Below are 54144 nucleotides of genomic sequence, written 5' to 3'. Positions count from 1 at the left end.
CGGAAGCATTGTGAAAAAAACGCTCTCTGAGAGAGTTCATGAATGCCCATACTGTGGGTTTGTTGCGGATCGAGATCACAATGCTGCGGTGAATATTCACCGCGTGGGGATGGAACAGCCCTTCGAGCCTGTGGAGACGATACCGCTACATCACATTGCTGTGATGCAAGTGTTGGCCATGAAGCAGGAAGCCCCGCCCTTCAGGGCGGGGTAGTTCACTCGGCGGAACGCGGTGATGGGTTGCGGAGATCTGCCTCCCGGTGGAGAGCGATCCTTGAAGAAATGCGGTTCTGCACCTGTGGCGATCCGACCCGTCGCAACTCGAAAACGCTTCGCGTTTTCTTGAGCTCCTGCCGTTCCGGTAGTCACTTTTAGAGAGAAGAGGATACACGAAAAGACGACGTCAAGGGGGGAAGTGTCTTGTGTGGATCCAAATCTCTCTAAGTCTATCTAGTGCATTGTAATATTTAATAATTCCTGTTCGGGAAATGTAGAAAATAAAGGTTTTGGCCGGTTGCCCGGGAATTTAAGGGTTACCGTGCGGGAGCCGCCTCAACGCTCGCCCCTCGAGGCTTCGGCCCCTCTACGACCGGGTTATCCGGATAGGTGACCCACTCGGTGAACGATCCTTCGTAGATCCGGACGTTCGGGTAGAGGTAGAGCCATTTTAGGAGGACAAACTCGTTCGTGGCCTCCCGGCCGGTTCCGCACGAGCAGATGACTGTCTTGCTCCGGTCGACGCCGTGCTCTTCCAGGATCATGTCGAGCTCGTCGTTCGACTTGAGCCGTGCCGGGTTCGCCTCGTGCATCAGGCTCTTCCAGGGCAGGTTGACGGCACCGGGGATATGCCCGGCCTTCCGCCAGGGCCCCTTCCCTTCATAGACCTTTGCCGGGCGCGCATCGAGCACGACCACGTTGTCGTTGTCCTTAATCCGCACGAACTCTTCATACCCGATGGGGTAGTCGTCACGAACCTCGGCGATGAAGCTGGACGGCTCGACCGCGGGATAGTCCTGCGAGAGTTCCCGCCCCTCGCTCTTCCACGCGTCAATCCCGCCGTCGAGGATGTACACGGTGTTGTGACCGTATTTTGCCAGGCTATATGCCATCATCGTCTGCCCGAGCCCGTCGCCCGCGCCGGAGAACGCGCCTTTCCCGGTGTAGACGACGACCGGGGAGTCGGCTTCGATGCCCGCACGCCGGAACGACTCCTGGATACAGGCGTTCGGGCTGTACGACCCCGGGAAGCCGCGGTTGGATACCCGCAGGACGCCTTCGGTCAGGTAGACGGCGCCGGGGATGTGCTCCTGGATGTAGTCGTGTATGTGCGGCTGAACGTCGACGACCGTCAGATTGGCGTCGTTCAGGTGGCGGTCCAGCCACTCCGAGTTCACCAGTTTGACCTTCCCGTCGCCACGGGGATACGGGATATTCTCCCGGTCGCTCGTGGCCTGCAGGCGCTCCATCCCGCCGGGAGTAAACATCTTCTCTTCCATTTTCCCTCACCTCATGCTGGATACTCTCACCGGGGGCCGGTGAGCCCGCGTCACTCCAGGTTTGAGACCACATATATCTTTGTGCAGGATCGAGTGGGGGGCGGGGTCTGGTGAGTTGGAGTATTGCGTTCCGGTGAGCACGTTTGCTAAAGTGACGAGCCCTGAAGGCTGGCGCGCTGGTTCAATAGGTGCCGGTGTGGGGTTTGGGTGTGTGAAAGGTTGTTCGTGGGCTGCTCATGGGGAGATGACGTTGCACCTCTGGCAACCTCCGATCTGCTGTTGCTCGAAGTCCGATGGTGCTTACGGCCACTGCCATCGCGGCTCGAAGACCTTCGGTCTTCTCATATGCCACTTATGCTCGCATTTGGAAGCCTGATGTCTTCTTGAACTCTGTCGTACGGGTGATTCTTCTTCACTATGTCGTAAAGCCCGTGCACGGATTTCGAGGGAACTGTACACCTTCGCACCTCCGGTGCTCAAACTCCGTTCCCGAAACCCTTCTGGGTTTCTCCAGCTCCGATTCTGACGAACCGTCGTATCCTGAAGGAACCCCGCTCTTCGGTGTTCATGTTTTTGTCCTTTGGCCAATCGCCGGTCTAAGACCTTCGGTTTTTTCCTGCTCCTGCCCCCGCACCTAACGGTGCTCCAGCTCCGTTCCTCCGGAACGTCGCACCTTCGGCCGGTCGCCTATCGCCACGCACTGCCCGCCCCCTTGGGGGCGGGAGGAGCGCGAAGCGCGGGCGGTGGGGGTCACAGGTAGAGCCTTATGGGGTAGAGACAGGGGAGGGGGCGTGCCCCCCTTCCCACCTGACGGTGGTCGAGCTCCGGGCGTTCCGCCCATCGCACTCCCCGCGAGCCGCCTCCCCCAATGGCGATATCTAATGGAAATTCGTGCACGGGACTTAAGATGTCCCAAAATGGGGCCGGAGGGGCGCGAACTCCGAAAGTATGAGTTGCTCTCCCTCAATCCTCGGTCACACATGCCACTGAAGCAACATCACCCGGGCAGACGGGCATACGCTTCTGTAACCGCAAAACGGGGTGTGCGATCCCTCACTCCCCGGCCCCCTCCGGGCCGACCTCGATGCTCTCCCCCGGCGAGAGCAGCGCGACCCGGATCGACGTCGTCCGCTCGATGGCTCGCTTGAACTCCTCCAGGTTCTGCCGGATGGCAGGGAAAGTGTCGTAGTGCATCGGGATCACGAGCGGCGCGCCGATGTACCGCGCCGCGATCATCGCCTCTTCGGGCCCCATCGTGTAACACCCGCCTACGGGGAGGAGCGCCACATCCGGTCGGTAGAGGTCGCGGATGAGCTGCATATCGGAGAAGAGCGCCGTGTCGCCGGCGTGGTAGACGCTGACGCCGTCCATCGTGATGACGAATCCGGCGGCCACACCGCCGTAGAACCCCGCCCCCTCGTCTTCCAGCCACGAAGAATGGAGTGCGGGCGTCATCGTGAACCGGACGCCGTCGACGGTGATGGTGCCGCCGAGGTTCATCGGTTCGGCGGGAACGCCCTTTGCTTTCAGGTACTTCGCCACCTCATTGATGGCGACCGTCTTCTTCGAGAGTTCTACGGTGATACCCAGGTGGTCGGCGTGAGCGTGCGTCACGGCAACGATATCGGGCTCTGTGGCAAGGGATCCCTCCGGGATGAAGGGATCGATGAGGATCGTCCGCGATCCTGCAAGAGAGAAACACGCGTGGCCAAGCCAGGTCAACCTCATGGAGAAGAGATCGGCTCGGATGTTAAAAAAATGTTCAGTGGGTTATGAGGATACCGGGGTTCAGAACTCCCCCATGTCGATCGCTTCGGTGATGTCGATCGCTTCGCTAAGGCCGTCGTTGATGACACCGCGCGTCATCGTCTCGGAGAGATCGCGGTCTTCCATGACGTCCCTGATCCGTTCCAGAAACGGGTCGAGCGTGGTGTCTCTCTGCTGCTCGATCACGTGGCGGTACTCACGGAGTGTCGAGGGGCTTATATCGAGTTCCTCGCTGATCTCCTTCATGGTCTTTCCCGAATCAAGAAGTTCCGTCATCGCCGCCTGGTCGAACGGCATCTTGAAATCGAGCTCCCGGAAGAGTTTGAGGCGGACCCGGGCACGCGCCACGGTCTTGCTCAGCTTCTCATCGCCGAGCGCCCTCGCGATCTCGGTGTCGTTCTTACCGTCGTAGTACGCGACCACAAGTTTCGCGAGCTGCCGCGGGGCGAGTTTGGTCTTGAAATACCCCCGATCGAGGATCTCCCGCATGATCAGGGCAATCTCGCGCTCCACAGCGTCGCGATCCCGGAGCGTACCGTGAACCTTTCTCATCGGTTCGACGATCGTCTTCTTGTTCGTGATGGTCGTGAACAGCTCGAGGAGCTGCTGCTTGCGGGTATCTTCTGCCATGTCCGTCTCTCTCAGTTCTGTATTCCACCGTCTGGTTCTGAGGGTCACCCATGGCGACCCAGTATATATACATTTTCCCCGGACCGGGGCGTAACGTTCCCTACATTACAACCGCTAACATTTAAACTTTACCATATAAACTCTCAAAACAGAAGGATCGTTTCGGCAGATGTCACCATATCTTCCAGGATATTCCCTGCCGTGAAAAAAACCCTCTGCCGGATCATCCATTTCTCGAAGGATCGTGATCTCGCGCGAGGTAAGGACTATTCTTTATTAGCACCGCCGCTCAACTGTACTGCAAGACTATGGCCGAAACGAGCGATATTTACGAAAAAGTGATGGAAGTAGCCAGAAGACGGGGTTTTGTCTGGCCCTCATCCGAGATATACGGGTCGGTCGCCGGGTTCATCGATTACGGCCCGCTTGGAGCGATGCTGAAGCGAAACGTCGAGAATCTCTGGCGGTCGTTCTACGTCTTCCAGGAAGGCTACTACGAGATCGAATGCCCCACCGTCGGAAACGAAGCGATCTTCGTCGCATCCGGCCATGTGAAAGAGTTCGCCGACAAGATGGTGCAGTGCCCGCACTGCGGCGAGTACCTCCGCGCCGATCATATCGCGGAGGAGAACGGCGTCGCGAACGCGGGCACGCTCTCGGCGGAAGCGCTCCAGGCGGCACTCTATGAGCTTCCCTGCCCGTCATGCAAGGAACCCCTGGGCGAAGCGGGCGTCTTTGCGTTCAACCTGATGTTTGAGACGATCATTGGTCCCGGCTCGCAGCGGAAGGGCTACCTGCGCCCCGAGACCGCCCAGGGCATATTCACCGACTTCTCCCGGCTCCTGCGATTTTACCGGGACAAACTCCCCTTCGGCGCCGTTCAGATCGGGAAATCCTACAGAAACGAGATCTCCCCCCGCCAGGGCATGATCCGGCTGCGGGAGTTCTCTCAGGCGGAAGCCGAGATCTTCGTCCATCCGGGTGAGAAGGATCACCCTGCCTTCGATCGCTACGCGGACTACACGGCCCCGCTCCTCACCATCGCGCGGCAGCTCGACGGCCAGGAGCCGGCCGCAATGACGATGCGCGCCGCGGTGAGCGAAGGGGTGATTGCGAACGAGTATGTCGCCTACTACATCGCGCTCACGCACCGGATCCTGACCGCCATCGGTGTCGATCCGGCAAAACTCCGGTTCCGCCAGCACCTGACCGATGAGCGGGCGCACTACGCGGCCGACTGCTGGGACGCCGAGGTCTTCTCCGGCCGGTTCGGGTGGGTGGAGATCGTCGGCATCGCCGACCGCACCAACTACGACCTGCGCTCACATGCGGAGCACTCCGGCACCTCGATGACGGTCTTCGTGCCCTACGACGATCCGAAACGGGTCGTAAAACGGCGGATCGTGGCTGACATGGGGGTACTCGGACCGCGGTACCGCGGCAAGGCGAAGGCGATCGCGGATGCTCTCGCCGCATCCGAGCCGGGAGAGGACGGCGCGCGGGTCACCGTCGACGGCGAAGAGTTCTTCATCCCCGCCGACCTCTACCAGGTCCGCGAGGAGGAGGTCGAAGTCCGCGGCGAAGAGGTGATGCCCCACGTCATCGAGCCGTCCTACGGCATCGACCGGATGATCTACGTCGCCCTCGAGCACAGCTACGCCGAGGAAGAGGTCGACGGCGAGATCCGGAAAGTGCTCCGGCTCCCGCCGTCGGTCGCGCCGATCCAGGCCGCCGTCTTCCCGCTGATGAACCGCGACGGTCTCGACGATATCGCACAGACGATCACGGAGAGGCTCACGCAGTGCCGCATCCTCGCTCAGTACGACGACTCCGGCGCCATCGGCCGGCGTTACCGGAGACAGGACGAGGTCGGGACGCCCTTTGCCGTCACCGTCGACTACGATACGCTTGAGGACAACACCGTGACCGTGAGAGACCGCGACAGCATGGAGCAGGTCCGCATACCGATCGAGCGCCTGCCCGAGATCCTCTCCGCACTCATCTCCGGCACCACCGCGTTCCGTGACATCAGGGCATGAACTACGTCTCTCACCCGCTGATCCGGCCGGAGAGCATCGAGGAACGGCGGTATCAACTCTCTATCGCGCTCCGGGCGCTTGATGCAAACACGATGGTCGTTCTCCCGACGGGGCTCGGGAAGACGGCCGTCGCGCTCATCGTCGCGGCTTCCCGTCTCTATTCTCACCCCGGGAGAGTGCTCGTGCTTGCGCCCACGAAACCCCTGGTCGAGCAGCACCTCCGTTTCTTCAGACAGTTCCTGCTCATCCGGGACGGCTCCGAGCCGGATGAATCCGATTTTGTCATGTTCACCGGCGACACCTCCCCGGAGGAGCGGGCGCGGGCCTGGGAGGCGTGCCGGGTCTGTTTCGCCACCCCGCAGGTGATCAAGAACGACTGCCTTGCGGGGAGGTACAGTCTCGCCGCCGTCGTGCTGCTGGTCGTTGACGAGTGCCACCGGGCGGTGGGGAACTACGCCTACGTCTTCCTTGCCGGGCACTACTGCACTGCGGCGAACGACCCCCTGCTGCTCGCGATGACCGCCTCCCCCGGCGGGGACCCGGCGAAGGTGCAGGAGGTCTGCAACAACCTGCATATCGAGGCGGTCGAGACCCGGGTGGAGACCGACGAAGATGTCCGGCCCTACATCCACGAGCGCGAGATCCAGTACGTCGATGTCTACCTGCCCGAAGAACTGCAGGCGGCGATCGTCGTCCTCCGGGGGCTCGTGGAGTCGCGCCTTGCCCGGCTCGCGAAGCTCAACTTCCGCGTTCCGAAACCGGACAAACTCTCAATGAAGGCGTTGAACGCCTTGAACGCCCAGATCCAGCAGCGCATACGGACGCGCGATCCATCGGCGTTCATCGCGGCATCCCTGCATGCCGAGTGCATGAAACTCCGGCACGCCATATCGCTTGCCGAGACTCAAGGAAGCGAGGCGCTCAAACTCTACCTCGGCCGGCTCGGTGCGGAAGGGGCTTCGAGCTCGGGGAGCAAGGCGAGCAAGCGCCTCGTCGCCGATCCCGCTTACAGAAGCCTCGTCGAGGCCGCCGCCGGCTGGAAGGAGGAACTGCACCCCAAGGCTTCGATCGTCCGCGAACTGGTCCGGGCGCAGCTTGCGGCGCATCCCGAGAGCCGGATCATCGTCTTCGCCACCTACCGCGACACCGTCCAGACGCTCGTGGATACGCTCACCGTTGCCGGTATCGCCTGCGAGCGGTTCGTCGGCCAGGCGTCCCGGGACGCGGAGCGGGGGCTCTCGCAGAAGGAACAGATCGCGAGCCTCGCCCGGTTCCGGGAGGGCGAGTTCAAGTGCCTGATCGCGACCTCCGTGGGCGAGGAGGGGCTCGACGTCCCTTCGACGGATATGGTGATCTTTTACGAGGCCGTCCCCTCAGAGATCCGGAGCATCCAGCGAAAGGGTCGGACGGGAAGGAGCGGCAGCGGCACGATCGTCGTGCTGGTGACGAAGGGTACGTCCGACGAGACGTTCCGGTACGTGAGCCAGAGCCGGGAGCGGGCGATGGTGACAGGGATCAAGGAGATGAGCGCTGCGCCCCCGCTCGCTCCTGCCCCGGCCCCGACCCCGACCCCGACCCCGTCCGTCCCGGCCGCAACCAGACAGGCGGACATCCTTTCGTTTGCCCCGGCGGGGCCGGCGATCACCATCGACGACCGTGAGACGTCGTCGCGTGTCGTCGGGCGCCTGTACGAACTCGGGGCATCGATCGCCCTGGAGCGCCTCGAGGTCGGCGACTACGCTATCGGCGACCGTATCCTCGTGGAGAGGAAGACCGTGCAGGACTTCATGAACACCCTCGTCGAGCGCGATCTCTTCGGGCAGATCAAGGCGATGGCCGACGCGGTGCTGCGTCCCGTCCTGATCATCGAGGGAGAGGACGACCTCTATGCGGTGCGGAACATCCACCCGAACGCAATCAGGGGCACGCTTGCTGCCATCACGGTCGATATGGGCGTCGCGCTGATACGCACCAGGGATGCGGACGACACCGCCGAGACGCTCTATGTCCTTGCACAGCGGGAGGGGAGCGAGCGGGGAGAGCGGAAGATACACCCGAAGAAGTCGTACCGCTCGGTCCGCGAGGAGCAGGAGTACGCGCTCGCTGCGTTCCCGAACGTCGGTCTAAAAAGCGCACGTCTCCTCCTCGAACATTTCGGCTCTCTTAAAGCGATTGTCGATGCCGAACCGGAGGAACTCTCGTCGGTGTACGGGATCGGGGAGAAGACCGCCCGTGCGATATGGGATCTCGCCCGCAGACCTTACCGCTGACCCAGTCTCGCGAGGGCTCTGGCACCCCGCTCGACCGCCTTCATCAGGGTCAGGCACTCGTCGGGCCTCTGTTCCACTCTGATCCGTTCGCAGAGATGGACGATCGTCCGCTCGATCTCGGCGGTAGCCTCGCCCTGTATCTCCGGTGCGGCCGATGCCGGGGCCCGTCCGGGTTCCGGGGCCGGTGCAGGGGGCTCTGGTTCGGGAAGTGGTTCTTCTTGTGCAGCAAGCGGGCAGACGACGCACTGTGTCTCTCCCTTATACTCAAACAGGGGGTAGCCGCAGACCTTACAGGATTTAGCGAGCATCTTTCCTCCCTTGAGGAGATACTCGGCCATGACTTCGTCAGCCTGATCAGCCGTCATTTCGTTGAACTCCCTTAATGAACTTATATATGTCTGGATGCCATTAATAATAGAGGGGTAATTCTAATGGCAAGTCCAGACGAAACAATACGGATCTGCATTCAGATGCTGCAGAATATCAGCGAAGATTCCACCATTCCAAGAAATATCCGGCGCGTCGCAGACTCGACCAGATCGGTTCTCCAAGACGAATCGAGAAGCATCGGTCTTCGCGCCGCAACCGCAATCTCCATGATCGACGAGATCAGCAACGATCCGAACATGCCGGTTCATGCACGGACCCGCATCTGGGAACTGGTATCTCAACTCGAAACGGTACCTCTCGATTAAACCACTCATTCTCCCCGAGCGATCCGGCCCGGGCCGGGAGCAGGGCGATACTATCCGGGTCTCCGGCCCGAACACCGTACCCTTTTGTCCGCCGTGCGGCAATCCCGTCGCAATTTCAGCCCGTGACGGTGACGTAGACCGTCCGCTCGCGTCTCGACCGCACGTCGAGTTCCAGGAGGACGACCTGTTGCCAGGTGCCGCACGCGAGCGCACCGCCGATCACCGGGACGGAGAGCGACGGCCCGACGATCGCCGCCCTGACGTGCGAGCGGCCGTTGCCGTCGCCCCATGCCGCATCATGGGCGTAGGGGATATCGGCCGGGGCGATGACCGCGAGCGCCCGAGAGAGATCGGAGAGCACGCCGGGCTCGTACTCGATGGTGGTGACGGCGGCGGTCGAGCCCGCGACGAAGACGTTCGCGAGGCCTTCCCGAACACCGCTCTCGGCGACCGCCTGCGCTATCTGGGGCGTGAGGTCGACGATCTCCCCTTCCCCGTGTGTATCTACCCGGATTGTCGTACGAAACATCATGGACACCTCATCCGCACCTCCTGTTGTCCTGTGGGTCACTTAAACCTCGTGTTCCTGCGGAACCGGGACATCCCGGAGACGCTTTATGCGCGAGACAGGTATCTCCTCTCCGGAGATGGTGTCGGGTGCCCTATCGCTGGAACGATGGACAGGATGTAGACGAGGCAATCGTTGTCGTGATGAATGCGCTTGATGCGGGCGAGGATATCCCGGGGTGGCTGCTGCGCACCCTGCAGCAGGCGATCGGCGATCCCGATCCTCACCTTGCACATTACTTCTTTGTGGAACTCACGCAGCACCGGCCTGAAGCGCTCAGGTACTTCACGAAACCGGCGTTCTGACCACCATGAGAGCGTCCGGTGAACCTCTGCGGGACGTGAGCGTCAGCAGGCTTGTAGCTCCGGTTCGCAGTCGGATGACCATCTTCCCGGGTGGGGTTCAGGGGTTCGTTACCATATTCCGCTTCCAGAGATAATACGGCAGGAAGAACGGCCAGAAGATGACGACCCAGATCGCCCACGAGGCTGGCTTCCAGGTCTCGATATCGCGGAGCCGTTCGGTCTTTGCCCGGGTTCCGGCACCGATCGCCGTCGCATCGAAGTACACGACGACTCCGCTCGCGACCGCCAGGACTGCCATGAGGTAGACGGCGACCTCTCTCCCGCCGAGATTCGAGACCGTCGCCGCCGTCAGCCCGGCAAGGAGGATGATGAGCACCACGCCCGGCATCTCCAGCCATGCGGGGGTTTTGGTCATCGGATATCCTCCCGCATGAACCGGACCCATGCCAGCCCGAAGAAGGCCGCCGGCATCGCAAGCAGGGCGATGATGTTGCGGGCGAGGGCGCCGAGGAGGCTTCCGAGCCCCGGAGTGTTATCCCCTGCGGGCTGTGATGCGGCACCGAGAATCGTCTGGTAGTTGCCGGTCGGCGAGACGAGCGTGACGATATCGGTGATCGCCCGTTTCTGGTTCATGTACTCTCTCGATGCCCGCTCGTACTCCGCGAGGGCTTCCGGGTCTACTGCATCGTCGGATTTGTATGCAACCGCGACCGATGTCACCGTGTAGGCCGAAGAGCTCTGCTGATAGGAGTAGGTGGACATGCCCGGCGGGGTGGGGGCGTCGCCGAAGACGGCCGAGTATACCGGGGTGTACGCGAAGATCGGGACGAACGAAGAGAGGACGATCATCACGATCAGGGAGTACAGCAGGGCGCTCCCGCTGTCTTTCGAGACCGTTGACATCAGGAGGGCGAGGGCGAAGAACGTGAAGACGAGGAGAAACGACGCCACCCCGAAGACCAGGATGCGGACGAACTCGTCGACGCTCGGGACGATGCCGAACAGGGCCATGATTGCAACGGAGACGGCCAGGACGACCCCCATCGCGAGCGCGATTGCACCGACGCCTCCAAGGGCCTTTCCGTTGATCACCTCGTCGCGGAACACCGGGTAGGCGAGCAGGCTTTTGAGGGATTTACTCTCTTTCTCCCGGGTCACCAGGTCGAACCCCATCGCGATCCCGAGCACCACGCCGATACCGGCCATCAGCATTCCCATCTGGGAGTATGCCGAGAGGACGGAGGGTTTCAGCCCGGCAAGATTGCCGGCGAGCGTCGGGTCGTCTTCATTCTCCGCAATCATCTGGACCGCGTTGTAGTCGGAGAGGTCTTTCGAGTACTGGACCGCTCCGGTGATCATGCCGACGGCGGCGACGACGGCCAGGATCGCGAAGAGGAGGTGGAACCGCCTGCTCCGGAGATGGTCGGAGAACTCCTTGCCCGCGATGATACGAAGTCCGGTTGCGGTCATGCGGCCCCCTCCGTATAATACGAGAGCAGGATATCCTCCATGTCGGGTTTCTCGACCGCCAGCCGCCGGGGGAGGATACCTTCGGCATACAGGGCCTCTGCGATGAGGGTGCTGATATCGTGCTTCGCGACGATCCGGGCGGAACAGGTGTCCTGCGAATACTCCGCAGAGAGGATCTCCGGGTTCGTGAGCCGGGGCATCGGGGTCATGGTCTCGACGTCGATCGTCACCCGGTCCTGCATCGCGGCGCGCGAGAGCATCTCCCGGTCGCCGGACGCGATGAGCTTGCCGCGTGCCAGGATCCCGACGGAGGTGCAGACTTTGCTCACCTCTGAGAGGATGTGCGAGGAGACGAGCACGGTCGTTCCCTGCTCGGCGAGGCCTTTGACGATCCGGCGGTAGTCCAGCACCCCCCGGGGGTCGAGGTTTGCCGTCGGCTCGTCGAGGATGACGACGGCGGGATCATTGACGAGGGCCCGGGCGAGGCCGAGCCGCTGCCGCATCCCTTTCGAGTAGCCGCCGACCTTCGTCCCGACGCTGTCCAGCCCGACGAGGGTGAGGAGGTCGCCGACCCGTCGTTTCCGCTCGGCCTCGCTGAGCCCGTAGAACTTCGCCGCATAGTCGAGGTTCTCTTCTGCGGGGAGGTCGGGGTAGAACCCGACGTCTTCGGGCATGTAGCCGATCTTCTTCTTCACCTCGATCGGGTGGGCGGCGACCTCGATCCCGTCGATAGAGCACGCGCCCGAGGTCGGCTGGATGAGCCCGACGAGCATCAGGATGGTGGTGCTCTTGCCGGCACCGTTCGGGCCGAGCAGCCCGAAGACCTCGCCGGCGGGGATCTCGAGGCAGAGGTCGTCCACGGCCGGGACGCCGTTGTAGTCCTTGGTTAGATGGTCACAGAGAATCATTGGGTAAACCTCTTATCAGGCTTTCGTGCGTCCTTTCAGAGAGGGACGGGTTCGCAGAAATGCCCTCTTGCATCTCGATCCTTGATCCCCTGTCTTTGTCCATCACCAGCATCGTCTTGATGCGGTCCACCTTCTTCTCCATCTCCCCGACGTGTTCGACCATTGCCTGTATCCTCTGTGTTTCTCCCTCGTTTCCGAATGTTTGCTGTTCCAGAAGAGTATCGAGATACTTTTCGCTCCATCCCTTTACTCTTTTTACGAGATAGCAGGCGGTAAGGTAGCCGTACGCGAGGATGAAGACGGGGAATAATCCCGGCCAGATCCAACGTGCGACAACGGGGTTTGCCAGAGATACGAAGATGCTCATGACCAGCCACACCGTGATCGCGACTGCCGTCCAGGCGATCCAGTCTCTGTTCCGATTCGGTCCGAGCTCCATGGACGTTACTCCTGCTCGGAGATCTTTACCAGAACGCCCTCGATCCGGTCGATTTTATCTTTCATTCCTTCAATCTTCTCGTTCAATACGGCTAATTTTGCACCGGCATCCAGGTTTTTGCTCTTCTGCTCTACCAGGGCGTCGAGGTACCTCTCCAGCCAGGTCTCCAGCCAGGCCTTCAGGCGGCCTCCGATAATACAGGCCACGATCCCTATGAAAACGAGCAGGAAGACATACTGCAATATCCCTGCCATGAGCCCCACAACGATGCCTACATTCGACTGATAAACGATTGCTACCGCAAGACCGGCAAGCAGTAGTGCCGAGAGTCCGATCACAGTCCAGGTCAGCCAGTGAAATCCGCGCACTTTTGAATACTCCATACCTTTACTCCTCCATTTTTTTGATCGCATCCAGGCTTACAACCAGTTCGAAGGGTACGGCCCGGTAGTATCTCCTCATCAGAGGGGGGTCGTCCGTCACCCTGCTGGTTCCGGTGACGAGCCCCGCCCTCTCCAACTGCTTGAGGTAGATGTTGACGAGCGTCCGTGAGATTGAGATTTCTTCCGAGATCTCGCGCGCGTACTTCTCCTCCTCTGCGATCGACTTGAGAATCCTGAGCCTTTGTTCGTTCCCGAGGAATGCAAGCAGTTTCGAGAGCTCGGGGATGGTGCTGGTTGTAATCATTTTACAGGTGCAAATATGTTTTTGCATAGTATAAAGTTTTGGATGCGTTTCCGAAAGGACATAGAGGTCGTCCACGGCCGGGATGCCGTTGTAGATCCTGGTCAGGCGGTCGCAGCGGATCATCGCCCGGCCTCCGTATCCTCGTCGTCTTCGAAGCAGAAGACCTCCTCGATGGTGACGCCGAAGGTCTTCGCGATGTTGTAGGCGACCTCGATGGAGGGGTTGTACTTCCCCCGCTCGATGGAGTTGATCGTCCGCCGGGTGACCCGGATTGTATCGGCAAGCTCCTCCTGGGTCATGTCGTGCATCGCGCGAAAGACCTTGATCCTGTTCTTCATCGTCTCTATGCCCCGTATTTTCTGTTGTAGTGCCATAAGAACGCACCATACAACCCGGCCAGCAGCACCGTAATCGCCCCGAGCGCTGCGCCGAACGCGCGCGTGGTGTCCCGGATGCGGTGACCTTCGGCAAAGAGGTTGTCGAGGGCGCGGAGATCGTCGCCGGTCAGGTTCGCCGGGTCGGGGATGAGGTAGGAGCCGTCATGGATGAACTCCGGGTTAGGGGGGGCGGAGAGTATGCCGTAGAAGACCCGGATCGACCCGTTGTCGTAGGTATGCAGGCCCGATCCGGTCCCGCCGGTGAACGAGAAGATCATCAACACGGCAAACCCGATCGCGGCGACGACAATGGTCACCTCGAGTGCGCTGAGCGCCGCCTTTCCGTGCAGGATCGTGGAGAGTTCGTCTTCCGTGACCTCCGTCACCCCGCGGCGGCAGAGAGCCAGGATAGCGATGCCGGCGACGACGGCGACGACCGGGATGGCCATGTTTGCCAGTGCCAGTCCGATCAAGAGAGCAAAACTCAGGCCGATTGCCACCAGGACGATGCAGATGAGATAGGTTCTCTGTTCCATGGTTTCACTATATGATATGTGCTTCTCTTATAGTGTATATATCTTCCCATTTAGAGAAATTACCTTCTCATATAGTGGCGGTGCCCGTATTGTGACGAATCTGCGAGGTGGGGGCGATGCCGCGTATCCTTTGCAAACCTTTTCACGGTTTTTCCTGCAATACCCTCCGCCGTCTACAGGACATATACTATCTGCATAGTTAGCGGTCTTTTATCGGAAGCACGGCGAGATTTCGGATAAGATCCATGCACGGCTGCTCGCCGGGTATCGCCATACCTGCCTCGCCCCGCAGGAAAAGGGAGGAGCGCCGAAGGCCGGGCGTGGTGGGGGCTATAGATATACCGAATTGACGGTGACTGCAGGGAAGACCTTCTGCGATAGAGACAGGGAAGGGGGAACAAGTTCCCCCTCCCCGTCAGCCCCTCCCCCTATGGCGATATCTCCACGGTCCACTGCATGGGCGGATGCTGGATAAGAACCATGCACGGCTTTCCTCCGGCTATCGCCACGTACTGTTCTCGCCCTGGGGCGAGAGGAGGCCGAAGGCCGGGCGTGGTGGGGGCTATGGAGAGAGCCTTATACGATAGAGATGGGGGGCGGACCTCCACCGGCCCTTTCCCAAATGGCGATACCCGCCACGATCCGCTGCATGGAGATACGCCGGAGAAAAAAGGTCGCCCCTGGAACTGATCTGGTTCGGCACCAGCCTCATCAGGGCAAAGGGTGAAATTCGGACAGGGTTTCAATAGAGTGGTTTTATGGTGTTTTCATGCTGGAACCAGACGGGAAGGGAGAGGAATCACGCCTCTTCCCCGTCTTCGGAATCGAGAATCGTGAACCCGATAACCCGGTCGCCGTCGTCGAGCTTCATGACCCGAACACCGCGGGTGCCCCGCTTCTGGATCGAGATCTCGGATACCTTCGTCCGGATCACGATGCCGGACGCACTCATCACGATAATCTCGTCGTCGTCGGAGACCGCCATCGACCCGATGACGTTGCCTGCCCGGGCGTCGACGACGATATTTCGCACCCCGAGCGTGCCCCTGCCGTGGCCGCGGAACTCATCGAACTCCGTCCGCTTCCCATAGCCCTGCTCCGTGATGGTGAGGAGATGATCCTCCTCGACCACCGCCACCGCCTGCAGTGCATCGCCGTGGCGGAGCTTGATCCCCCGCACACCCATGGCGTTGCGGTGAACCGGGCGGACGGCCTCCTCGTGGAACCGGAGGCTCTGCCCGAACTGCGTCGTCAGGATCAGTTCCCGGTTCCCGTCGGTCGCCTTCACGTCCACCACCGCATCATCGCCGCGGAGGTTGATGGCGTTGATCCCGGTCTGCCGCGGCCGCGAGAACTCGTCGAGCGCCATCTTCGCGACCGTTCCGGCCCTCGTCGCGAAGAAGAGGTAGTGGTCGGGCCTGAACTCCCGCACAGGGATCACGGTCGTCACCCGCTCCTCGCCGTCGAGGTTCAGGAGGTTGACGAGGGCCTTGCCCTTGCCGGTCCGCTGCCCCTCGGGGAGGTCGTAGACCTTCAGCCAGTAGACCTTCCCCCTGTCGGTGAAACAGAGGAGGTTATCGAGCATGTTCGCGACGAAGACGTTCTCGACGCCGTCGTCGTCTTTCGTCGCCATGCCGATGACGCCGCGCCCTCCGCGCCGCTGGTTCCGGTAGGTGTCGAGGTCGATTCGCTTGATGTAGTTCGAGGAGGTGAGCGAGACCAGCATCGGCTTGTCCTCGATGAGGTCCTCCTTCTCCAGGATCTCGGTCGCGTGCCCGATCCGGGTCCGCCGTTCGTCACCGAAGCGGGCGCTGATATCGACGAGTTCCTTCCTGATCTCGGCGAGGATGCTCGCTTCGCTTGCGAGGATCGCGGTCAGCCGTTCGACCTCCTGTGCGAGGGCGTCGCGCTCGTCCTGGATCTTCCGGTGCTCGAGTGCCGCAAGCCGCCGGAGTTGCATCTTCAGGATGGCGTCCGCCTGCGCCTCGTCCAGAGCAAACTTTGCCACCAGGGCCGTCTGTGCCTCCTCGGTCGTCCCGGATGCCCGGATGGTTGCAATGACGGCGTCGATGTTGTCGAGCGCAACAAGGAGGCCGCTGAGGATGTGCCTGCGCTCCTCCGCCTTTGCGAGATCGAACTCAGTCCGCCGCCTGACCACGTCCACCCGGTGCTTGAGGAACTCCTGGACGAGTTCCTTCAGGTTCAAGACGCGGGGCTGGCGGTCGACGATGGCGAGGTTGATGATGCCGAAGGAGGACTCGAGCGCCGTGTGCTTGTAGAGGAAGTTCAGGACAACCTGGGGCGCGGTGCCTCTCTTTAAGTCGATGACGATCCGCATGCCGTCCCGGTCCGACTCGTCGCGGATGTCGGAGATGCCCTCGATCCTCTTATCGCGGACGAGGCCGGCGATATTCTCGATAAGACGCGCCTTGTTCACCTGGAACGGGATCTCGCTGACGATGATCTGCGGTGTCCGGCCCTCTTCCTCGATCTCCACGACTCCCCGGACGACGCACTTCCCGCGCCCGGTCAGGTAGGCATCGCGGACACCCTGGGTGCCCATCATGATCCCGCCGGTGGGGAAGTCCGGACCGGGCATAATCCGCATCAATTCCTCGGTGGATATGCCCGGCTCGTCGATGATGCGGCAGGTCGCCTCGCAGACCTCCCGGAGGTTGTGGGGCGGCATGTTCGTCGCCATCCCGACCGCAATCCCGCTCGACCCGTTGACGAGGAGGTTCGGGATCCGGGCGGGGAGGACGTCGGGCTCCTGGAGCGACTCGTCGAAGTTCGGGACGAAATCGACGGTCTCCTTCTCGATATCGGCCAGGAGTTCCTCTGAGAGTTTCGTGAGCCTGGCTTCCGTGTATCGCATGGCGGCAGCGGAGTCCCCGTCGATCGACCCGAAGTTTCCCTGGCCGTCCACGAGCGTATAGCGGTAGGAGAAGGGCTGCGCCATCTTCACCAGCGTGTCGTAGATGGCCGAATCGCCGTGAGGATGGTACTTACCCATCACGTCTCCGACGATACGGGCGCTCTTCTTATAGGGCTTGTCGCTCGTATTGCCGAGCTCCCGCATGGCATAGAGGGTGCGGCGGTGAACCGGCTTCAGGCCGTCTCTCGCGTCAGGGATGGCACGGCCGATGATCACGCTCATCGCGTAGTCGATGTAGCATGATTTCATCTCCTCTTCTATGTTGATCGGGATGACCCCTTCAGACGTCAAGGTTGTTCACCTCCTTTGCATGCCGGCGGATGAAGTCTCTCCGGGCATCCACATTCTCTCCCATAAGTTTCTCGAATATCTCGTTTGCGTAGACGGCATCCTCGATCTTCACCTGTTTGAGGATCCGGTTCGCCGGATCCATCGTGGTGCTCCAGAGCTGCCCGGCATTCATCTCACCGAGACCCTTGTAGCGCTGGATCGTGACGCCCTTCTCGCCGAATTCGGCGACGATCTCCCGCATCTCCTCCTCGCGGTAGGCGTACTTCTCCTGTTTTCCCCGAGCGATCCGGTAGAGCGGTGGTTGGGCGATGTATATGTAGCCGTTCTCGATGAGTTGCGTCATATACCGGTAGAAGAACGTGAGGAGGAGCGTCCGGATATGCGCACCGTCGACATCCGCATCGGTCATCAGGATGACGTGGTGGTACCGGGCCCTCTCAGCATCGAAACTGTCGCCGACCCCGGTGCCGATAGCGGATATCAGCGCCTGAATCTCGGCGTTCTTCAGGATCTTGTGCTCCGACGCCTTCTCGACGTTCAGGATCTTGCCACGCAGGGGGAGGATCGCCTGGAACTTCCGGTCCCGTCCCTGTTTCGCGGAACCGCCTGCAGAGTCTCCTTCCACGATGTAGAGTTCGCTCTTCACCGGGTCCCGCTCCTGGCAGTCGGCGAGTTTCCCCGGGAGGCCTGCGGATTCCAGTGTGCTCTTCCGCCGGGCGAGTTCGCGGGCGTTCTTCGCAGCTTCCCGGGCGCGGGCGGCCGTCATCGCCTTATCCACAACTATCTGAAGGGTTTTCGGGTGTTCCTCGAAGTACTCGGTGAGTGACGAGTAGACGAGCGAGTCCACGATGCCCCGGACGTTGCTGTTCCCGAGGCGCATCTTGGTCTGCCCCTCGAACTGCGGGTTCGCGACCCGGGTACTGATGACGGAAGCAAGTCCTTCCCGGACGTCTTCGCCCTTGACCTGAGCGTCGTTGTTCTTGAAGAGGTTGTTCCGGTGGGCTGCGTTGTTGATCGCCCGGGTGAGGGCGCTCCGGAAGCCTTCGAGGTGGGTCCCGCCCTCCCGGGTATTCACGCTGTTGACGTAGGTGTAGATCGTCTCCGCGTACGAGTTGTTGTACTGCAGGGCGACCTCGACCTCGACCATGCTCTCGGGGTCGCGCTTCTGGAAGTAGATGACATCGTCGTGGAGACGCTCTTTCCCCTCGCTGAGATGGGCGACGAACTGCCTGATGCCGTCCTCGAAGCAGTGGGTGACGGAGTCCCCGGTGCGTTCGTCCCGGAGGCTGATCGTAAGGCCGCTGTTTAAGTAGGCGAGCTCGCGGAGTCGGTGGTCCAGGACATCGTAATCGAACTCGACGGTCTCGAAGATCGACCGGTCGGGTTGGAACGTGATCCGGGTTCCCTGGAGCCGCTCGTAGTCGAGCCGCTGCCCGGGCTGGGTGCCGTAACGCTCCTCACTGCGCAGTTTCTGCTCATGCTCGGTCTCCGGGCGGCTCTCGAGCGGCTTTGCGACCAAGCCCTGCCGGAACTGCATCTTGTAGACCTTGCCGTCCCGGAAGACCGTCGCATCGAGCCAGCTTGCAAGGGCGTTGACGACCGAGACGCCGACCCCGTGCAGCCCGCCGGAGACCTGGTACGTATTTTTATCGAACTTTCCGCCGGCGTGGAGCACGGTGAGGACGATCTCGAGAGCGCTCTTGCCGTACTGGGGCATGATGTCGACCGGGATGCCGCGGCCGTTGTCATCCACCGTGATCGAGCCGTCCTTATTGATGCTCACCTGTATCAGGTCGCAGAACCCGGCAAGCGCCTCGTCTACGGCGTTGTCCACGACCTCGTAGACAAGGTGATGCAGCCCCCGGGGACCCGTGCTGCCAATGTACATGGCGGGACGTTCCCGCACGGGCCGAAGCCCTTCCAGTACCGTGATGTGTGAAGCATCGTAGGTATCAGTCATCTGTGACCTCCGCTGAACGAGCGGCGTCCTGAATCGCAGCAAAACTCACAGTATATATTGGTTTTATAACCACTTATATTGTATGGCTCCGGGAAATTCCCTGATTTGAGGTAATCCTGCTGCTTTATGATTCGATGGGGCTCCAGCGCAGGTGTGCCCGGGAAGCCCCGGCGTCCCGGCCGGTCCCAACTTCCGCGCGGTAAGCGCGCGCTCCCGTCAATCGTATTTTCCCGTATCCGGATCCGGTATGCCGAGTTCTTTATCGACCGCGACCGCGAGCCGGTTGAGGAGCCGTTTCACATCGGCCGCGTCCTCCTTGTCCAGGGTTCCCGGCTGGTGCCAGATCACCATCTTGCGGAGCCGCTCGACGAGTTCTTCGATCTCGGTCCCCCGGAACTGTTCCGGCACGGTGAAGTCGTTGAGGTGGTCCGCGGCGCCGAAGAATGCTCGCTCGGGGGGCAGGCCGAAGTGGCGTGAGAGCAGCATCAGGTTGACGACGAACCCTCTGCCGAATTCGCTCTTTGCAGGCATACTACCCTATGCACCGCCGGGGAATATGAACGATCTGGTTCTTTTGTATGCCGATGGTGTCCCGGGAAACGGTTCCGGGTCTATGGTTCTGGCTGGTCTGAACCCAATCGTTGGTTTGTATCGAGTTATGATGAGCTGATCAACCGAAGCGAGGGAAAATCCCGTATCAGTGGGTCGTGGGGGCTGCACATCTCGCACCTTGCGGTGCTCAAACTTTGTTCCTGAAAGAACATCGCCAGTCCAAGACCTTTGGTCTTCTCCAGCGATGTCCCATAGGGACATCGCCTATCGCCATGAACTGCCCCCACCCCTGGGGGTGGGGTGGGGGTTACAGGTATCCTATTATGTGACAGAGACAGGGGAGGGGGGCACACCCCCCTCCCCGTCAGCCCCACCCCCAGTCGCGATATTCGGTGGAAATCCGTGCACGGCTTCATGATGTGCCGGAGAATGACTGGCCAAAGATACACCGGATAGAACGTCCGGTGTATGAGAAACCCGTAGGCTTCCGACCCACCCAACCAGACCTACGGCTGCACGTAGATCAGAACCGCAGAGAGCACGATGAAGCCGAGCGTCGCGGCGAAGAAGACGATCTCTTGGGTGCGGAGAGGTTTTTTCCTGACATACAGGCCGGCGTTCGCCCCGTATCCCCGACAGAGCATGCTCGTGTAGGTGCGTTCGCCCTGCTCGTAGGAGCGGATGAAGATCGTCCCGACCGTGTAGCCGAGCTGGTTCAGCCGGTAGCGGTAGGAGAGGGTGCGGTCGAGGGGATCGAAGCACCGGGTCGCCATCGCGGTCCGTATCCTGGTGAACATCTCGGCAAAGACAAAGATGTAGCGGACCATCATCGCGAGCGTGAGGGTGAACTCCCGGGGCAGGCCGAGCCTCCCCGCCGCCTCGATCATATCCTGCATCTTCGTCGTCGACGAGAGCAGGATGATGAACGATACGCTGACGACGAACTTCACGAGGAGGATCGACGCGAACTCAACCGACTCCGCGTAGACCTCGATCCCGAACGGCAGGGCTGCAATCGTATGAAAGACGTCGTAGTAGGGGTTTTTCACGAATGCCTGGAACCCGATCAGGAAGATACCGAACGGCAGGATGAGCGCGAGCCTTTTGAGGTAGACCGTCGGCGGGAGACGCGATGCGGCCCAGAGTGCGGCGACAAGAGCGAAGAGGACGGCGCCGAGCTCGTAGACCCTCGTCGAGTACGGCACGGCCACGATCGTCACGATGGCAGCGAGGGCTATGAGGAGTTTAATCCTCGCATCCAGACGGTGGACGATGCTTGTCCGATAAGCATACTTCTCGATGAAGTAGAGGTCGTCGATCATCTTCGTCCCGCGTAGGCTTCAAGGAACGCCTTCTTCGCGTCTTCGTAGGTGTAGGCCATATCGATGGCGACGCCGTTCTCCTGGAGCGACCGGATCAGTTTCGGTATGGGCGGCACGTCGAGCCTTGTCCGGGCGAGCAGTTCCGGCCGGGCGAAGACCTCCTCGACCGTCCCGGAGCCCACGACCTTTCCCTTATCCATCACGTAGACATAGTCTGCCATCTCTGCCACGAGGTCGAGGTGGTGGGTCGAGAAGATCACTGTCATGCCGTACTCCTCGGGCAGCCGGTTGACGAACGCCACGAGGTCGGCGACGCCCTGGGGATCGAGCCCCGCGGTCGGCTCGTCGAGCACCAGCACCTGCGGCTCCATCGCGAGGATGCCGGCGATGGCGACCCGTTTCTTCTCGCCGCCCGAGAGGTGGTGCGGCACGCGCTCGCGCAGGTCCTCGATCCCGAGGAGGTGCAGGGCCTCCTCGACACGGTGGGCGACCGTCGTCTCGTCGAGGCCGAGGTTCGTCGGGCCGAACGCAACATCCTGCTCCACGGTGGGGGAGAAGATCTGGTCGTCGGGGTTCTGGAAGACGATCCCGACGAACTTACGCACCTCGCGGACGTTTGCGTTCGTGATCGGCTCGCCCCTGATCAGCACCTCGCCGGAGGTAGGTTTGAGGATGCCGTTGAAATGCTTGAAGAGGGTGCTTTTCCCGGCACCGTTCGGCCCGATGACGGCGATGCGGGACTTTCTTTCGGCAACGAAGTCCACGCTCTCGAGGGCGCGGACGTCGCCGCGGTAGATATGGGTGAGACCGCGGGTCTCGAGCAGGTGCATAATGGCAAAAAGTGAGAGTTTTTCAGGTATCTAGTTATCGGGCCGTGCGGAGACCCTCGCGACGGCGAAGACCAGTGCCAGCATGAGCAGCGTGCCGATAACGACCGCAAGAACCTCTCCGGCCTTATCCATGCCGGGGATGCTGTAGTCCGGCATGAGCGCCTCGTACGAGAAGTCGTTGCCGGTCGCGGCGACTGCCTGTTCCTCCGCAGCGCCGGCGGCGTCTTCGTCGAGCTCGCTCCCCATGAACGGCTTTGCTTCGTAGATGCTGAAGAAGGCGCTCTCAAGCCCGTCGGGGTTCCCGGATGCAAGGAAGGGCGCGGCAACGGCGATCGCGAGGGCGATCGCGATACCGATGACGACGAACTGTTTCGTCTCCATTACGCGCTCACCCCCGCTGGGTGTTCGAGGATATCCGGCCGTGCCGAGGCTATCAGGTAGAGGGCGACCGCGGTGATGCCCCCCTCGATGAGGCCGATGACGGCGTGGTACGTGCCCATCATGGTGAGGCCGAGAGCGAGCGGGAACGTGCCGGCGACGGCGAGTTCGACCGCACAGAGGATTGCGGAGATGAAGAGCGACGCCCACCCGGCGATGAATGCGGCTGCATACGCGTTTCCGATCACGCGTTTGATGGCGGTATAGCCGTAGTAGCCGATGAATCCCCCGACGACGCCCATGTTGACGATGTTTGCGCCCATGACGGTAATGCCGCCGTCGCCGAAGATGACGCCCTGCACGAGGAGCACCAGCGTCAGGACGAAGACCCCTGCATACGGCGATCCGAGGACGATCGCCGCGAGCGCCGCACCGACCATGTGGCCGCTCGTCCCCCAGGGGATGGGGATGTTCAACGCCTGGATGGCGAAGATGCCGGCGGCGAGGACGGCGACCAGGGGTATCTTCTCCTCTCCCATCGAACGCCGCGCCCACCGGAGGGCGAGAGCGATGAAGATGAGGGCGATGACCCAGTAGACCAGGGCCTGCCCCATCGGTATAAACGCGTCAGGTATATGCACAACAACACCTTGTGGTGTGATATTACATCTTGGTATAAATGTATTACTAAGCGCATCGAATATCTCAGCCAGTAAGAATCCGACGTACTCCCGATGCAAAAAGTATGCCCATCGCCCTTGCCAATGCAGGTTTCAGGGCAAGTTTGCGGAGCAGGGTGCCCGGCCGGTCCATGTCGCCGTGCTCCACGATCGTCGCGATGAGATCGGGATCGTCGAGGGCCCGGCAGAGGCGATCGATCTCCTCCGGCGTCATCTTCTGCCGCATCCGGAGCGCCTTCATCCCGATATCGAGTTCTTTTCCGAAATCCTCCTTCCAGCGCCGTTCATAATCCCGGAGGCTCTCGTCGTCGAACTCCCCGCGCACACAGCACGCCGCGGCGACGGCGGCCGCGTGCTTCGCCGACCGGACGCCGGTGTAGATCCCGCCGCCTGATGTCGGCTTCGCGAACCCCGCCGCGTCGCCGACGATGAGCGCCCGGCGGCCGTAGGTCTGCGGCATGACCCCGAGCGGGATGACCCCGGTCGCGAGGTGGAGCGAGTTTTGCCCGTAGCGGGCGATGAACCGGTCGAAGTGGTCTTTTGCGTGCTCCCGGGCGCAGAGGCCGACCCGGGCGCGGGTCCCCGAGACCGGGATCACCCACCCGAAGAAGTCGGGGGCGGCGTTGGGGTGGAGTTCCACGTAGCGCGGATTCATCTCGTACGGAACCTCCGCCTGCACCCCGGCGAGGTAGAGCGCAGGGCGCTGCAGGCCCAGCATGCGGGCGACGGTGCTCCGGGGCCCGTCGGCGGCGATCAGGAGGCGGAAGGGGATCTCTTCCCGCCCGCGGAGGCCCCGGGTCAGGAGTGAGGTGCCGCTGATGCCCGACGCACTGGTCTTCAGGCGGAACTCCGCCCCGGCGTTCGCCGCCTTTTCTGCCATCTCCCGGTCGAGGAGACACCGGTCGACGACATGGGCCTTCGTGACCCCCGCATCGAAGAGGAGTTCCCCCCCGAGACCCGAGACCATGCGAGCGCCGCTCACCTCGTTCAAGACCGAGCGGTTCGAGACGCCGCACTCGGCAAGAGCGGAGACCGAGAGCAGTCCCGCGCACTGCACCGGGTAGCCGATCGTCCCGTGCTCCTCGATACAGAGCGTCGAAAGCCCCTCCTCCGCACACGCCCGCGCCGCCGCACTCCCGGCAGGCCCTGCGCCCACAACGACTACATCCCAGACCAGAGTATCATGCCTCGCACGAGTTGGTTCCCGGCCGCCGGTGGCAGCCCGGTTCCTGAGTAGAGTGGACGTTCGGCGGTATAAAAGGGGCTGGATGATGGGGGGCGACGAGCCTTCGATGATGGGCCGGGGGGGTGGGAGTTTAGAGGACTGCCCCAACTCCTGCAGAGAGGGGGAGGAGGGCGGAGGGCGGACGAGGTGAGGATTACAGGCATAATCTTCTGAGGAGACAGGGGGGGGGACTGCGCCCCCTCCCCGTCAGCCCCTCCCCCAGTTGCGATATCCTCACGGTCCACTGCATGGAAAACTCGGGGAAGAACCCGGTCCCGGCGCGCTCCCGGGGCACGGCTTCCCACGGGCTATCGTCATGACTGCCCCCGCCCCTCGTGGGCGGGGGAGGAGCGCGAAGCGCGGGCGGGGTGGGGTGACAAGTGCGGAACTTTGAGGGTCGGAGACAGGGGAGGGGGGCTCGCCCCCTCCCCTGCAACCCCTCCCCCATTTGCGATATCCACCACGGTCCAGTTTACGGGTTTTTTCTATGTCCATCTTTCCAGTACCTGCCATCGAAAACGAACGTGATTTAGGTTTAAATCCTGGTTGACGCCCGGTTCTCCTGAAGTCCTCTCTCCAACCCCTACCACGTGCCCCTCCCCGTGTGCAGACAGGCGATACAGATATTAGTCCCGCCCCCCCGCCCCCACAGCTGCGTATTTGATGGATCATGCCCCAGGTAGTACGAAATGTCGGATATGCGGGAGTTTAAATGGAAACAGTGTCTGGTCGTGCGCGCCGACATCAAGATGAGTTGCGGCAAGAAGTGTGCGCAGATCGCCCATGCCGCCATCGGGGCCTACGAGAAGGCCGATAAGATGGCAAAGAAGGCCTGGCTCGACGAGGGGCAGAAGAAGGTGGTGCTGAAGGCGTCAAACGAACGGCAGCTCTTTGAACTCAAGACGATCGCGGAGCGGGCGGGCATCCCCGCGTCGATCATCCAGGACGCCGGGATGACCGAGATCCCGCCGGGAACCGTGACGGCGCTCGGCCTCGGCCCCGCCCGCTCCGAAGACCTCGACCGGATCACCGGAGACCTCTCCCTGCTATGATGCCCTCCCCCTATCCCCTGGAACAGGACCTCGGGATGCGCTACTACGCGTCCGATGCCCCCGGCATCGGCGGGCGGCTTCGTACAAGCCCCGCCGACTTCGTCGTCGATGAACTCCCGCTCCCGATCGCCGACCCGGACGGCCCCTACCTCATCTGCCGGCTCACCAAGACGAACTGGGAGCTCCAGCGGGCGGTCAAGGAGATCGCGAAGAGGCTCGGCATCAGCCACCGGCGGATCGCCTGGGCGGGGACGAAGGACAAGAACGCGGTGACCACCCAGTTTATATCGGTCTACGACGTCCCGCCCGAAGCGGTGGAGCAGGTGCATCTTGCGGACATCTCGCTTGAGGTCGTCGGGCGGTCGCAGCACGCGCTCGCCCTCGGCAGCCTCGCGGGCAACCGGTTCGATATCGTCATCCGCGACTGCATCGAAGAGGGCCTCGCGGAACGGGTGCAGGCGGCGACGGAGGTGGCGTCCGCCGGGATACCGAACTACTACGGGCTGCAGCGGTTCGGCGTCGTCCGGCCGGTCACGCACCTCGTCGGCGAGAGGATCCTCAAGGGCGACTACGAAGGCGCCGTGACCACCTACATCGGCCGGGCCTATCCCCGGGAGTCGGAGGAGGCACAGCGCGCCCGGACGCATTTCGCCGAGACCCGCGATGCGCGGGCGGCGCTCGCCGAGCTTCCCATACGGATGACCTACGAGCGGGCGATGGCGAACCACCTCGTCGCGAACCCCGGCGACTACGCCGGCGCGCTCCGGGCGCTCCCCCCGAAGCTCCTCTCGCTCCTCGTGAGCGCATACCAGTCCTACCTCTTTAACCGCGCGCTCTCCTCCCGGATCGACGCCGGCTTCTCGCTCACCGAGCCTGAAGTCGGCGACCGGCTCCTCTTTTCAGGCGGCCGCGAGGATATCGTCTCCGCGCGGAACCGGCAGGCGGCCCTGGTGCAGGCCCGCCGCGGCCGGTGCCGGATCGCCCTCTTCATCCCGGGAGCCGAACCGGTGGCGTCGCACGGGCCGATGGACGAGATCATGCAGGACCTGATGGCCGAGTCGGGCATCGATGCCGGGGACTTCGAGCGCGCCTCCCGGTTCGTGAAGACCGCGTTTTCCGGTACTCTGAGACCGATCGGCCTCTGCGCCGACGTGGAGGCTGACGTATCCTGTACGGACGTCCGGCTCAAATTCACGCTCCCTCCCGGCCACTACGCGACGACGGTCTGCCGGGAGTACATGAAGGCCGACCCGTACGTGATGATCTAGGCGTTCGGCGTCAAAAAAGGATTATTTGCGAGGGACGGGATGGTAGATCACGTCCCACTCGGTAACCAGGTTGCTCCCGCACATGAAGTGGCGTTTCAGGGAGAGCCGGAACATCTCGCCCTCGGTCTCGATATGCATGCCGCCGACGAGCGACGGGGTGTCTGCGCCGCCGACGATGAACGGCAGGTGGATCAGGCGTATCTCGTCGACGAGGCGGTGGTTCAGCATCGACCAGTTCAGCGTCGGGCCCCCCTCGATCATCATCCGGTCGACGCCGTAGTTATTCTTCAGGATAGTCATCAGTCCCGGCAGGTCGACCTCGTTCTCGCCCGCGACGACGACGTCGACGCCGCGTTCCCGGATCCGGGCGACATTCTCCGTCGGCGCGGCCTCGCTGACGGCGATGACGGTTCTCGCGTCGGATCCGAGGATGTTTGCGTCCGGCGGGATATCCGCCCGGCTGCTCGGAATGACACGGAGCGGGCTTTTCCCCTCGACCAGCCTGACCGTCAGGAAGGAGTTGTCGATCCTGATGGTGTTCGCCCCTACCATGATAGCGTCGCATTCCGCCCGGGTCCGGTGAAGGAGGAGTTCGGTTTCGGGGGCCATGTACTTCATGAGGATCTTGCTCGAAGCCCCGCGCTTCAGGGTAAGTTTCCCGTCGACGGTGATCTCCGACATCATGAGCACGTGCGGCCTGTCGTGTTCTGGCATTGGAATTCGTTCCCGGTGATCTATCTGGCGGGAGCGTTTATGAATCTGATGATTTTAGCCGGTAAACGGTATTCCGGGTGAAGCGTTGCGCCGCGACAGGAGAGAGCAAAGGTTAAACTCCATACGGGCTGATAAATTATGCGATGAATATAACCTCCCTGCGGCCGAAATTCATCAAATATACGGAGCCAATCGCGTCGTTTTTTATACGCCTGGGCGTTACGCCGAACCAGGTCTCGATGCTCTCCGTGCTCTTCGGCTTTTCGTGCGCCCTTGCCTTCGCCGGGCGCCACTTCCTCGCGGGCAGCCTGCTCCTGTTGATCTCGGCGATCCTCGACCTGGTGGACGGGAACGTCGCCCGGAAGAATCACACGGAGAGCCGGTTCGGGGCGGTCTTTGACTGGATCGCCGACAAATACGTCGACGCGGCGGTCATCCTCGGCATAGGGTTCTCCGGCATCCCCATCATCAGCCACCTCATCGAGGTTCCGCAGGTCGTCGACTTTGGTATTGTGGGGCTGGCACTTGCGGGATCGCTGCTGAACACCTTCATCAAGCCGGTCACCTACGCGGAGATCGGGTTCTCCGAGAGGGTCGCCGGGAAGATCGAGGATCCCCTCGAAGGGGTCGGTTTCTTCGGGCGGCCCGAGACGATCCTCGTGCTGGTGCTCGGCGGCGTGACCGGGCTCCTCTGGGTCTCGGTGCTCCTCATCGCGGTCTGCACGAACCTCTCCGCGGCCCAGCGGGTCTTCTACCTCTACCGGCGGTATTCCTGACCGGTTCGCACCTCTTTTTTGGGCCTTGAGGTGAAGCGTGGTGGGTGGGCGTTGCAGCCCGCATCTTGACGGTGCTCGAACTGTGCCCCTTCGTGATGTCGTCCTTCGAATCTATCAGGCTTCTCAAACTCCACCCCCTTCGGCCTTCGCGGCTTTCGCATGAGACTGTATCGCTGTCTGCACCTGTTAACTCACGCGAAGCCGCGAAGTGCGACCTCCCCCTCGGGGAGGGAGCTCGAGCACTGGTAGGTGCGAAGGACGCGAAGATCGGTTATCCGAGAGTAACTCCCCGTCTCGGCTTCGCGTGAGCCCCTGAACACACTCTGTACTGAAGACTCGCGCGAAGAACGGTACTCTGGAGTGCGACTGCCGGGCACTTCGCGCCCGGCATCAGCGTTCGGTCTTTCCGGCGTTCGGCCGGACAATCCGCTCCACTTCGCCGCGGTAGAGACGGTAGAGGCTGTCGGCGAGGATGCCGAGCTGGGGCACGTTCATGAAGAGAGCGTACGCGAGGATCACGAGAAAAATGAGCGCACCGAGTTCCGCCATGACGTTGTGCGCCCAGAAGAAACTCTCGTACCCGAATTCGCCGTTGCCGGCGATCTCGGGGAGGTAGGGGAACCACTGTTCGGTGTAGGCCGCGATCACGAAGACGTTCCGCACGATATTGAGGATGTAGATCGTTGGGAAGACGATGAAAAAGCCGGCGATCTTCTGCTTCAGCGTCGACTGCACGCCCCAGGCGACCCCGAGCATGATCGCGATGCTCTGGATGCCGGTGCAGGCAAGGATGATCTCGGTCTGGAGCCCGTTGCGCTCCATCAGGTTCCAGGTCTGGAGGGTTACGGGGTAGCCGACCGCCGCGAGCGCCGCCGAGGTCTGGTCGGTGACGACTGCAATCAGCCAGTTCCCGAGTGCGGGGATGTAGCCGAAGGGAGCGTAGATCAGGAATGCCACGGCGGCTATCATCGAGATCTGCATCACCCGGGGATCGTCGCGGAGCAGGTATTTTGCAGTGATGTAGAGGAAGGGTACCGAGAGGACGGCTATCGCCGGGTACATGAAGTTATTGAGGGAGAAGTAGTAGGGGAGCTCGAGGAAGAGATATCCGACGATGCTTGCCCACCCGCCGAGTGCGAAGTACTTCCGGAACCTGCCCGGGATAAGAAAGACGAGAAAGCAGATGCAGGAGATCAGCACCAGGTAATCCTTCATCCTTTACCCTTCGGCGTATCCGGCTATAATTATTTGTGCACCTGCTCTGCCCGGGTCGCCCGTCGTGCAGAACGATCATGCGGCATGACCAAGAATTAATTGCGATCACCGCCCCATTCATTATAATGATGTTCTGTCCGCAGTGCAAAGGTCTGATGATATCGTCCGGTGGTCAGCTGAAATGCAAAAAGTGTGGCTATATCCGTGATATCGATGAGTCCGACCGATTAAAGAAGACAGACAAACGCGTGGAGAAAGAGATCACCATCGTCGACGAGGAGGATAAGATAGCGACCCTCCCGACCGCGACCATCAAGTGCCCGGAGTGCGACTGCACGACGGCATTCTGGTGGCTGCGGCAGTTGCGTGCGGCGGATGAGAGCGAAGTCAGGTTCTTCCGGTGCACCGCCTGCGGCAAGACCTGGCGCGAGTACGATTGATTCAGCCGCTTTACTGTTCTGGCGCCCCTCCGGGGCGCATTTCTTTCTGTTGTTTTTTTGGCGGGTTCTTTTTCCGCTCCACGTGGTCCCATCCCCACCCTCTCGCATTCATGCCCGTATACCCCGTGCCTTTGCGATGCGGGGATCCCTAACCGCACGGCCGGAGACGGGCCGACGGATGGGGGCGAAGTCCCCTCTCCGCTACGCTATCGTATCCAGCGGCGGCCGCACGGGGTCGGCCGGAGAACTCTGCTGTATCAGTTCCTTTAACCGGTCAATCGACTCTTTGACCTCTTCTGCTGTGATATCCCCTGAGTGGCAGCACTTCTTCACGATCTCGGCAAGGTGTCGGGTGGTTCCAAGTTGCCCGGGATCGATACAGTCGTTTTCATGCAATCGTTGAGCCAGGAGTTCGACGACATCCCCCTTTTGGTATTCAAGGCCGTACCTGTCGCAGAGCATTTTCAGTTGCCGCTCAAGTGCAAGCCCTGCAAGAGCTCCCGCGGCACGATGGTGGCCCAGCGTGTAGAGATTCTCGGCTTCATCGATCTCCCGGTCGATGAATTCCGACGATATGAGTTCCCGAAAGTTTATTCGCTCTATCTCGGTCACGTCCGATACGGAGAGGAGGATGCTCCGTTGAATCTCGAAGACACGCCAGAAATCATCGATGATCCTGGACTTGTTGCGTGACCATTGCGGCCGTTCCAGCTGGATATAATCGATGACGCCATACTTGCCTTGCGTATCGCCGGAATAGCATTGATTGAACTCATCGATCCTTTCGGGGACATATTCCTGGACATATCGGTGGGCGGCCGTGTACCACCGTTGATACTTTCGTAACGCGTCCCGCTGCTTTTGCTGATCCTGACCGGACAGTCCGTCCCACTGGTTATTTGGAGCGAAGAATATTACTCCCATGGGATCCGGCCGTTGAATCAGTTCCACGGTTCGGAGCAGTCCGATTACAGTCTTTTCAATTTCAATTGCAGCGGTCTCAAGCTCGTTTATCGTTCGCCCGATCCCTTCCATGTCCTTCATTCCTTTGCCCCCGCGAGCCCGTAGATCTGCCTGTCGTTCTGCCGGTCGGCCGCATCGCTCATCCCGGCGAGCACCCCGCGCTCATGCGCGGTCTTCGCCGCCATGAGGCGCGTATTCCGGCCGGTCATCTGTTCCGCAAAGGTAACCATGTGGTCGTGGTGCCGGAAGGCGAGGATCGTTGAAATCACTCTGGTGGGCATGGCGATCAATGGAGTATGGAAAAGAGCCCGGCAAAAATGTTGGCATTTATCCTTTCGTATTGGAGGCCGCCTTTGACGATTTCATGATCTAGCGGGTGCCTCTCATAGTGCGGCGACCATGCGGGCACCCCTTCGTTGCGCGGTGCCTCCTCTCCGGTGAAGCCTCAATCCCGTCCCGGCGCCCGCCCGGCGGCCCGGCCTCCTCGGCTTTCGATTCCTCATAATATCGCGAGTAATGCATGATCCGGCGCAACCGCCGGTCATTTCAGCGGGGTTCCGGTAACTGTTTCCTGCCGTCTTCCCTCTGGTGCATTCCTCCCGTCAACCAGAATGTTGATATACAATATACATTATTAATAATGTATAATTGAGGTATATGGATGGCGGAGAACTTTGATGTCAAACTCGATGAGGCGAAGTACTATACCCCTGAAGCCCACTGCAGGGAACAGTCCTGGGTCGGGGATTACAACCGGGCCTACCAGGAGTTCCTTGCGGACCCCGACGGGTTCTGGGACAGCGTCGCCAGAGAACTCGAGTGGTTCCAGCCCTGGGACCGGGTGAAGGAGTGGAACTACCCCTACGCCCGGTGGTTCCTGAACGGCAAACTCAACATCACCCACAACTGCCTGGACCGCCATGTCCAGAACCAGCGGCGCAACAAGGTCGCGATCATGTGGCGGGGAGAGACCGAGGAGGAGGAGCGGATCCTCACCTACCGCCAGCTCTACCACGCGGTCTGCCGGTTCGCGAACGGCCTCTCGCGTCTCGGCGTCGGGAAGGGCGACCGGGTCTGCATCTACATGCCGCTCGTCCCCGAGCAGATCATCGCGATGCTCGCCTGTGCCCGCATCGGGGCGATCCACTCGGTCGTCTTCGGCGGGTTCGGCGTCAGGGCGCTCAACCAGCGGATCAACGGCATCGGCGCCAAGGTGATTGTCACCGCCGACTTCACCTACCGGCGCGGCAAGGCGATTCCGCTCAAGAATGTCGTCGAGGAGGCGGTCGTCAATTCGCCCTCCGTCGAGCGTATCGTCATTCTCCGACGGGATCTCGACAAGCCCGTCGAACTTCACCCCGAGATGGAGGTGGACTACTACGACCTGATGGAGGGTGTCGAGCGGGAGTGTCCCGCCGAACCGATGGATGCTGAGGATCCGCTCTTCGTTCTGTACACGAGCGGCACCACCGGGACACCGAAGGGCATCGTACACACCTGCGGGGGCTACATGGTCGGAACCTACTACACGACGAAGAACGTCTTCGATATCAAAGACAGCGACATCTTCTGGTGCACCGCCGACCCCGGCTGGATCACCGGTCATAGTTACTGCGTCTACGGCCCGCTCCTGAACGGTGCAACCTGTCTCATCACGGAGGCAACCCCCGATTACCCGGACCCGGGCACCTACTGGGACCTCATCGAGGAGTACGGCGTCACCATCTTCTACACCGCCCCGACCGCCATCCGGATGTTCATGCGGGTGGGTGAAGAGTGGCCGAACCGCTACAACCTCTCGTCGCTGCGCATCCTGGGGTCGGTCGGTGAACCGCTCAACCCCGAGGCGTTCGAGTGGTACTACCGCACCATCGGCAAAGACCGGTGCCCGATCATGGATACCTGGTGGCAGACCGAGACCGGGATGCACATGTTGACTACGATGATCGGCGAACCGATGCGCCCCGGATTCGTGGGGCGGCCGCTACCCGGTGTCGTCGCGGATGTCGTTGATACGGCGGGCAAACCGGTCCCGCCGGGTACGGGCGGCCTCCTGGTCATCAAAGAACCCTGGCCGTCGATGATGCGGACGATCTGGAACGACGATGAGCGGTACTGCAAGTACTGGAACACCGTCCCGGGCTGCTACACGGCCGCCGACCTTGCGGTGAAGGACAAGGACGGCTACATCATGGTCATCGGGCGGTCCGACGACCTGATCGTCGTCGCCGGGCACAACATCGGGACGGCCGAGGTCGAGAGCGCGCTCGTCTCCCACGAGGCGGTGGCGGAGGCCGCCGTCATCGGGAAACCCGATGCCCTGAAGGGGAACACCATCAAAGCCTTCGTCATCCTCAGGAACGGCCGCCGTCCCGGCGAGAAACTGAGGAACGATCTCGTCTACCATGTCAGGATGACGCTCGGTCCCATCGCCATACCGTCCGAGATCGAGTTCGTCGAGTCGCTCCCCAAGACCCGGAGCGGCAAGATCATGAGGCGGGTCCTGAAGGCGCAGGAGCTGGGTATGGACCCCGGCGATATCTCGACTCTGGAAGAGTAGAATACCAACTATTTATATACCATTTTTAAGCATGCTATATATATGAATGAGCACAGACCAGAGGAGTCCCTCAAGATAGAAAATATCGTCGCTTCCGCGAAAGTGACGGATTCTCTTGATCTGCCATCTCTTGCATCCCGGTTGAAGGACGCGGAATACAATAAGAAGCGGTTCCCCGGCGTCGTTCTCCGGATGCAGGATCCGAAGATCGCCGCGCTCGTATTCGGTTCCGGCAAGGTCGTCCTGACCGGTGCGAAGAGCATCGACAGCCTCTCGCGGGGCCTGGAGATCCTCGTCGAAAAGTTGCGGGGGCTCGGCATCGAGATCCCCGAGAACCCGACCTACAAGGTCCAGAACATCGTCACGTCAGCAGACCTTGGGACGCCGATCAACCTGAACAAGATTGCCGTGGGCTTCAACCTGGACAAGATCGAGTACGAGCCCGAACAGTTCCCCGGGCTCGTATACCGGCTCGACGACCCCAAGGTGGTCGTCCTCCTCTTCGGATCCGGCAAACTGATCATCACGGGCGGCAAGGTGCCCGAGGATGCCCAGCGTGCGGTACGGCGGATTCTCTCCGAACTCTCCAGTCTCGGTCTCATCTGAAGCCCGTTTGATAGTCCTTCTCTTTTTTTAAACTCCATAAGGGCCTTCAGGGCCGTTGGCACCTCGTGCGAGCCGTTTTGCATCTCCGGCGAACCGGGTACCCACAGTCTCCCCGGCTGATGGCGTAGCCGCCGACTTCCGCTCTCCCCGTCATCCCGCTCGTTCTCTCTCCCTCCGGAGAGCACCTTCTTACTGCCTGCGGAAGCGCGCTTCGGTGAAGAAAAGACTGTTCTCAGCGGTTTGATGGCTCATCCATTCACTTAAAACAAACACAATCGCCGGATCTCCCATTGAAATAATAATATTTTTATAGTCAGATTTAAAACAATAGATAACTATCTGATGGTGAATGGATGAGGTCCGATAAGGTACGGTATTTTACGCCACGCGACGAAGAACTCGCCGAGCTCTTGATAGGCATTGGAATCAAAAGAAATGTCTCCAAAGTGCTTGTATACCTGGCAAATACGGAGGAAGCGACATCCCGGGACATCGAGCGCGGCACCGATCTCCGCCAGCCCGAAGTCAGCATTGCCATGCGCTACCTCAAAGAGTGCGACTGGATCGATACCCGCGAGAGCAAGTCGGAGAGCAAGGGAAGGCCGGTGAAGATCTACACGCTCTCGCGCTCAATAACGGAGATCATGGACACGCTTGAGAAAGAAAAGAAGAAGGAAGCCCGGCATCAGTTAGACCTTATCCAGAAGATGCGGGAATGCATCTCAACGCAGTGATATGACGCTGCAACCCTTCTCCTCACCGACAATAACCGTTATCTTTTCCGTGTAGGCCGAGAACAGGCCGCACTCCAGTGCACCGGGGATCGCGGCGATCGCCGTCTCCAGGCGCCCGGGGTCTCTAATCGTCCCGAAACTGCAGTCGACGATGAAGTTGCCGTTGTCGGTGACGACCGGGCCGTCTTTCTTTACCCCTTCCCGGAGAACCGGATCGGCACCGAGCGCCGTAAGCCGGCGGGAGACCGTCTCCACGGCGAACGGGAGCACCTCGACCGGCACGGGCGCGTCCAGGGTCTCCACCATCTTTGTCCCGTCGACGACGATGACCGCCCTCCGCGCCGCGTCGCAGACGCACTTCTCCCGGAGGAGCGCGGCTCCGCGCCCCTTGATCAGGCGGAGAGCCGGATCGACCTGGTCGGCCCCGTCGATGGCGATATCGAGTTCGGGGTGCTCGTCGAGGCTCGCGAGGGGAATGCCGTACCGGCGTGCCCGGATTGCCGCCTGGTAGGAGGTCGGGACGCCGGCGATGGAGAGCCCGTCCTCTGCTATCCGCTCGCCCAGCCGCTCCATCGCGAAGAAAACGGTCGACCCGGTGCCGAGCCCGACGACCATCCCGTCAGCAACCTCCTCTGCCGCCCGGTGGCCTGCATTCCGCTTCGATACCGCCTGTTCTGCTGTACTCATGCTGTACCCTTCCCCTCCCGTTCAGATATGCATGCCGTCGAAGATGCCCCGGAGTTCGTCCGCGGCGGCATACGCCGTGCAGTCGAGCGTGATCGGCGTGATGGAGACGTTTCCCCTCTGCACCGCGTGCACGTCGGTGCCCTCCTCGGCGTCCTCGTAGAGCGGCCCGTCGATCCAGTAGTAGGGGCGGCCGCGCGGGTCGAGGCGCTCTTCCACGCCGGTATAGAAGAGTTTCTCGGCAAGACGGGTGATCTCGTATCCGCCGCGCACCTGCGCCGGGATATTCACGTTGACGACGTGGGCCTTTCCGGGGAACCCGTTTGCCAGCACCCTCTCGCAGATCTCACGAACCACCCGCTTCGTGTCGAAGTAGCGGTCGGTGATCCGCGAGGGGTCGTCGAACTTGTCGCCCTGGTCCTCCACCTGGAGCGAGAAGGCAAGGGACGGCACACCCTGGTTCGACGCCTCGAGCGCAGCCCCGACGGTTCCCGAGGTCATGATCGACTCAAACGAGAGGTTCTCGCCGATGTTGACCCCGCTGACCACGAGGTCGGGGTTCAGGCGCAGCGCGAAGAGCCCGATGATCACGGCATCGGTCGGTTTCCCGCCGACCGAGTAGGCGGTCACGCCGTTCATCGTCACCTTTGTCGCGCGTATCGGCTCGAAGATGGAGATAGACCTTCCTACGGCGCTCTGCTGAGTGGCGGGGGCGACCACGGTGACGTCGGCGATCGGCGCGAGCGCGTCGTATGCCGCCCAGAGTCCCGTAGAGGTTATTCCATCGTCGTTGGTGAGCAGAATCTTGGGCTTCATCCTTGTCTATAGGGATGGTTCCCGCGCATCAAAAACCTGCCCGATCGTCAGGGTCAAGTCCTCTGTAGCTAACCTCTACTGCAATGAAGGTCTTTCTCGCCGAATACTCCGTATGCAACGACCCCGAGCTTGCGCCCGAGGGCGCCGCCATGCTTGCCGCCATAAGCGGGAGTTTTGAGCGGTGCGGCTACGCTGTGGTGACGCCCGAGCGCCCCGACTTCGAGGGCGAGATCAAAAGACTCGCGCCGGAATGCGATGTGGGTCTGGTCATCGCGCCGGATCATCTCCTCTTCCGGTACACGCACCTCCTCGAAGGGCTGACCCATAACATCGGGTGCGGGAGCATGAACGCGGCAGTCTGCGCCAACAAACAGCGGACGGCGGATATCCTCTCCCGGAACGGAATAGCCGTCCCCCCCGCTGCCGGGGAGGGGAGGAGAGTCGTCAAGCCGGTCATGGGCTGCGGCGCCCTGGGGGTCAGGCTGACGGATGAGGAGCCGGGAGCCGGCGAGTTTGCACAGGCTTACGTCGAAGGAGAGGCGCTGAGCGTGAGCCTTGTGGGGAGCCGGGTGACCGGCAACGTCTGCGAGTTCTACACGGGCGCCGCGCCGCTCCTGCTCGCCGTCAACCGGCAGGAGATAGCCGTCGCGGACGACGGGGGGTTCCTCTATCTCGGGGGCGAGACGCCCGTCCATCCCGATCGCGAGGAGGAGATCGTTGATGTCGCCGTCCGGGCGATGAACGCCCTCGGGTGCCAGGGATACGCCGGGATCGACGTCGTCGTCGGCGAGAGAATCTACGTCGTGGACGTCAACCCGAGGCCCACGACCAGTCTGGTCGGCATCGCGGCCGTCATGGAGGAGGAGATCGCCGATATACTCGTCAGAGCGTCGCACGGCGAGGCGCCGGCAGAGGTGCACCTCTCCGGGAGGGTGCGGTTCGACAAGGACGGGGGGCTTCACCGGCTATGATCGGGATCGATATCGGCGGCGCAAACCTCAAGGTCGTCGACGACGCCGGCGTGCATATCCACTACTGCCCGCTCTGGCAGGGCGCACCGCTCGCCGAGCTCCTCAAACCGTATGCCGGAAAACCCGCTGCCGTGGTGATGAGCGGGGAGCTCGCCGACTGCTTTGCAGGCAAGATGGACGGCATCCGGTGGATCGTCGAAGCAGTGCAAGAGGTCCTCCCCGACGCCGTCTTCTACGGCACCGATGCGGTGTTCCATACCCGGCCGGTCCCTGCCCTTGCCGCCGCGAACTGGCTGGCGTCGGCCGATTACCTGCGGGAGAACTACGCCGACGCGGTGCTCCTCGACGTGGGAAGCACCACCGCCGACGTCATCCCCCTGAACTGTTTTGAGGAACTGAAAGATCTGACCGACACCCGGCGGCTGCAGGAGCAGTACCTCGTCTACACCGGCATGCTCCGGACGAACGTCGCGACGTTGCTCTTGTCGGTCACGCTCGGCGGGACGGCGACCCCGGTGAGCACCGAGTACTTCGCTGCAAGCGCCGACGCGCACCTCGCGCTCGGCCATATCTCCCCGGAGGACTACACCTCCCCTGCACCCGACAACGGGGAGAAAACCCCTGAAGCGGCGCTCCGGAGGCTTGCCCGGGTGGTCTGCGCCGATCTCGACGAGATCGGGCGAGACGGGGCGTTGGCAATCGCCCGGCAGTTCTGGGACGCCCAGCGAACGCTGATCGCCCGCGCAGTGGAGCATGCAGTGTCCCGGAGCGGTGCCGGGCGGCTGATCACGGCCGGGATTGGAGCGGACCTCTTTGCCCGCGAACTCGGCGGCGTTACGCTTGAGGAGGAGATCGGGGAGTTCTCGGACGCACTGCCGGCATACGCGGTCAGGGAGGTGGCGCTACGGCAATCCGGTGGAACCTGACCCTTCTTCTGCTCGCGGTATCGATCGCCGTCACGGTCGTGTCGCTGGCGTCAGGATTCCCGTTCTTCTTTCTCTTCCTGTTCATTCCGCTGATTCCGCTCTTCGGGCGTCCCCCTGCCGCGAAGCGATGCCCTGCCTGCGGGTGGGAAACCGCAGGCGGCGAGCGCTTCTGCCCCTACGATGGGACGCCGCTCACGGTCGAGGGTGAAGGTGGCGAGGTTCAGCAGGGAGAGCGGTAGCAGAAAACCGAAGAGGTTGGTCGCGGGAATCGTCCCGAAATCGCGGGAGGCGTAGTTCCGGATCGTTCCCCGGTCGACGACGATCCCCATCGCCCGGAGGTGCTGCGCCACCTGGTTGAAGGGCATCTGCTGTGAGAGGAGGAGACAGAGATCGACGATGGGCGATGCGAGACGGGTGTCGGGGTAGAAGGGAGCGTCCGCATAGCAGAGGGCGCCGCAGTCCTGGCAGTAGAACCGCTTCACGAAGACCCGGACGGTGTGTTCTTTTCCGTTGTCGTGCATGACGGCAAACCGTTTTGCCCGCATGTCGTGCCCGATCACCTGACCCCCGCACGACGGGCAGGCGTCGAGATCGTCAAATATCACGCCGTCCATCGACGCGAGGGCGTTTCCCACCAGGTCGACGAGCATCGGCGGGATCGGCAGTGTCTTCTTTGCGATGGCAATTCTCTCCTGTGCAGTTGTATGAGAGGGTATGCATCCACCGATAATAACATCTCCCGTCAGACGGGACCGGACGACGTGGAGACGTTCCAGTCCGCAGGGGAGTGCCCCGGAGATGCCGCCGCCCGGAGACTGGTTCAGCGCGTATGCCCGGCTCCGGTCGCGGTTGGGGCCGATGTTCCCCTTCTCCCGCACCGTCGGATCCGGGGGCGACTGCATCCGGGCCCGAATTCGGGAAGACGCCGTATGTCAACCGACTGTTTCGCTGTCTCATGTGGGGTTCAGGGCGCATCCCGGATCCAACCGGTCTCATGCACCTGAATGCGGTTACGGGAAAGAATGGTCGATATCGTACCGGGCACCCGGAAAGATGCACCTCCTATCCCACACTTATTCATCAAATATGCTCCTGTTAATCACTAGTGTTAAATATTTCAATTGTCTATATAGGTGTATCCGAGGTTTTTACCATGGATCTCAAGTATGTACAAACTACATGCCCGTACTGCGGTACAGGGTGCAGCTTCAACCTCGTCGTGAAGGACGGGAAGGTTGTCGGCACACAACCTTACAAGCGTTCTCCGGTCAACGAGGGGAAAGTCTGCCCCAAGGGCACTTACGCTCACGAGTTCGTGAACAGCCCGGACCGCCTCACAAAGCCGCTCATCAAGAAGGACGGCAAGTTCGTCGAGGCGACCTGGGACGAGGCTTACGACCTGATCGCACAGAAGTTCAAGTCGTATAAGCCCGATGAAATCGCCTGCCTTTCCTCAGCCCGTGTCTCCAACGAAGAGAACTACCTGCTGATGAAACTGGCGCGCGGCGTCTTCAAGACGCGGCACGTCGACCACTGCGCCCGGCTCTGCCATGCGTCCACCGTCGCCGGCCTCGCCGCCTCGTTCGGCTCCGGTGCGATGACCAACTCCATCCTCGACATCGCCGAGTCCAAGTGCGTCTTCGTCATCGGGTCCAACACATTCGAACAGCACCCGCTCATCGGCCGCAAGATCGTTCAGGCAAAGTTGAACGGTGCGAAAATCATCGTATTCGACCCGCGCTACACGCCGACCGCGAAGCAGGCTGATCTCTATGCATCCTTCTACTCCGGCACCGATGTGGCCATCCTCAACTGCCTGATGGGAGAGATCATCAGGAACGGATGGGAGGACAAGGAGTGGGTTTCGAAGCGCGCAAAGGGATACGAGGAACTCAAAGCGACGGTGCTCAAGGATGATTATCTCCCCGAGAACGTCGAGAAGATCTCCGGAATTTCCGCTGCAGATCTCAAGACCGCAGCCGAATGGATCGGTACCGCCGAATCCTCCGCGCTCCTCTACTCGATGGGCATCACCCAGCACACCGTCGGCGTAGACAACGTCAAGTCGACTGCAAACCTCCAGATGCTTACCGGAAACATCGGCAAGCGCGGTGGCGGCGTGAACGCGCTCCGCGGCCAGAACAACGTTCAGGGCGCCTGCGACATGGGATGTCTCCCCGTCGTCTTCACCGGCTACCAGAAGGTCATCGACGAGGCCGTCCACAAGAAGTTCGCCGACGCCTGGGGCTTCCCCGATGGCATCTGTGAGCCGAAGAACGGCTACGAGGTCACCGTCATGTTCAACGTCCTGACCGACAACCCCGGCGAGCTCAAGGCGATGTACATCATGGGCGAGAACCCGATGCTCTCCGACCCGGACCTCACCCACGCAGAGCACGCACTCAAGAGTTTGGAGTTCCTGGTGGTACAGGACATCTTCCTGACCGAGACCGCCCAGCACGCGGACGTCGTGCTGCCTGCCTCCTGCTACGCAGAGAAGGAAGGTACCCAGACCAGCACCGAGCGGCGCGTCCAGATGTGGCGCACGGCTCAGGACCCGCCGGGCGAGGCAAAGGTCGACTGGAAGATCCTCTGCGAAGTGGCGGCCGCCATGGGCTACGCCAAGCAGTTCCCCTACCAGAGCGCCGAGGAGATCTTCAACGAGATCGCCGCCCTCACGCCGTCCTATCACGGCATGAACTACGAGCGGCTCAACCGGCCCGAAGCCCTCCACTGGCCCTGCCCGACCACGGAGCACCCCGGCACGCCTATCCTGCACATCGGCAAGTGCTCGCACCCCGACGGCATGGGCGTAATGCACCCCATCGAGTGGAAACCGCCGGCGGAAGTCCCCGACGCTGAGTACCCCTATATCCTCACCACCGGCCGCTGCATCTGGCACTGGCACACCGGATCCATGACCCGTCGCTCCGCGACCCTCGATAACGAGGTCCCGACGGGCTGGATCGAGATCAACACCGAGGACGCAAAAGAACTCGGTATAGCGAACAAGGAAATGGTCCGGGCAATCAGCCGCCGCGGCGAAGTCGAAGTCGAAGCGAAAGTTACCGACGAGATCAAGAAGGGCGTCATGTTCATGCCGTTCCACTTCGCCGAGTGTGCAGCGAACGTCCTGACGAACAATGCACTCGACCCGATCGCAAAGATCCCTGAGTTCAAGGCCTGTGCTGTGAAGGTCGAGAAGATTACGGAGGCCTGAAGATGGCTGCAAAAGGCGATATGGTCTACGCATGGGCAGCTGATGCCGCCTGCCAGGAGAAGGGCGAGTGCGGCGGAGCGGTCACCGCTCTGCTGACGCACGCGCTTAAGTCCGGCATGGTGGACGCTGTCCTTGCCGTAAAGAAGGGACAGGATCTCTACGATGCCGTGCCTGTGCTCATCACCGACCCGGCCGAGATCGCAGAGACTTCCGGCTCGCTCCACTGCGGAACGCTCCTGCTCTCGAAACTGCTCAAGAAGTACCTGGAGGGCGCCGAGAACATGCGGATCGCCATGCCGGTGAAAGGCTGCGACGCGATGGGCCTCTACGAGCTCGCGAAGCGCAACCAGATCAACCTGGACAACGTCCTCCTGATCGGTCTCAACTGCGGCGGGTCCGTCAGCCCGGTCCTGGCCCGGAAGATGATCGCCGAGAAGTTCGAGGTCGACCCCGACGACGTCGTCAAGGAAGAGATCGACAAGGGCCAGTTCATCATCGTCACGAAGGACGGCCAGCACAAGGGCATCTCGATGGACGAACTCGAGGAGGCAGGCTACGGCCGCCGGTCGAACTGCCGCCGCTGCAAGATGAAGATCCCCCGCCAGGCGGATCTCGCCTGCGGCAACTGGGGCGTCATCGGGGATAAGGCCGGTAAGGCAACCTTCGTCGAGGTCTGCTCCGAGAAGGGCGCAAACCTCCTCGACGGCGCTCTGAAGGCAGGAGTTCTCAAGAGCGAGGCCGCGAACCCGAAGGGTATCGAGATCCGCGGCAAGGTCGAGAACGCGATGCTGAAGCTCGGCGACAAGTGGCGGGCGAAAGACTTCGAGGGCCTCGGCGAGGGCAAGGACCGCCTGAAAAAGATTATGGACGCGACGAGCCGGTGTATCAAGTGCTACGCCTGCATCGAGAACTGCCCGATCTGCTACTGCGTCGAGTGCAGCACGAAGAAGGCATACCTGGTCGAGCCCGGTCAGGTTCCGCCGCCCTTCATGTTCCACCTGATCCGGTACGCCCACATCTCGGACTCGTGTATCAACTGCGGCCAGTGCGAGGAGAACTGCGCGATGGATATCCCGAACGCGCTCTTCATGCACGCTCTGCAGGTCGATCTTGAGGAGATGTTCGGCCACACCCCGGGTGTGGACATGGAACTCCCGGTGCTCGCGCTCGTCGAGGAGCAGACCGAACGCAAGCGTCTCGCCGACACCGGCAGCGACCAGATCTTCAACATCTTCGAGTAAGATCTCCCCCTTCTTTTTTTTGGTAGGTTGCGACCGGTTAGCTGCGGTGCCAACAGTACACCACCGACAATCGATAGGCCCACATCATCCCTCTGTCCGGGTATCCGTATCCGGGACGCTGATGAAGAGGGGTTGTGTGCACAGTACTTCACTAATTTCGGCATCTGAAATCGATCACTGCAGCCTCGCATAGCGACCTACAACGGGATCGGCAGCACCCGGGCACCGGACTTCGCGCTCTTCGCGTGAGGCCATATTACTATCTTCACCCATTAACTCACGCGAAGTCGCGAAGAACGCGAAGGAGATGGTTTGACCTCTTGAAGATCACCTCAACCGTTTTAGCGAAGTACTGGTGCAGAAAAGAGAAGAGAGGGGGTTTCACTCAACCGTATGGGAGAGGGGTGGAATTGCGCTCTGGTCGGAGAAGGTCTCCTCGTGGCCGTCCGGGAACCGGACTACCGTCAGGCCCGGGGAGAGGTCGGTCTCGACCAGCGATGCAAACCAGTAACTGTCGATCACTTCCTGCGCCCCGGTGAAGTCGAGTCCCGGTGTCGAGTAGACCCGTCCTCCATCGGCGCCTTCGATCTCCGCGAACTCCCGGACCGAGAACGCGGCGCTGTCACTCTCGGCCGAAGTCACCGTTACGGGAACCCCGAGCGATCCTTCAAGCGCGGACTTCAGTTCCTGTGCCGGATCGGCGATCTTGAAGAAGACGGCGATAGTCTCGATCCACGAGAGGGTGTAGTTAATGGTGATACTTGCGCTCCCGTCCTCGTCCACGGCTATCAGGAGATTGTCTGTGGTGAATGCCCCGGCCGGGGCTACGATAACCGCCATGAGCAGAAGGGAGGCGACCAGAATCCCGCTTCTCATTCTTGTACCTCGATGAACCATATACTGTTTGGAAATTTAAACATTTGGGAAACACTCTCTACGTTCAACAACTCAATAACTGGATTTCTGTGCTTCATTTCACTAAAAATACAGAATCTCGAAAAATACTGGTGAGGGGTGTAGCCGGGATCATGTGATGCACCGCCTCCCGTGACCCGGCGCTGAGTTCACCGCTGCAGCCCGTTCCCCCTCAGTGCACCCGCAGCCAGAGGTGCAGGTTGCGGTAACCGGCGTCGGTGAGATTGTTTTTGGGGATGGTGTCGGGCGGTGTCCCGGCAAAGAGGAGGAACTCGATCCGGTTCGTATCCGGGTCCATGATCCGGAAGGTGTAGGGTTGCTCGACGGTCCGGTTGTGCGGCACCGTGACGGAGAACCGGTCGAGGAGCGTCGCCGAGACGACCGTCGACCGGTTCGTCACGTTATTGAACCTGCTCTCCACGGCAAACGTCTCCACCGTGTAGGTGATATCCCGGTATTCGTGGTTCCCGATCCCGATGATCACCGTCTGCGGCGTCCCGGACATGAACTCGGTCGGATAATCGGCCGCTTTTCCTCGCGGCCCGAGGATGTAGAACTCGGTGAACTTCTCGCCCTCTTTCGGGACCGCGATGATGAAGACCGTCGTTGCCGCGGCCACGAGGACGGCGGCGATGAGGGCGACGTTCAGGACCCGGTCGAACCGGGATACTGAACCGCCGGAGAACTCCTCCCGTATCGAATCCCGGCACGTGGCCAAAGGAATCGCAAAACGGCTCTCTTCCGGAAGCTCTCGGCGCCGGAACTGGGCGGTGAGGCCGACGGCGAGACCGAATGCCAGGAGGGTGACGGCGATGGAGTCGAGCCGGATGCCCCAGGGCGTGTAGTTGAGCGCGAAGCCGAGGAGCGGCACGATTGCTATGGAAAGCCCTATCGAGAGGGCAACACGTCCTATTCCGTCGAGGTCGTCTCTTGCCGGGAAGAGCGCCGCGGTCAGGAGGTAGCCGGGGATGAAGAGGATGAACGGCAGGACGAAGACCACGCGAAGGAGACTCTCGCTGATGATTGGGGCGTAGATGCCCGCAAGGGCGAGAAATGCCCAGAGATAGGCGCCCTTTAAATCCAGCGGGATGGTGCGGGGATCCAGCGACCTGATGAGAGTGTCTACGGTGGTTTCTGATGTCATTCTGCTACCTCCATAAATAGCCATGGTATAAATAGGTTCTCCGGTGAGGGCCTGTTTTGGGGATACGAACGCCCGGAATCGATTGAAGGCGGCCTGCAGGAAAAATCAGCATCTTTTAATCGAAGCGCGACCAACCCGCATTCATATGCCCCGGGAAGACTGGGACGATCGGGCGTTCACCGGACTTGAAGCGGCCATCGTCTTCATCGCGTTTATCGTCGTCGCTGCGGTCTTCGCGTACGTCGTTCTCGGGGTGGGCATGACCACGTCGCAGAAGAGTCAGGAGACGATGTATGCCGCTCTCGGCGAAGCCGGATCCGCTCTCCGCCCGGGACAGTCGGTCATCGCCAAGCTGGACAACGATAAGGGCCTCATCGAGTTCATGGAGTTCGATCTTGAGACCGCGACCGATCTCGCCGTCATCGATATGGGGAGCATGACCTACACCATCGCTACGAAGAAGACCCTCGTTACGTTCCCTCCCGGCGATCCCCGCGTAACCGTCACCTGGCGGTATCCCAAAGACGGCGGACCCCTCCTTGAGGCGGGCGAGGTCGTCACGGTGAAGCTGATGGTGGGAAGCGTGGAGATCGGGCGGGGAGATACGTTCACCCTCCAGATGACCGCCGCAGGGGGAGAGACCGCTGCGCTGACCAGAAACGTTCCCGCGGGTATTGGGAAGAATGTCTACGTCGAACTCTTCTGACGCCGGGTTCACCGGACTCGAGGCTGCGATCGTGCTCATCGCGTTCGTCGTCGTTGCAGCCGTCTTTGCGTACGTCGTTCTGGGGGCGGGTATCGTCTTCTCCGAGGAGAGCCGCTCCACCGTTCACCAGGGCATCCGGGAAGCAGGGTCGAGCCTCACCGTGATCGGCGGCGTATACGGAGTCAGCGACAATCTTGAACGGATAGACGCCATCATCATCCCGGTCGGGCTCACCGCCGGCAGCGAGCCGATCGACATCACCACGGTATCCGTCCGTCTGGTCGGTTCCGGGAACAGGGCGATCATCGACCGGAACGAGCCCCTTGTCGACGTGGTTCCCATACTCGGGCGCTGGAGCGTCCAGGAGCGGTTCAACGCCGACTCCGATCACCTTCTCGAGCCCGGGGAGCAGTTCATACTGAACGTCTCGCCGGATATCAAGTCGGATTGCATAGCGTACCGGACGTTTGCCGTCGAGATCAAACCGGCCGGGAGGCCGGCGCTCCGGGTGGAGAGGACGGTGCCGGGCAGCATCACCACGATCACCCGGCTTGACTGACGCCTCTACCCGGCGTACAGATAATCCCGGTGCCGTATCGCCCCGACGACCCCGACTGCCGCCACCGCTGCGAGCAGCAGGTAATCCTCCGGCCCCGCCCCGGCCATCAGGATGCTCTCCGGGCTGCCGGCCGCCCAGACATGGATGGAGACGAGTGCAAGGATTCCGAGGAGCGGAACGGAGACGCGGACGAGTGCCGCGGCGAACCTGGATATGCCGGAACCGGAGCTCCGGCAGGCGACGAGAGCGATCCCGGCCGATGCCGCGAGGAATATCCATTCGGAGAGCGAAGAAACCTCGGCAAGGATGGCGCCGCCGAAGTAGCCGGTGAACTCGTAAGGCTCGTATGGGCCGAGGAGCGGGAAGTACCAGGTGACGGGCATCGCCCACATCGCGTCGAGGAGATGGTGGGAGAGTGCTCCCGCTGCGACGGCGAGGAGCGCAATGGATTCGCGTCTCCGGTACAGTGCGATGCCTGCAACTGCGAGGAGCCCGAGAAAGAGCAGCCCGTGCCCGAAGAGCCGCCCGGAATTGAGCGACCCTGCAAGAAGAAGGTGGCCGACCGGTTTATCGATCAGGTCGGGGAGGACGGCCCCGAGCGCAGAGAAGCCGATGAGCCGCCGGTCGTCCAGACGTCCGGCGATCGCGAGGCCCAGGACCAGGCCGAGGAAGAGATGGCAGGCGACAAACATTTTTTATGAAGATGATGCCGATCGGTTATATCTCTGCTGTTCGGGGTGAGGCAAACGATAATGGCCGGAGAGCGCCGATAACTCTCCGGATCATGACAACGCTGGACCGGCAGGAGATTCTCATTCTCTTTGTCTCTTTCCTCATCGGCAGCGTAGCGGGGTGGTGGAGCCGCACACACTGGGGTGACGGTCGCATCGCCGTGATAGCGACGCTTATTGGAACCGTTGTCGGCTACCTTATCATCGTGACCGTTCTCCGGGCCGCGTCTCACCCGGTCGGGTAGCCGGCGTGGAAGGGGCACTCCTCCCGCAGGCATTCGCGGTTGATATCGCCAAACTCACACCGCACCGCTTCCGCTACCGGGAGGTTCACCCCGAACCGCTCGGCAAGGAACGTGATCGCGGCGCGGATGGCAAGCCACGAGTCGCGCTTGCAGCATCGGGGGCCGCCGTGCCGGGCTATCGTCATCAGGCTCTCTGCGGTCATCTGGTTAGCAAGCGACCATTCCTGCTTTTTTAAGGGCGTTGACCCGGTGATCAGGCTCACGAAGATGCCGGTGCCGACCGCCGCCCCGCAGGTGCCGTGGGTTCCGCAGGCCCCTCCCGGAACCACACCGGCCCTCGTGCGGGCCTGCCTGAGCAGTTCCCCTTTTCTCCCCGGCTCCCCCTGGTGGTTGCAGTAGGCGGCGATGAGGGATGCGGGCACGAGAAAATGGTGCTCCGGCCCGTGCATCCTGACCGCCGGATACCGCATCAGGATACAGGCGATGGCAAGCGGGTCCTCGAGCTCCGTTGCGATGCAGAACTGTTCGATGAGGTCGAGCGCTGCGAGGCCGTGGCACCGGTCGCAGACGAAGTGCCCGGCTTCGCAGGCGACTGCAGTGCTCATGACCTCCCCGCAGACGGCGCACGCAAGGTCGTGGGGCTTCTCGCCATACACGAGATCCCGGCCGCAGATCAGGCATCCTGCCTTATGCTCCATGACATTGGGGTGTGTCGCCGTATCTCATAATATCCTCTGGCCCGGCGGATCACGTGGCCGCGGATTGGCCGGGGCGGTGCATCCGGCCGTGATCGTGTCCCGGCGGGAGACCCGTCCACTGCTCTTCCCGCACCCGCCCGCCTTCGACCGCGAGGACGCGGTCGGCGAGCGTCAGGAGCGACGGGCGGTGGGTGATGAGGATGGTCGTCCGGTTCCGGACGAGAAGCCGCAACGTCCGGCAGATCTGCTCCTCGGTCTGCATGTCGAGCGCGGACGTGGGTTCGTCGAGGATGAGGATGGGCGCGTCTTTGAGAAACGCCCGTGCGATGGCGACCCGCTGCCGCTGGCCGACGGAGAGCTGCGTCCCGCGCTCCCCGACGATCGTCCGGTATCCGTCCGAAAACCCTATGATCTCGTCGTGGATCTGCGCTTTCCGTGCGGCTTTGACAACCTCCTCGAAGGTTGCCTCGGGCCTGCTGTAGCAGATGTTCTCCTCAATGGTGGTGTGGAAGAGGAAGAGATCCTGCGAGACGAGCGATACCTGCCGCCGCAGCCACCTGGGGTCGAGCGACGCGATATCGCGGCCGTCGAGTGTGATCGTGCCTTCCTGCGGTGCGAACGCCCGGAGGATCAGGTTCACGAGCGTCGTCTTCCCGGCGCCGGTCCGCCCGATGACGGCGACCACCTCACCGGGATGGGCGACGAAGGTCACGTCCGCGAGAACCGGTTCCGACTCCGTATACCCGAACCGGACACCGGAGAACTCTATCCTGCCCTGCACCACGGCGGGCACGACTCCGCCGCCGACCGGCTCGCCGTCCATCGAGAAGAGGTCGCGCAGGCGGGAGGCGGACGTCGCCGCGGGCTGCATGACGACCGGGAAGGCGAAGAAGGTGTTGACGGTGGGGGCGAACGTCACGACGTAGACCGCGAACGCGACGAAGTCCCCGACGGTCATGCCGCCGGCAAGCACCTCGTTCCCGCCGACCCAGAAGACGGCGATCAGCATGAGCGACATCGTGCCGATCCTGAAGTACTCCGAGAACGCCGAGAGCATCGTGTTTTTGATCCGGGCATCGACCATCCGTGCAAGCGTCCCGGAGACCCGGTTCACCTCCCGCTCCTCCGCGGCGTGCGTCTTTACGGTGTCGATGCCGGAGATCACCTCCTGGATGTCGCGGGAGACGTAAGCCTGCCGTTCGCGCTCCCGGTGGGTGGCGGCGCGGATCCGCCGGATGAAGACGGCGTTGACCAGGAGGTAGAGCGGGATGAAGGCGGCGACGACGAGGGTGAGTTTCAGACTCAGGATGCAGAGGATGGCGAGGGTGAAGGCGACGTAGAGGCCGTTTGCGATGATCAGGGGGAGATACTGGGAGACGGTGTACTGCAGGATCTGGACGTCGTCGGAGAGGCGGGACATGATGTAGCCGGTCTGCTGCGACTTGAAGTACGAGATCGGGAAACTCAGGACGTGCTCGACGAGGGCGGTCTGGAGGTTGAAGGCGTAACCTTCCCGGAACCGGGCGGTCCAGTAGTTCCGCAACAGGTCCATGCCGCCGGTGAAGAGCCCGAGCACCAGGAGAGCGGCGATGAGGGTGTCGAGCGACGAGAGGAGCCCGCCGGCTTCTGCGGTGAGGGAGTCGGAGGCCTCCGTCCCGCCGAGCAGGATGTTGTCGATGAAGAACTTGATGCTGAGCGGGAGCACGGTCTTTGCCGCCGAGACGAGAGCAGTCGCTGCGAGGGCCAGTACGCCCACCGTCCTGATCGGCCGGGCGAACCGGAGGAAGAAGGCGAGGTCGGAGAACCGGAGGGTCCCGTCGGCCTTCGTTGGCTGCCGCATGACATCAAGGGTGAAGGCGATGGTACGGCGACAGCGGTCAGTGATGCTCATGGTATAAGTCCGGTCGAGGGATGGACGGGTCTGAGGCCTGACCCCGGATTGTCGCTCTCCAGTCTCCTGGCATATCCCTGTTCCATACCCTCTTCGTGTATAATACCTCTGCTCCGGCGGCCGGGATAAACCGAAACAGATAATGCGCGATGGTATGAGATCCACGCATGATATCGCGCGCCGTAGTCAGACGCTTCCGCGGGGCGGTTGTGGGAGCACTGACGATCGGTGCAGCCTCACTCCTTGGTCTTCTCAAGGTCCTCCCCGGGTCGTTTGAAACGGTGGCGTTCCTCGTTTGCGGGGGACTTATTGCCGGGCTCCTCACCCCGGGCTCGGTGAAGGACGGGGCTATCTCCGGTGCCATCTGCGGGGTACTCGTGGCCCTGATCATGGCCTCCGCAACGACTCTCACGAGTCTGGTGGAGGGCAACCCGCAGTATCCCCCGTTCTGGATGACGTTCCTCTTCTACGCCCTCATCCTTATGGCGCTCCTCCTCCCCTACAGCGCCGTCGGCGGGGCGGCCGGGACGGCGGTGCGAAACGGTCTCCGGAGGAGCGGCACCGCCGGGGAAGGCGAGCGGGGCCGGTGGGTCGGGATCGGCATCGGCGCTGCCGTCATCGCCGGTTCGGCTCTCGTGCTTGTCTATATCGCCCCGTTCATCATAGTCGTCCCGCTCGTCGGCGGATTCATCGCGGGATACTCCGCCGGGAGCAGGCCGGAAGACGGCCTCGAGGCCGGGCTTGTCGCGGCGCTCTTCGGGACCGGCCTTTTCCTGATCCCGATGCTCTGGACCGCGTTGCACGATTTCGGGTTCGCCGAGATGCTCGAGGGGATGGTCGTGATCGCCCTGGTATACTTCTTCACCCTCCTCGGGACCGCCGGGGGGATTGCCGGTGCGGTCGTACGGCCGGGTCCCGGGGATAGTTGAGAGATTACGGCTTTTTTTGGAGATAGAGAGATCACCACTGTTTATCGGACCGGAATGCCCGGGGCAGCCCCGGGGAAAAAAGTTACAGCTGGGCCGAGGGTGTTGCCCGGACCGTCCCGGGAACGGCCACTCTCTTTTCGAGAATACTGACGGCGACGGTCGTGATCGAGACCAGCACGAGGTAGACGACGCCGACGGCCGCAAACGACTCCGTGTAGAGGAAGTACTTCGTCGCCACCTGTTTCCCCGCCCCGGCGAGTTCGATCACCGTGAGCATGTAGGCGAGCGACGAGTACTTGATCAGGTAGATGAACTCGTTTGAGAGCCCTGGTATCGCCCGGCGGAGCGCCTGCGGCAGGATGACGCTTTTGATCGCCTGCCACCGGGTCATCCCGAGCGACCTCGCCGCGACCATCTGGCCGTCCTTGATCGATATGAGGGCGCCGCGGATGTATTCGGCGTTATACGCGCTGTTGCAGAGGATAAAGCCGAGCACGGATGCCGCGAACGCCGTGAGGGTTATCCCGATCGACGGGAGCCCGAAGTAGAGGATGAAGAGGAGAAGGAGAAGCGGCGTACCCTTGATGAGAAAGACGAACGTCTTGCAGAGCCAGGATATAACGGGGTGGCCGTACTGCCTTCCCACCGCGACGGCGATCCCGAACGCAAGGCCGAACGGGGCGGAGCACGCGATCAACTGCAGGGTCACGACCAACCCCTGCATCAGCGCCGGGAGGAGGATCTCGAAGAGGAATACCGCCTGATCCATGCTGCTCCTCAGTCATCCATCCGGGAATCGATCCGGCCGATGAAGTCCTTCATCCGGGTGAACCGCGGGTCGTTCAGGAGCAGGTCGGGCGGTCCCTGTTCGGCAACCACGCCGTTCTCCATGAAGAGAACCTCGTTTGCAACCGAGCAGGCAAACCCCATCTCGTGGGTGACGACGAGCATCGTCATCCCGTTCCGGGCCAGTTTCTTCATGACCTCCAGCACCTCCCTCGTCAGTTCGGGATCGAGCGCGGAGGTCGGTTCGTCGAAGAGGATGACGTCCGGGTCCATGGCAAGCGCCCGTGCGATGGAGACCCGCTGGGCCTGGCCGCCCGAGAGTTCCGCCGGGTAGTGGTCGGCCCAGTCCTCCATCCCCACCTGCCGGAGTTCGGTGAGCGCCTTCTCGCGCGCCTCCGCCTTGCCCATGCCCTTGACCTTCAGGAGCGCCAGTTCGACGTTCTTGAGTGCGGTGAGGTGGTCGAAGAGGAAGAAGTTCTGGAAGACCATCCCGATCTTCTGCCGGAAGTAGTTGATCCGGGCTCCCGAGTTCGTGACCTCCTCCCCGTCGAGCCAGACCCTCCCGCGGTCGGGTATGGTCAGCTGGTTGATGCACCGGAGAAGCGTGCTTTTCCCGGTCCCCGAGGGGCCGATGAAGACCTTCGTCTCGCCGCGGCGGACGTCGAACGATACCCCGCGCAGCACCTCGGTATCGCCGAAGGACTTGTATATCTCCTCGACTTTCAGCACAATGTCGTTGTCGTTCATGCTCTACATCGCTCCGGTTCCGAATCCGGGGATTGCTATTCTCTTCTCCAGGCCGTGCAGGAGTTTGAGGCCCCCGTAGTTCAAGACGATGAAGATCCCCGCTGCAGCGAGGTAGATCGGTATCGTAATGTGGGTCTGCGTGACGATCCTTGAGGTGATGGTGAGCAGTTCCACGACCCCGATCGCGTAACAGACCGCCGAATCGGTCAGGATGTTGGGGTACTCGTTCGACCATCCCGGGAGTGCTATGCGCATCGCCTGGGGAAGGATGACCGAACGGATGGCGGTGAGCCTGCTCATCCCGAGGGACCGCGCTGCGATCATCTGTCCTTCACCGACCGACTGGATGGCCCCCCGGAAGATCTGGGACTGGTATGCCGCCCCCCGGAGGCCCAGCACGACCGCCCCGACGACGAACGCCGAGAGATGGCCGAGCCCGATTGCCGGGAATATGCCGAACCAGAAGAGGAAGAGCAGGACAAGGATGGGGAGGCCCCTGAAGAACCAGACGTAGACCCCGACGACCCACCGAATCGGCCGCGCCCCGTACACCTGGCCGAGAGCCATGGGCAGTCCGAGAAGGACTCCGAGGCCGAGGGCGACGAGGACAAGGCCGAGGGTAGAGACGATGCCTGAAAGGAGATACGGCAACCAGTCGATGAGAATCGGTAAAACGTCCATTTGGCTATCCCTGAATCACTGCAGTCTCTCCGGCTGGAGAACGGCGCCGGGTACTCTATGCATGAATCTGACGGAGAGCAAAATAAACGTTCCCAAATCCCCTTCAATTGAGCGGGACGGCTGCTCGCCACCGCGGGACATTTTTATTCCCGGAGACGGATTCGGCCGTATCCGCTGCGAACGCCCTCCACGCCGCGCTCTCCGGGGTTCCAGCAACACTTAAGTATCTGGGGGAGGGGGAAGATGGGGTATGCCACCTGCACCCGATATCAGGATCCCTCTCGATGTGCCCTCCGAGGAGCAGGAGAGGTACCGGGATAATTACCGGAGAATCACGCACGGTACCGGGAGGTTGATGCTCTTTGCCGGGGACCAGAAGGTCGAGCACCTCAACGACGATTTCTACGGCGAAGGCATCCACCCCGACGACGCCGATCCCGAACACCTCTTCCGGATCGCGATCCGGGCAAGGATCGGGGTCTTTGCGACCCAACTCGGGATGATCGCCCGCTACGGTGAGGATTACCGGGACGTGCCGTACCTCGTCAAACTCAACTCCAAGACCCACCTGGTCAAAACCGCCCAGCGCGATCCGCTCAGTTCGGAACTCCATCTCGTCCGGCAGGTCGTCGACCTCCGCGATCGGACGGGGCTCGCGATCCTCGGCGTCGGCTACACGATCTACCTCGGGAGCGAGTACGAACCGATGATGCTCTACCAGGCGGCGCAGATCGTCAACAACGCGCATGCAAACGGCCTCATCACCGTGCTCTGGATGTACCCCCGGGGCAAGGCGGTCAAGGACGAACGCGATCCCCACCTGGTCGCGGGCGCGGCGGGCGTCGCGGCGACCCTCGGGAGCGATTTCGTGAAGGTGAACCCGCCGAAGGCGGGCGGCACGATCGACGCTGCCCTGCTCCGGGAGGCGGTGGCGGCCGGCGGCAGGACGGGCGTCGTCTGTGCGGGCGGGTCGCATGCCGATATGCAGGAGTTCCTGCAGCAGCTCCACGACCAGATCCACATCGGCGGCACGGTCGGGAACGCGACCGGCAGGAACATCCACCAGCGGCCGCTCGACGAGGCGGTCCGGTTCTGCAACGCGATATCGGCGATCACCCTCGACGATGCGAGCGTGGAGGAGGCAAATAAGATCTGCATGGGAGGCAGGTGTTAGGATGACGACGGTCGGCATCCTCACCGGGGGAGGAGACTGCCCGGGCCTGAACGCGGTGATCCGGGCGGTCGTGCGGACGGGGGCGAAGCACGGGTTCGACGCAATCGGGATCCGGGACGGATGGCTCGGGCTGGTCGCCGGGAACGTCGAGCCGCTCACCGACTACTCGGTGACGGGGATCCTCCCGAAGGGCGGGACGATCCTCGGGACGTCGCGGACGAACCCCTTCAAGAACGAGGCCGATCTCCAGCGGCTGCGCGACAATATCAGGAAGTTCGGGCTCGACGCGATCGTTGCGATCGGGGGCGAGGATACCCTCGGCGTCGCGAACAAACTCTCCCAGCTGGGCATCCCGGTCGTCGGGGTCCCGAAGACCATCGACAACGATGTCG

At 61.8% G+C, this 54144-nt stretch carries 58 protein-coding genes (1 of these 58 cut by a window edge); 22 read left to right on the top strand and 36 right to left on the bottom strand.

Annotation, left to right across the window (positions count from 1 at the left end; all coding sequences use genetic code 11):
- Positions 1-214 (top strand): zinc ribbon domain-containing protein (locus L21_RS09955; protein WP_143727267.1); only part of this gene is annotated, 214 nt, incomplete at its 5' end.
- A 319-nt stretch (positions 215-533) separates the two neighbouring features.
- Here L21_RS09955 and L21_RS09950 read toward each other — a convergent pair.
- The 3 genes from L21_RS09950 to L21_RS09940 form a co-directional block, all read right to left on the bottom strand.
- Positions 534-1496: a sulfurtransferase gene (locus tag L21_RS09950; RefSeq protein ID WP_083608933.1), complete on the bottom strand. Its 963-nt coding sequence runs from the start codon at positions 1494-1496 to the stop codon at positions 534-536.
- Positions 1497-2549: 1053 nt separating this feature from the next.
- On the bottom strand, positions 2550-3224 hold the full coding sequence (locus L21_RS09945) for a metal-dependent hydrolase (protein WP_074370325.1): 675 nt from the start codon (positions 3222-3224) through the stop codon (positions 2550-2552).
- A 60-nt stretch (positions 3225-3284) separates the two neighbouring features.
- Complete coding sequence (locus L21_RS09940; protein WP_074370332.1) at positions 3285-3893, bottom strand: helix-turn-helix domain-containing protein; 609 nt, start codon at positions 3891-3893, stop codon at positions 3285-3287.
- Positions 3894-4201: 308 nt separating this feature from the next.
- Between L21_RS09940 and glyS the strand changes: the two genes are divergently transcribed.
- On the top strand, positions 4202-5932 hold the full coding sequence (gene glyS / locus L21_RS09935) for a glycine--tRNA ligase (protein ID WP_074370324.1): 1731 nt from the start codon (positions 4202-4204) through the stop codon (positions 5930-5932).
- Positions 5929-8202 (top strand): DEAD/DEAH box helicase, encoded by a 2274-nt coding sequence (locus L21_RS09930; protein ID WP_074370323.1) that lies wholly within the window; start codon positions 5929-5931, stop codon positions 8200-8202. The genes glyS and L21_RS09930 overlap by 4 nt, the downstream gene beginning before the upstream one ends.
- Here L21_RS09930 and L21_RS09925 read toward each other — a convergent pair.
- Positions 8193-8567, bottom strand: a complete 375-nt coding sequence (locus tag L21_RS09925) for an Sjogren's syndrome/scleroderma autoantigen 1 family protein (protein WP_074370322.1) — start codon at positions 8565-8567, stop codon at positions 8193-8195. The two genes, L21_RS09930 and L21_RS09925, sit on opposite strands and share 10 nt — an antisense overlap.
- A gap of 66 nt (positions 8568-8633) precedes the next feature.
- Here L21_RS09925 and L21_RS09920 point away from each other — a divergent pair, with 66 nt between their 5' ends.
- Positions 8634-8897, top strand: coding sequence for a stationary phase-response protein (locus L21_RS09920; RefSeq protein WP_054848394.1), 264 nt, complete (start codon positions 8634-8636; stop codon positions 8895-8897).
- Between the two features lie 115 nt (positions 8898-9012).
- On the opposite strand, the gene L21_RS09915 is transcribed toward L21_RS09920, so the two are convergent.
- Positions 9013-9426, bottom strand: coding sequence for a secondary thiamine-phosphate synthase enzyme YjbQ (locus tag L21_RS09915; RefSeq protein WP_074370331.1), 414 nt, complete (start codon positions 9424-9426; stop codon positions 9013-9015).
- A 128-nt stretch (positions 9427-9554) separates the two neighbouring features.
- Between L21_RS09915 and L21_RS09910 the strand changes: the two genes are divergently transcribed.
- Positions 9555-9770 (top strand): hypothetical protein, encoded by a 216-nt coding sequence (locus tag L21_RS09910; protein ID WP_074370321.1) that lies wholly within the window; start codon positions 9555-9557, stop codon positions 9768-9770.
- A gap of 97 nt (positions 9771-9867) precedes the next feature.
- On the opposite strand, the gene L21_RS09905 is transcribed toward L21_RS09910, so the two are convergent.
- From L21_RS09905 to L21_RS09830, 16 genes are all read right to left on the bottom strand, one after another.
- A complete protein-coding gene (locus L21_RS09905) occupies positions 9868-10185 on the bottom strand; it encodes a hypothetical protein (protein WP_074370320.1) in 318 nt (105 codons plus the stop codon).
- Positions 10182-11240 (bottom strand): ABC transporter permease, encoded by a 1059-nt coding sequence (locus L21_RS09900; protein ID WP_074370319.1) that lies wholly within the window; start codon positions 11238-11240, stop codon positions 10182-10184. Before L21_RS09900 ends, L21_RS09905 begins: the two co-directional genes overlap by 4 nt.
- Positions 11237-12148 (bottom strand): ABC transporter ATP-binding protein, encoded by a 912-nt coding sequence (locus L21_RS09895; protein ID WP_074370318.1) that lies wholly within the window; start codon positions 12146-12148, stop codon positions 11237-11239. The genes L21_RS09900 and L21_RS09895 overlap by 4 nt, the downstream gene beginning before the upstream one ends.
- Positions 12135-12587: a DUF502 domain-containing protein gene (locus L21_RS09890; protein WP_074370317.1), complete on the bottom strand. Its 453-nt coding sequence runs from the start codon at positions 12585-12587 to the stop codon at positions 12135-12137. The genes L21_RS09895 and L21_RS09890 overlap by 14 nt, the downstream gene beginning before the upstream one ends.
- Before the next feature lie 5 nt (positions 12588-12592).
- Positions 12593-12970 carry a hypothetical protein gene (locus tag L21_RS09885; protein ID WP_074370316.1) on the bottom strand — a complete coding sequence of 126 codons (378 nt, stop codon included), beginning with the start codon at positions 12968-12970 and terminating at the stop codon, positions 12593-12595.
- Positions 12971-12974: 4 nt separating this feature from the next.
- Positions 12975-13274: an ArsR/SmtB family transcription factor gene (locus L21_RS09880; protein ID WP_074370315.1), complete on the bottom strand. Its 300-nt coding sequence runs from the start codon at positions 13272-13274 to the stop codon at positions 12975-12977.
- Between the two features lie 119 nt (positions 13275-13393).
- Positions 13394-13612 carry a helix-turn-helix transcriptional regulator gene (locus L21_RS09875; RefSeq protein WP_074370314.1) on the bottom strand — a complete coding sequence of 73 codons (219 nt, stop codon included), beginning with the start codon at positions 13610-13612 and terminating at the stop codon, positions 13394-13396.
- Between the two features lie 5 nt (positions 13613-13617).
- Complete coding sequence (locus L21_RS09870) at positions 13618-14187, bottom strand: DUF2178 domain-containing protein (protein WP_074370313.1); 570 nt, start codon at positions 14185-14187, stop codon at positions 13618-13620.
- A 799-nt stretch (positions 14188-14986) separates the two neighbouring features.
- Positions 14987-17413, bottom strand: a complete 2427-nt coding sequence (gene gyrA, locus L21_RS09865; RefSeq protein ID WP_074370312.1) for a DNA gyrase subunit A — start codon at positions 17411-17413, stop codon at positions 14987-14989.
- Complete coding sequence (gene gyrB / locus L21_RS09860; protein ID WP_074370311.1) at positions 17403-19373, bottom strand: DNA topoisomerase (ATP-hydrolyzing) subunit B; 1971 nt, start codon at positions 19371-19373, stop codon at positions 17403-17405. The genes gyrA and gyrB overlap by 11 nt, the downstream gene beginning before the upstream one ends.
- A gap of 216 nt (positions 19374-19589) precedes the next feature.
- Positions 19590-19904 (bottom strand): hypothetical protein, encoded by a 315-nt coding sequence (locus L21_RS09855; protein WP_074370310.1) that lies wholly within the window; start codon positions 19902-19904, stop codon positions 19590-19592.
- 527 nt (positions 19905-20431) lie between these two features.
- Positions 20432-21247, bottom strand: a complete 816-nt coding sequence (gene cbiQ / locus L21_RS09850; protein WP_074370309.1) for a cobalt ECF transporter T component CbiQ — start codon at positions 21245-21247, stop codon at positions 20432-20434.
- Positions 21244-22077: an ATP-binding cassette domain-containing protein gene (locus L21_RS09845; protein WP_074370308.1), complete on the bottom strand. Its 834-nt coding sequence runs from the start codon at positions 22075-22077 to the stop codon at positions 21244-21246. The genes cbiQ and L21_RS09845 overlap by 4 nt, the downstream gene beginning before the upstream one ends.
- A gap of 30 nt (positions 22078-22107) precedes the next feature.
- Entirely contained in the window at positions 22108-22458 is a 351-nt protein-coding gene (locus L21_RS09840; RefSeq protein ID WP_074370307.1) for a PDGLE domain-containing protein, read from the bottom strand.
- Positions 22458-23096: a cobalt transporter CbiM gene (cbiM, locus tag L21_RS09835; RefSeq protein WP_074370306.1), complete on the bottom strand. Its 639-nt coding sequence runs from the start codon at positions 23094-23096 to the stop codon at positions 22458-22460. Before cbiM ends, L21_RS09840 begins: the two co-directional genes overlap by 1 nt.
- Positions 23097-23160: 64 nt before the next feature.
- Complete coding sequence (locus tag L21_RS09830; RefSeq protein ID WP_074370330.1) at positions 23161-24312, bottom strand: NAD(P)/FAD-dependent oxidoreductase; 1152 nt, start codon at positions 24310-24312, stop codon at positions 23161-23163.
- Between the two features lie 737 nt (positions 24313-25049).
- Here L21_RS09830 and pth2 point away from each other — a divergent pair.
- Together pth2 and truD are read left to right on the top strand one after the other, a co-directional pair.
- Positions 25050-25412 carry a peptidyl-tRNA hydrolase Pth2 gene (gene pth2 / locus L21_RS09825; protein ID WP_074370305.1) on the top strand — a complete coding sequence of 121 codons (363 nt, stop codon included), beginning with the start codon at positions 25050-25052 and terminating at the stop codon, positions 25410-25412.
- Positions 25409-26680 (top strand): tRNA pseudouridine(13) synthase TruD, encoded by a 1272-nt coding sequence (truD, locus tag L21_RS09820; RefSeq protein WP_074370304.1) that lies wholly within the window; start codon positions 25409-25411, stop codon positions 26678-26680. Before pth2 ends, truD begins: the two co-directional genes overlap by 4 nt.
- A 21-nt stretch (positions 26681-26701) precedes the next feature.
- Here truD and L21_RS09815 read toward each other — a convergent pair whose 3' ends face one another.
- Positions 26702-27394, bottom strand: coding sequence for a dihydrofolate reductase family protein (locus L21_RS09815; RefSeq protein ID WP_074370303.1), 693 nt, complete (start codon positions 27392-27394; stop codon positions 26702-26704).
- 143 nt (positions 27395-27537) lie between these two features.
- Here L21_RS09815 and L21_RS09810 point away from each other — a divergent pair, with 143 nt between their 5' ends.
- On the top strand, positions 27538-28170 hold the full coding sequence (locus tag L21_RS09810) for a CDP-alcohol phosphatidyltransferase family protein (protein ID WP_074370302.1): 633 nt from the start codon (positions 27538-27540) through the stop codon (positions 28168-28170).
- 390 nt (positions 28171-28560) lie between these two features.
- On the opposite strand, the gene artA is transcribed toward L21_RS09810, so the two are convergent.
- Positions 28561-29385 (bottom strand): archaeosortase A, encoded by an 825-nt coding sequence (artA, locus tag L21_RS09805; RefSeq protein WP_074370301.1) that lies wholly within the window; start codon positions 29383-29385, stop codon positions 28561-28563.
- Between the two features lie 125 nt (positions 29386-29510).
- On the opposite strand from artA, the gene L21_RS09800 reads away from it, so the two are divergent.
- Complete coding sequence (locus tag L21_RS09800; protein ID WP_074370300.1) at positions 29511-29825, top strand: transcription factor S; 315 nt, start codon at positions 29511-29513, stop codon at positions 29823-29825.
- A 201-nt stretch (positions 29826-30026) separates the two neighbouring features.
- Here L21_RS09800 and L21_RS09795 read toward each other — a convergent pair whose 3' ends face one another.
- A complete protein-coding gene (locus tag L21_RS09795; RefSeq protein ID WP_074370299.1) occupies positions 30027-30869 on the bottom strand; it encodes a hypothetical protein in 843 nt (280 codons plus the stop codon).
- A complete protein-coding gene (locus L21_RS09790) occupies positions 30866-31069 on the bottom strand; it encodes a hypothetical protein (protein ID WP_074370298.1) in 204 nt (67 codons plus the stop codon). Before L21_RS09790 ends, L21_RS09795 begins: the two co-directional genes overlap by 4 nt.
- 380 nt (positions 31070-31449) lie before the next feature.
- On the opposite strand from L21_RS09790, the gene acs reads away from it, so the two are divergent.
- From acs to L21_RS09775, 3 genes are all read left to right on the top strand, one after another.
- The gene (acs, locus tag L21_RS09785; protein ID WP_074370297.1) at positions 31450-33348 is read left to right on the top strand and encodes an acetate--CoA ligase; all 1899 of its coding nucleotides are present in this window, start codon (positions 31450-31452) and stop codon (positions 33346-33348) included.
- A gap of 42 nt (positions 33349-33390) precedes the next feature.
- The gene (locus L21_RS09780) at positions 33391-33954 is read left to right on the top strand and encodes a TATA-box-binding protein (RefSeq protein WP_074370296.1); all 564 of its coding nucleotides are present in this window, start codon (positions 33391-33393) and stop codon (positions 33952-33954) included.
- Between the two features lie 353 nt (positions 33955-34307).
- Positions 34308-34688, top strand: coding sequence for an MreA family transcriptional regulator (locus L21_RS09775; protein ID WP_074370295.1), 381 nt, complete (start codon positions 34308-34310; stop codon positions 34686-34688).
- On the opposite strand, the gene rpiA is transcribed toward L21_RS09775, so the two are convergent.
- On the bottom strand, positions 34677-35375 hold the full coding sequence (rpiA, locus tag L21_RS09770) for a ribose-5-phosphate isomerase RpiA (protein ID WP_074370294.1): 699 nt from the start codon (positions 35373-35375) through the stop codon (positions 34677-34679). The genes L21_RS09775 and rpiA overlap by 12 nt on opposite strands.
- Positions 35376-35396: 21 nt before the next feature.
- Entirely contained in the window at positions 35397-36188 is a 792-nt protein-coding gene (gene surE, locus L21_RS09765) for a 5'/3'-nucleotidase SurE (RefSeq protein WP_074370293.1), read from the bottom strand.
- 83 nt (positions 36189-36271) lie between these two features.
- Here surE and L21_RS09760 point away from each other — a divergent pair, with 83 nt between their 5' ends.
- Entirely contained in the window at positions 36272-37159 is an 888-nt protein-coding gene (locus L21_RS09760; RefSeq protein ID WP_074370292.1) for an ATP-grasp domain-containing protein, read from the top strand.
- Positions 37156-38085, top strand: a complete 930-nt coding sequence (locus L21_RS09755) for a hydantoinase/oxoprolinase family protein (protein ID WP_074370291.1) — start codon at positions 37156-37158, stop codon at positions 38083-38085. The genes L21_RS09760 and L21_RS09755 overlap by 4 nt, the downstream gene beginning before the upstream one ends.
- 50 nt (positions 38086-38135) lie before the next feature.
- Here the strand turns inward: L21_RS09755 and L21_RS13595 are convergent, their stop codons facing one another.
- Positions 38136-38987 carry a hypothetical protein gene (locus L21_RS13595; protein ID WP_256712955.1) on the bottom strand — a complete coding sequence of 284 codons (852 nt, stop codon included), beginning with the start codon at positions 38985-38987 and terminating at the stop codon, positions 38136-38138.
- 251 nt (positions 38988-39238) lie between these two features.
- Here L21_RS13595 and fdhF point away from each other — a divergent pair, with 251 nt between their 5' ends.
- Together fdhF and L21_RS09740 are read left to right on the top strand one after the other, a co-directional pair.
- The gene (gene fdhF, locus L21_RS09745) at positions 39239-41305 is read left to right on the top strand and encodes a formate dehydrogenase subunit alpha (protein ID WP_074370289.1); all 2067 of its coding nucleotides are present in this window, start codon (positions 39239-39241) and stop codon (positions 41303-41305) included.
- Positions 41306-41307: 2 nt separating this feature from the next.
- Positions 41308-42546 carry a Coenzyme F420 hydrogenase/dehydrogenase, beta subunit C-terminal domain gene (locus L21_RS09740; RefSeq protein WP_074370288.1) on the top strand — a complete coding sequence of 413 codons (1239 nt, stop codon included), beginning with the start codon at positions 41308-41310 and terminating at the stop codon, positions 42544-42546.
- A gap of 381 nt (positions 42547-42927) precedes the next feature.
- Here L21_RS09740 and L21_RS09735 read toward each other — a convergent pair whose 3' ends face one another.
- Both L21_RS09735 and L21_RS09730 read right to left on the bottom strand, forming a co-directional pair.
- The gene (locus tag L21_RS09735; protein ID WP_074370287.1) at positions 42928-43422 is read right to left on the bottom strand and encodes a hypothetical protein; all 495 of its coding nucleotides are present in this window, start codon (positions 43420-43422) and stop codon (positions 42928-42930) included.
- Positions 43423-43633: 211 nt separating this feature from the next.
- Positions 43634-44605: a DUF1616 domain-containing protein gene (locus L21_RS09730; protein ID WP_074370286.1), complete on the bottom strand. Its 972-nt coding sequence runs from the start codon at positions 44603-44605 to the stop codon at positions 43634-43636.
- A gap of 145 nt (positions 44606-44750) precedes the next feature.
- Between L21_RS09730 and L21_RS09725 the strand changes: the two genes are divergently transcribed.
- Positions 44751-45311 (top strand): archaellin/type IV pilin N-terminal domain-containing protein, encoded by a 561-nt coding sequence (locus tag L21_RS09725; protein WP_074370285.1) that lies wholly within the window; start codon positions 44751-44753, stop codon positions 45309-45311.
- The gene (locus L21_RS09720; protein WP_074370284.1) at positions 45289-45870 is read left to right on the top strand and encodes an archaellin/type IV pilin N-terminal domain-containing protein; all 582 of its coding nucleotides are present in this window, start codon (positions 45289-45291) and stop codon (positions 45868-45870) included. Before L21_RS09725 ends, L21_RS09720 begins: the two co-directional genes overlap by 23 nt.
- Before the next feature lie 5 nt (positions 45871-45875).
- On the opposite strand, the gene L21_RS09715 is transcribed toward L21_RS09720, so the two are convergent.
- Positions 45876-46562, bottom strand: coding sequence for a metal-dependent hydrolase (locus L21_RS09715; protein WP_074370283.1), 687 nt, complete (start codon positions 46560-46562; stop codon positions 45876-45878).
- Between the two features lie 92 nt (positions 46563-46654).
- Between L21_RS09715 and L21_RS09710 the strand changes: the two genes are divergently transcribed.
- A complete protein-coding gene (locus tag L21_RS09710; RefSeq protein WP_074370329.1) occupies positions 46655-46846 on the top strand; it encodes a hypothetical protein in 192 nt (63 codons plus the stop codon).
- Here the strand turns inward: L21_RS09710 and L21_RS09705 are convergent.
- On the bottom strand, positions 46831-47544 hold the full coding sequence (locus L21_RS09705; protein WP_074370282.1) for a DUF5714 domain-containing protein: 714 nt from the start codon (positions 47542-47544) through the stop codon (positions 46831-46833). The genes L21_RS09710 and L21_RS09705 overlap by 16 nt on opposite strands.
- A gap of 49 nt (positions 47545-47593) precedes the next feature.
- Positions 47594-49435: an ABC transporter ATP-binding protein gene (locus L21_RS09700; RefSeq protein ID WP_074370281.1), complete on the bottom strand. Its 1842-nt coding sequence runs from the start codon at positions 49433-49435 to the stop codon at positions 47594-47596.
- 167 nt (positions 49436-49602) lie between these two features.
- Between L21_RS09700 and L21_RS09695 the strand changes: the two genes are divergently transcribed.
- A complete protein-coding gene (locus tag L21_RS09695) occupies positions 49603-50364 on the top strand; it encodes a DUF5518 domain-containing protein (RefSeq protein WP_074370280.1) in 762 nt (253 codons plus the stop codon).
- A gap of 82 nt (positions 50365-50446) precedes the next feature.
- On the opposite strand, the gene L21_RS09690 is transcribed toward L21_RS09695, so the two are convergent.
- The 3 genes from L21_RS09690 to L21_RS09680 are packed head-to-tail and all read right to left on the bottom strand — an operon-like array spanning position 50447 to position 52578.
- Complete coding sequence (locus L21_RS09690; protein ID WP_074370279.1) at positions 50447-51133, bottom strand: amino acid ABC transporter permease; 687 nt, start codon at positions 51131-51133, stop codon at positions 50447-50449.
- Between the two features lie 8 nt (positions 51134-51141).
- Positions 51142-51897 carry an amino acid ABC transporter ATP-binding protein gene (locus L21_RS09685; protein WP_074370278.1) on the bottom strand — a complete coding sequence of 252 codons (756 nt, stop codon included), beginning with the start codon at positions 51895-51897 and terminating at the stop codon, positions 51142-51144.
- Positions 51898-51900: 3 nt separating this feature from the next.
- Complete coding sequence (locus L21_RS09680) at positions 51901-52578, bottom strand: amino acid ABC transporter permease (RefSeq protein ID WP_074370277.1); 678 nt, start codon at positions 52576-52578, stop codon at positions 51901-51903.
- A 250-nt stretch (positions 52579-52828) separates the two neighbouring features.
- Here L21_RS09680 and L21_RS09675 point away from each other — a divergent pair, with 250 nt between their 5' ends.
- A complete protein-coding gene (locus L21_RS09675) occupies positions 52829-53752 on the top strand; it encodes a beta/alpha barrel domain-containing protein (protein ID WP_074370276.1) in 924 nt (307 codons plus the stop codon).
- A gap of 1 nt (position 53753) precedes the next feature.
- Positions 53754-54144, top strand: the 5' end (the start) of a protein-coding gene (locus L21_RS09670) for a 6-phosphofructokinase (RefSeq protein WP_074370275.1). 644 nt of this gene lie beyond the right edge of the window; the window shows 391 of its 1035 coding nt (coding positions 1-391); it begins with the start codon at positions 53754-53756; its stop codon lies off the right edge, out of view.

It is taken from the genome of Methanoculleus chikugoensis, from assembly GCF_900095385.1.
In the GTDB taxonomy this organism is placed as follows: Archaea; Halobacteriota; Methanomicrobia; order Methanomicrobiales; family Methanoculleaceae; genus Methanoculleus; species Methanoculleus chikugoensis_A.
This window is presented reverse-complemented; position numbering and strand designations above follow the sequence as displayed.

Bases quoted from the DNA above. Each gene is read 5' to 3' on its own strand.
- L21_RS09950 (WP_083608933.1), bottom strand. From the start codon at position 1,496: ATGGAAGAGAAGATGTTTACTCCCGGCGGGATGGAGCGCCTGCAGGCC.
- L21_RS09945 (WP_074370325.1), bottom strand. From the start codon at position 3,224: ATGAGGTTGACCTGGCTTGGCCACGCGTGTTTCTCTCTTGCAGGATCG.
- L21_RS09940 (WP_074370332.1), bottom strand. From the start codon at position 3,893: ATGGCAGAAGATACCCGCAAGCAGCAGCTCCTCGAGCTGTTCACGACC.
- glyS (WP_074370324.1), top strand. From the start codon at position 4,202: ATGGCCGAAACGAGCGATATTTACGAAAAAGTGATGGAAGTAGCCAGA.
- L21_RS09930 (WP_074370323.1), top strand. From the start codon at position 5,929: ATGAACTACGTCTCTCACCCGCTGATCCGGCCGGAGAGCATCGAGGAA.
- L21_RS09925 (WP_074370322.1), bottom strand. From the start codon at position 8,567: ATGACGGCTGATCAGGCTGACGAAGTCATGGCCGAGTATCTCCTCAAG.
- L21_RS09920 (WP_054848394.1), top strand. From the start codon at position 8,634: ATGGCAAGTCCAGACGAAACAATACGGATCTGCATTCAGATGCTGCAG.
- L21_RS09915 (WP_074370331.1), bottom strand. From the start codon at position 9,426: ATGTTTCGTACGACAATCCGGGTAGATACACACGGGGAAGGGGAGATC.
- L21_RS09905 (WP_074370320.1), bottom strand. From the start codon at position 10,185: ATGACCAAAACCCCCGCATGGCTGGAGATGCCGGGCGTGGTGCTCATC.
- L21_RS09900 (WP_074370319.1), bottom strand. From the start codon at position 11,240: ATGACCGCAACCGGACTTCGTATCATCGCGGGCAAGGAGTTCTCCGAC.
- L21_RS09895 (WP_074370318.1), bottom strand. From the start codon at position 12,148: ATGATTCTCTGTGACCATCTAACCAAGGACTACAACGGCGTCCCGGCC.
- L21_RS09890 (WP_074370317.1), bottom strand. From the start codon at position 12,587: ATGGAGCTCGGACCGAATCGGAACAGAGACTGGATCGCCTGGACGGCA.
- L21_RS09885 (WP_074370316.1), bottom strand. From the start codon at position 12,970: ATGGAGTATTCAAAAGTGCGCGGATTTCACTGGCTGACCTGGACTGTG.
- L21_RS09880 (WP_074370315.1), bottom strand. From the start codon at position 13,274: ATGATTACAACCAGCACCATCCCCGAGCTCTCGAAACTGCTTGCATTC.
- L21_RS09875 (WP_074370314.1), bottom strand. From the start codon at position 13,612: ATGAAGAACAGGATCAAGGTCTTTCGCGCGATGCACGACATGACCCAG.
- L21_RS09870 (WP_074370313.1), bottom strand. From the start codon at position 14,187: ATGGAACAGAGAACCTATCTCATCTGCATCGTCCTGGTGGCAATCGGC.
- gyrB (WP_074370311.1), bottom strand. From the start codon at position 19,373: ATGACTGATACCTACGATGCTTCACACATCACGGTACTGGAAGGGCTT.
- L21_RS09855 (WP_074370310.1), bottom strand. From the start codon at position 19,904: ATGCCTGCAAAGAGCGAATTCGGCAGAGGGTTCGTCGTCAACCTGATG.
- cbiQ (WP_074370309.1), bottom strand. From the start codon at position 21,247: ATGATCGACGACCTCTACTTCATCGAGAAGTATGCTTATCGGACAAGC.
- L21_RS09845 (WP_074370308.1), bottom strand. From the start codon at position 22,077: ATGCACCTGCTCGAGACCCGCGGTCTCACCCATATCTACCGCGGCGAC.
- L21_RS09840 (WP_074370307.1), bottom strand. From the start codon at position 22,458: ATGGAGACGAAACAGTTCGTCGTCATCGGTATCGCGATCGCCCTCGCG.
- pth2 (WP_074370305.1), top strand. From the start codon at position 25,050: ATGTCGGATATGCGGGAGTTTAAATGGAAACAGTGTCTGGTCGTGCGC.
- truD (WP_074370304.1), top strand. From the start codon at position 25,409: ATGATGCCCTCCCCCTATCCCCTGGAACAGGACCTCGGGATGCGCTAC.
- L21_RS09815 (WP_074370303.1), bottom strand. From the start codon at position 27,394: ATGCCAGAACACGACAGGCCGCACGTGCTCATGATGTCGGAGATCACC.
- L21_RS09810 (WP_074370302.1), top strand. From the start codon at position 27,538: ATGAATATAACCTCCCTGCGGCCGAAATTCATCAAATATACGGAGCCA.
- artA (WP_074370301.1), bottom strand. From the start codon at position 29,385: ATGAAGGATTACCTGGTGCTGATCTCCTGCATCTGCTTTCTCGTCTTT.
- L21_RS09800 (WP_074370300.1), top strand. From the start codon at position 29,511: ATGATGTTCTGTCCGCAGTGCAAAGGTCTGATGATATCGTCCGGTGGT.
- L21_RS09795 (WP_074370299.1), bottom strand. From the start codon at position 30,869: ATGAAGGACATGGAAGGGATCGGGCGAACGATAAACGAGCTTGAGACC.
- L21_RS09790 (WP_074370298.1), bottom strand. From the start codon at position 31,069: ATGCCCACCAGAGTGATTTCAACGATCCTCGCCTTCCGGCACCACGAC.
- acs (WP_074370297.1), top strand. From the start codon at position 31,450: ATGGCGGAGAACTTTGATGTCAAACTCGATGAGGCGAAGTACTATACC.
- L21_RS09780 (WP_074370296.1), top strand. From the start codon at position 33,391: ATGAATGAGCACAGACCAGAGGAGTCCCTCAAGATAGAAAATATCGTC.
- L21_RS09775 (WP_074370295.1), top strand. From the start codon at position 34,308: ATGAGGTCCGATAAGGTACGGTATTTTACGCCACGCGACGAAGAACTC.
- rpiA (WP_074370294.1), bottom strand. From the start codon at position 35,375: ATGAGTACAGCAGAACAGGCGGTATCGAAGCGGAATGCAGGCCACCGG.
- surE (WP_074370293.1), bottom strand. From the start codon at position 36,188: ATGAAGCCCAAGATTCTGCTCACCAACGACGATGGAATAACCTCTACG.
- L21_RS09760 (WP_074370292.1), top strand. From the start codon at position 36,272: ATGAAGGTCTTTCTCGCCGAATACTCCGTATGCAACGACCCCGAGCTT.
- L21_RS09755 (WP_074370291.1), top strand. From the start codon at position 37,156: ATGATCGGGATCGATATCGGCGGCGCAAACCTCAAGGTCGTCGACGAC.
- L21_RS13595 (WP_256712955.1), bottom strand. From the start codon at position 38,987: ATGCAGTCGCCCCCGGATCCGACGGTGCGGGAGAAGGGGAACATCGGC.
- fdhF (WP_074370289.1), top strand. From the start codon at position 39,239: ATGGATCTCAAGTATGTACAAACTACATGCCCGTACTGCGGTACAGGG.
- L21_RS09740 (WP_074370288.1), top strand. From the start codon at position 41,308: ATGGCTGCAAAAGGCGATATGGTCTACGCATGGGCAGCTGATGCCGCC.
- L21_RS09735 (WP_074370287.1), bottom strand. From the start codon at position 43,422: ATGAGAAGCGGGATTCTGGTCGCCTCCCTTCTGCTCATGGCGGTTATC.
- L21_RS09730 (WP_074370286.1), bottom strand. From the start codon at position 44,605: ATGACATCAGAAACCACCGTAGACACTCTCATCAGGTCGCTGGATCCC.
- L21_RS09725 (WP_074370285.1), top strand. From the start codon at position 44,751: ATGCCCCGGGAAGACTGGGACGATCGGGCGTTCACCGGACTTGAAGCG.
- L21_RS09720 (WP_074370284.1), top strand. From the start codon at position 45,289: ATGTCTACGTCGAACTCTTCTGACGCCGGGTTCACCGGACTCGAGGCT.
- L21_RS09715 (WP_074370283.1), bottom strand. From the start codon at position 46,562: ATGTTTGTCGCCTGCCATCTCTTCCTCGGCCTGGTCCTGGGCCTCGCG.
- L21_RS09710 (WP_074370329.1), top strand. From the start codon at position 46,655: ATGACAACGCTGGACCGGCAGGAGATTCTCATTCTCTTTGTCTCTTTC.
- L21_RS09705 (WP_074370282.1), bottom strand. From the start codon at position 47,544: ATGGAGCATAAGGCAGGATGCCTGATCTGCGGCCGGGATCTCGTGTAT.
- L21_RS09700 (WP_074370281.1), bottom strand. From the start codon at position 49,435: ATGAGCATCACTGACCGCTGTCGCCGTACCATCGCCTTCACCCTTGAT.
- L21_RS09695 (WP_074370280.1), top strand. From the start codon at position 49,603: ATGATATCGCGCGCCGTAGTCAGACGCTTCCGCGGGGCGGTTGTGGGA.
- L21_RS09690 (WP_074370279.1), bottom strand. From the start codon at position 51,133: ATGGATCAGGCGGTATTCCTCTTCGAGATCCTCCTCCCGGCGCTGATG.
- L21_RS09685 (WP_074370278.1), bottom strand. From the start codon at position 51,897: ATGAACGACAACGACATTGTGCTGAAAGTCGAGGAGATATACAAGTCC.
- L21_RS09680 (WP_074370277.1), bottom strand. From the start codon at position 52,578: ATGGACGTTTTACCGATTCTCATCGACTGGTTGCCGTATCTCCTTTCA.
- L21_RS09675 (WP_074370276.1), top strand. From the start codon at position 52,829: ATGCCACCTGCACCCGATATCAGGATCCCTCTCGATGTGCCCTCCGAG.